This window comes from Ruegeria sp. CDSA021, from assembly GCF_059612325.1.
The window spans coordinates 223,306-269,679 of the sequence record NZ_JBXWQJ010000006.1 but is presented as its reverse complement, the minus strand read 5'-3'; the positions used below and the strand labels follow the sequence as shown (position 1 = coordinate 269,679).

General features: G+C 55.1%; 50 protein-coding genes (1 of these 50 only partly in view). 33 read left to right on the top strand and 17 right to left on the bottom strand.

Translation table 11 applies throughout. The features are described from left to right. Nucleotides 1–164 precede the first annotated feature (164 nt). On the top strand, nt 165–572 hold the full coding sequence (locus AC2FLD_RS10815) for a (R)-mandelonitrile lyase (protein WP_496669295.1): 408 nt from the start codon (nt 165–167) through the stop codon (nt 570–572). A gap of 188 nt (nt 573–760) precedes the next feature. On the opposite strand, the gene AC2FLD_RS10810 is transcribed toward AC2FLD_RS10815, so the two are convergent. The 3 genes from AC2FLD_RS10810 to AC2FLD_RS10800 form a co-directional block, all read right to left on the bottom strand. Then, entirely contained in the window at nt 761–973 is a 213-nt protein-coding gene (locus tag AC2FLD_RS10810) for a eukaryotic translation initiation factor eIF-2-beta/eIF-5 family protein (RefSeq protein WP_050605469.1), read from the bottom strand. Between the two features lie 506 nt (nt 974–1,479). After that, nucleotides 1,480–1,833: a putative quinol monooxygenase gene (locus tag AC2FLD_RS10805; RefSeq protein WP_050605471.1), complete on the bottom strand. Its 354-nt coding sequence runs from the start codon at nt 1,831–1,833 to the stop codon at nt 1,480–1,482. 96 nt (nt 1,834–1,929) lie between these two features. Further along, nucleotides 1,930–2,691 (bottom strand): IclR family transcriptional regulator, encoded by a 762-nt coding sequence (locus tag AC2FLD_RS10800; RefSeq protein WP_496669293.1) that lies wholly within the window; start codon nt 2,689–2,691, stop codon nt 1,930–1,932. Between the two features lie 70 nt (nt 2,692–2,761). Here AC2FLD_RS10800 and AC2FLD_RS10795 point away from each other — a divergent pair, with 70 nt between their 5' ends. The 9 genes from AC2FLD_RS10795 to AC2FLD_RS10755 all read left to right on the top strand — a co-directional run bounded on the left by AC2FLD_RS10795 (nt 2,762) and on the right by AC2FLD_RS10755 (nt 10,055). Continuing rightward, nucleotides 2,762–4,117, top strand: a complete 1,356-nt coding sequence (locus AC2FLD_RS10795) for a selenium-binding family protein (protein ID WP_496669291.1) — start codon at nt 2,762–2,764, stop codon at nt 4,115–4,117. A gap of 2 nt (nt 4,118–4,119) precedes the next feature. Continuing rightward, the gene (locus AC2FLD_RS10790) at nt 4,120–4,479 is read left to right on the top strand and encodes a 2Fe-2S iron-sulfur cluster-binding protein (protein ID WP_050605474.1); all 360 of its coding nucleotides are present in this window, start codon (nt 4,120–4,122) and stop codon (nt 4,477–4,479) included. 3 nt (nt 4,480–4,482) lie between these two features. After that, nucleotides 4,483–4,947, top strand: coding sequence for a CoA-binding protein (locus tag AC2FLD_RS10785; RefSeq protein WP_496669288.1), 465 nt, complete (start codon nt 4,483–4,485; stop codon nt 4,945–4,947). 520 nt (nt 4,948–5,467) lie between these two features. Next, nucleotides 5,468–6,097: a Crp/Fnr family transcriptional regulator gene (locus AC2FLD_RS10780; protein ID WP_496669316.1), complete on the top strand. Its 630-nt coding sequence runs from the start codon at nt 5,468–5,470 to the stop codon at nt 6,095–6,097. Between the two features lie 85 nt (nt 6,098–6,182). Continuing rightward, nucleotides 6,183–6,614, top strand: a complete 432-nt coding sequence (locus tag AC2FLD_RS10775; RefSeq protein ID WP_496669286.1) for a YeeE/YedE family protein — start codon at nt 6,183–6,185, stop codon at nt 6,612–6,614. Nucleotides 6,615–6,618: 4 nt separating this feature from the next. Then, nucleotides 6,619–7,047, top strand: coding sequence for a DUF6691 family protein (locus tag AC2FLD_RS10770; RefSeq protein WP_496669284.1), 429 nt, complete (start codon nt 6,619–6,621; stop codon nt 7,045–7,047). Nucleotides 7,048–7,084: 37 nt separating this feature from the next. Then, nucleotides 7,085–7,966, top strand: a complete 882-nt coding sequence (locus AC2FLD_RS10765; protein WP_496669282.1) for an MBL fold metallo-hydrolase — start codon at nt 7,085–7,087, stop codon at nt 7,964–7,966. A 19-nt stretch (nt 7,967–7,985) separates the two neighbouring features. Further along, a complete protein-coding gene (locus AC2FLD_RS10760; RefSeq protein ID WP_496669280.1) occupies nt 7,986–8,324 on the top strand; it encodes a protein tyrosine phosphatase family protein in 339 nt (112 codons plus the stop codon). A gap of 12 nt (nt 8,325–8,336) precedes the next feature. Next, nucleotides 8,337–10,055 (top strand): SulP family inorganic anion transporter, encoded by a 1,719-nt coding sequence (locus tag AC2FLD_RS10755; RefSeq protein WP_496669278.1) that lies wholly within the window; start codon nt 8,337–8,339, stop codon nt 10,053–10,055. 185 nt (nt 10,056–10,240) lie between these two features. Here AC2FLD_RS10755 and AC2FLD_RS10750 read toward each other — a convergent pair whose 3' ends face one another. From AC2FLD_RS10750 to AC2FLD_RS10740, 3 genes are all read right to left on the bottom strand, one after another. After that, nucleotides 10,241–11,302, bottom strand: coding sequence for a YeeE/YedE family protein (locus tag AC2FLD_RS10750; protein WP_496669276.1), 1,062 nt, complete (start codon nt 11,300–11,302; stop codon nt 10,241–10,243). Nucleotides 11,303–11,344: 42 nt separating this feature from the next. Further along, entirely contained in the window at nt 11,345–11,653 is a 309-nt protein-coding gene (locus AC2FLD_RS10745; protein ID WP_142635976.1) for an ArsR/SmtB family transcription factor, read from the bottom strand. A gap of 100 nt (nt 11,654–11,753) precedes the next feature. Beyond that, nucleotides 11,754–12,128, bottom strand: coding sequence for a hypothetical protein (locus AC2FLD_RS10740; protein ID WP_496669274.1), 375 nt, complete (start codon nt 12,126–12,128; stop codon nt 11,754–11,756). An 80-nt stretch (nt 12,129–12,208) separates the two neighbouring features. Between AC2FLD_RS10740 and AC2FLD_RS10735 the strand changes: the two genes are divergently transcribed. The 14 genes from AC2FLD_RS10735 to AC2FLD_RS10670 all read left to right on the top strand — a co-directional run bounded on the left by AC2FLD_RS10735 (nt 12,209) and on the right by AC2FLD_RS10670 (nt 25,129). Continuing rightward, nucleotides 12,209–12,949: a cytochrome c biogenesis CcdA family protein gene (locus AC2FLD_RS10735; protein ID WP_496669272.1), complete on the top strand. Its 741-nt coding sequence runs from the start codon at nt 12,209–12,211 to the stop codon at nt 12,947–12,949. A 14-nt stretch (nt 12,950–12,963) separates the two neighbouring features. Beyond that, nucleotides 12,964–13,542, top strand: a complete 579-nt coding sequence (locus AC2FLD_RS10730; RefSeq protein WP_496669270.1) for a thioredoxin family protein — start codon at nt 12,964–12,966, stop codon at nt 13,540–13,542. 131 nt (nt 13,543–13,673) lie between these two features. Continuing rightward, entirely contained in the window at nt 13,674–14,150 is a 477-nt protein-coding gene (soxX, locus tag AC2FLD_RS10725) for a sulfur oxidation c-type cytochrome SoxX (RefSeq protein ID WP_496669268.1), read from the top strand. A 46-nt stretch (nt 14,151–14,196) separates the two neighbouring features. Then, nucleotides 14,197–14,613 carry a thiosulfate oxidation carrier protein SoxY gene (soxY, locus tag AC2FLD_RS10720; protein WP_496669266.1) on the top strand — a complete coding sequence of 139 codons (417 nt, stop codon included), beginning with the start codon at nt 14,197–14,199 and terminating at the stop codon, nt 14,611–14,613. A 34-nt stretch (nt 14,614–14,647) separates the two neighbouring features. Then, nucleotides 14,648–14,977 carry a thiosulfate oxidation carrier complex protein SoxZ gene (gene soxZ / locus AC2FLD_RS10715; protein ID WP_170394054.1) on the top strand — a complete coding sequence of 110 codons (330 nt, stop codon included), beginning with the start codon at nt 14,648–14,650 and terminating at the stop codon, nt 14,975–14,977. 70 nt (nt 14,978–15,047) lie between these two features. Beyond that, nucleotides 15,048–15,893: a sulfur oxidation c-type cytochrome SoxA gene (soxA, locus tag AC2FLD_RS10710; RefSeq protein ID WP_496669264.1), complete on the top strand. Its 846-nt coding sequence runs from the start codon at nt 15,048–15,050 to the stop codon at nt 15,891–15,893. 88 nt (nt 15,894–15,981) lie between these two features. Further along, nucleotides 15,982–17,679, top strand: coding sequence for a thiosulfohydrolase SoxB (soxB, locus tag AC2FLD_RS10705; RefSeq protein WP_496669262.1), 1,698 nt, complete (start codon nt 15,982–15,984; stop codon nt 17,677–17,679). A 24-nt stretch (nt 17,680–17,703) separates the two neighbouring features. Continuing rightward, complete coding sequence (gene soxC / locus AC2FLD_RS10700) at nt 17,704–18,966, top strand: sulfite dehydrogenase (RefSeq protein WP_496669260.1); 1,263 nt, start codon at nt 17,704–17,706, stop codon at nt 18,964–18,966. Further along, complete coding sequence (locus AC2FLD_RS10695; RefSeq protein ID WP_496669258.1) at nt 18,950–20,275, top strand: c-type cytochrome; 1,326 nt, start codon at nt 18,950–18,952, stop codon at nt 20,273–20,275. The genes soxC and AC2FLD_RS10695 overlap by 17 nt, the downstream gene beginning before the upstream one ends. Before the next feature lie 38 nt (nt 20,276–20,313). Continuing rightward, nucleotides 20,314–20,985 (top strand): c-type cytochrome, encoded by a 672-nt coding sequence (locus AC2FLD_RS10690; protein ID WP_496669314.1) that lies wholly within the window; start codon nt 20,314–20,316, stop codon nt 20,983–20,985. A gap of 24 nt (nt 20,986–21,009) precedes the next feature. Next, nucleotides 21,010–22,272 carry an FCSD flavin-binding domain-containing protein gene (locus tag AC2FLD_RS10685; protein ID WP_496669256.1) on the top strand — a complete coding sequence of 421 codons (1,263 nt, stop codon included), beginning with the start codon at nt 21,010–21,012 and terminating at the stop codon, nt 22,270–22,272. An 80-nt stretch (nt 22,273–22,352) separates the two neighbouring features. Then, nucleotides 22,353–22,787, top strand: a complete 435-nt coding sequence (locus AC2FLD_RS10680) for a DUF302 domain-containing protein (protein WP_496669255.1) — start codon at nt 22,353–22,355, stop codon at nt 22,785–22,787. Nucleotide 22,788: 1 nt separating this feature from the next. Further along, nucleotides 22,789–24,012, top strand: coding sequence for a 5-aminolevulinate synthase (gene hemA, locus AC2FLD_RS10675; RefSeq protein WP_496669254.1), 1,224 nt, complete (start codon nt 22,789–22,791; stop codon nt 24,010–24,012). A gap of 58 nt (nt 24,013–24,070) precedes the next feature. Continuing rightward, the gene (locus AC2FLD_RS10670) at nt 24,071–25,129 is read left to right on the top strand and encodes a YeeE/YedE family protein (RefSeq protein WP_496669253.1); all 1,059 of its coding nucleotides are present in this window, start codon (nt 24,071–24,073) and stop codon (nt 25,127–25,129) included. Between the two features lies 1 nt (nt 25,130). Here AC2FLD_RS10670 and AC2FLD_RS10665 read toward each other — a convergent pair whose 3' ends face one another. Further along, nucleotides 25,131–26,072 carry an MBL fold metallo-hydrolase gene (locus AC2FLD_RS10665; protein WP_496669312.1) on the bottom strand — a complete coding sequence of 314 codons (942 nt, stop codon included), beginning with the start codon at nt 26,070–26,072 and terminating at the stop codon, nt 25,131–25,133. A gap of 2 nt (nt 26,073–26,074) precedes the next feature. Next, nucleotides 26,075–26,872 carry an MBL fold metallo-hydrolase gene (locus tag AC2FLD_RS10660; RefSeq protein WP_496669252.1) on the bottom strand — a complete coding sequence of 266 codons (798 nt, stop codon included), beginning with the start codon at nt 26,870–26,872 and terminating at the stop codon, nt 26,075–26,077. A gap of 883 nt (nt 26,873–27,755) precedes the next feature. Between AC2FLD_RS10660 and AC2FLD_RS10655 the strand changes: the two genes are divergently transcribed. From AC2FLD_RS10655 to AC2FLD_RS10635, 5 genes are all read left to right on the top strand, one after another. Beyond that, the gene (locus AC2FLD_RS10655; protein WP_496669251.1) at nt 27,756–27,959 is read left to right on the top strand and encodes a hypothetical protein; all 204 of its coding nucleotides are present in this window, start codon (nt 27,756–27,758) and stop codon (nt 27,957–27,959) included. A gap of 596 nt (nt 27,960–28,555) precedes the next feature. Beyond that, nucleotides 28,556–29,305, top strand: a complete 750-nt coding sequence (locus tag AC2FLD_RS10650) for an alpha/beta fold hydrolase (protein ID WP_496669249.1) — start codon at nt 28,556–28,558, stop codon at nt 29,303–29,305. Beyond that, nucleotides 29,305–30,297 carry an alpha/beta hydrolase gene (locus AC2FLD_RS10645; RefSeq protein ID WP_496669247.1) on the top strand — a complete coding sequence of 331 codons (993 nt, stop codon included), beginning with the start codon at nt 29,305–29,307 and terminating at the stop codon, nt 30,295–30,297. Before AC2FLD_RS10650 ends, AC2FLD_RS10645 begins: the two co-directional genes overlap by 1 nt. A 44-nt stretch (nt 30,298–30,341) precedes the next feature. Further along, nucleotides 30,342–30,956, top strand: coding sequence for a hypothetical protein (locus AC2FLD_RS10640; protein ID WP_496669310.1), 615 nt, complete (start codon nt 30,342–30,344; stop codon nt 30,954–30,956). An 85-nt stretch (nt 30,957–31,041) separates the two neighbouring features. Beyond that, complete coding sequence (locus tag AC2FLD_RS10635; protein WP_496669245.1) at nt 31,042–31,752, top strand: alpha/beta fold hydrolase; 711 nt, start codon at nt 31,042–31,044, stop codon at nt 31,750–31,752. On the opposite strand, the gene AC2FLD_RS10630 is transcribed toward AC2FLD_RS10635, so the two are convergent. Together AC2FLD_RS10630 and phaZ are read right to left on the bottom strand one after the other, a co-directional pair. After that, nucleotides 31,749–32,336: a DUF6151 family protein gene (locus AC2FLD_RS10630; protein ID WP_496669244.1), complete on the bottom strand. Its 588-nt coding sequence runs from the start codon at nt 32,334–32,336 to the stop codon at nt 31,749–31,751. The two genes, AC2FLD_RS10635 and AC2FLD_RS10630, sit on opposite strands and share 4 nt — an antisense overlap. A gap of 5 nt (nt 32,337–32,341) precedes the next feature. Beyond that, on the bottom strand, nt 32,342–33,613 hold the full coding sequence (gene phaZ / locus AC2FLD_RS10625; protein WP_496669242.1) for a polyhydroxyalkanoate depolymerase: 1,272 nt from the start codon (nt 33,611–33,613) through the stop codon (nt 32,342–32,344). Between the two features lie 111 nt (nt 33,614–33,724). On the opposite strand from phaZ, the gene AC2FLD_RS10620 reads away from it, so the two are divergent. From AC2FLD_RS10620 to phaR, 3 genes are all read left to right on the top strand, one after another. Beyond that, nucleotides 33,725–35,527: a PHA/PHB synthase family protein gene (locus tag AC2FLD_RS10620; RefSeq protein WP_496669240.1), complete on the top strand. Its 1,803-nt coding sequence runs from the start codon at nt 33,725–33,727 to the stop codon at nt 35,525–35,527. 131 nt (nt 35,528–35,658) lie between these two features. Then, nucleotides 35,659–36,105 (top strand): phasin family protein, encoded by a 447-nt coding sequence (locus AC2FLD_RS10615; protein WP_050602041.1) that lies wholly within the window; start codon nt 35,659–35,661, stop codon nt 36,103–36,105. 135 nt (nt 36,106–36,240) lie between these two features. Then, complete coding sequence (phaR, locus tag AC2FLD_RS10610) at nt 36,241–36,792, top strand: polyhydroxyalkanoate synthesis repressor PhaR (RefSeq protein ID WP_496669238.1); 552 nt, start codon at nt 36,241–36,243, stop codon at nt 36,790–36,792. A gap of 47 nt (nt 36,793–36,839) precedes the next feature. Here the strand turns inward: phaR and AC2FLD_RS10605 are convergent, their stop codons facing one another. The 7 genes from AC2FLD_RS10605 to AC2FLD_RS10575 all read right to left on the bottom strand — a co-directional run bounded on the left by AC2FLD_RS10605 (nt 36,840) and on the right by AC2FLD_RS10575 (nt 45,687). After that, entirely contained in the window at nt 36,840–38,054 is a 1,215-nt protein-coding gene (locus AC2FLD_RS10605) for a DegT/DnrJ/EryC1/StrS family aminotransferase (protein ID WP_496669236.1), read from the bottom strand. Between the two features lie 113 nt (nt 38,055–38,167). Then, entirely contained in the window at nt 38,168–39,472 is a 1,305-nt protein-coding gene (locus tag AC2FLD_RS10600; protein ID WP_496669234.1) for an NAD(P)/FAD-dependent oxidoreductase, read from the bottom strand. An 8-nt stretch (nt 39,473–39,480) separates the two neighbouring features. Next, nucleotides 39,481–40,839: a glutamine synthetase family protein gene (locus tag AC2FLD_RS10595; RefSeq protein WP_496669232.1), complete on the bottom strand. Its 1,359-nt coding sequence runs from the start codon at nt 40,837–40,839 to the stop codon at nt 39,481–39,483. Next, the gene (locus tag AC2FLD_RS10590; RefSeq protein ID WP_496669230.1) at nt 40,839–41,519 is read right to left on the bottom strand and encodes a type 1 glutamine amidotransferase; all 681 of its coding nucleotides are present in this window, start codon (nt 41,517–41,519) and stop codon (nt 40,839–40,841) included. The genes AC2FLD_RS10595 and AC2FLD_RS10590 overlap by 1 nt, the downstream gene beginning before the upstream one ends. 59 nt (nt 41,520–41,578) lie before the next feature. Continuing rightward, complete coding sequence (locus tag AC2FLD_RS10585; protein WP_496669228.1) at nt 41,579–42,898, bottom strand: glutamine synthetase family protein; 1,320 nt, start codon at nt 42,896–42,898, stop codon at nt 41,579–41,581. Between the two features lie 134 nt (nt 42,899–43,032). Further along, nucleotides 43,033–45,219 (bottom strand): xanthine dehydrogenase family protein molybdopterin-binding subunit, encoded by a 2,187-nt coding sequence (locus tag AC2FLD_RS10580; protein ID WP_496669226.1) that lies wholly within the window; start codon nt 45,217–45,219, stop codon nt 43,033–43,035. Nucleotides 45,220–45,222: 3 nt separating this feature from the next. Continuing rightward, nucleotides 45,223–45,687 (bottom strand): (2Fe-2S)-binding protein, encoded by a 465-nt coding sequence (locus AC2FLD_RS10575; RefSeq protein WP_496669224.1) that lies wholly within the window; start codon nt 45,685–45,687, stop codon nt 45,223–45,225. A gap of 138 nt (nt 45,688–45,825) precedes the next feature. Between AC2FLD_RS10575 and AC2FLD_RS10570 the strand changes: the two genes are divergently transcribed. Then, on the top strand, nt 45,826–46,374 hold the 5' portion of the coding sequence (locus AC2FLD_RS10570) for a TetR/AcrR family transcriptional regulator (protein ID WP_496669222.1). Its footprint extends 75 nt past the window's final position; the window shows 549 of its 624 coding nt (coding positions 1–549); its start codon is at nt 45,826–45,828; its stop codon lies off the right edge, out of view.

The window sequence follows — 46,374 nt, the reverse complement described above, 5'->3', positions numbered from 1 at the left end:
CTTGGCAGTTACGATGAGCCAGAAACCCTCTCTTATCAAATCGACCTAAACTGTCCCATGGGCGCTGACGTCAGACAAGATTGCCGCGTCGACCCGGCGCGCTTCTGGGTTTAAAATCGGAACTCTGCTAAGTCCCCAAGAGCAGCGCAACAAAGGAGCACATCATGGAGATTCACCGCGCCGGGGACCGGCCCTCTCAATTTCCCGGCAATGAGTATTTCACCGGTATGGTCCGCTTTGATCCCGTTGTGACAGGGAATGATCCCTCGCCGGTCAAGATCCTTACGGTGACTTTTGAGCCCGGCGCACGGACAGCTTGGCACACGCACCCTGCCGGTCAAACGCTGTATGTTTTGTCGGGCTTGGGCCTGGCTGGATCTGAAGGGCAGCCAGTGCAGGTGTTGCGCCCTGGCGATACGTTGTGGTTCGCGCCAGGAGAGCGGCATTGGCACGGCGCGTCGCCAGACTGCGCGATGACCCATCTGGCTGTGCAGACGTCCGTCGAGGGCAAGACTGCAGATTGGATGGAGCATGTCTCAGACGAGGATTACAGCGCAGCGCGCGCAGAGTGAAGCGCATGCGCCTTAACGAGCAAGACGCAGCGGAGTGACTCCTCTAGAGCCTTTCCTGACCCATTCTACGCCCATTTAAAGGAGGTAACGGATCTTTCGCCTCCGGAGCGCGGCCTTCGTTTGGCCCCTGAAAGGCCCTTACAGCGTGTTTTCACTTTTCTGGATTTCTGGCCGCCTCAGCCACCCATTTACCCTGCAAAATCCCATCGCTGCAAAACGTCTCTCGCCCGTGCCATTTTCTGCGCGTTGGCCACAACGTCATGCGCTCCGTCGCGCACCTCTTCATCGAGCAGAAAAGGCTCCTCGTACCCACATGCATTACAGGCAGCTTTCTCACCTGTAATCACCGTATCCTGCGATCCGCATTCTGGGCATCGTGCCTGGACGTCATCGTTGAACATATCGCGACCTCTCCTTTGTTTACCGATTGCCAGAACCGGGTCCGCCCGCCAACATCGCTGATTGGCGCATCCGCTTGAACTCGTCTGGGGTGACGGTCCCGCTGCTGACATCGATATCTTTTGGGATGCGCGCTCTCTTGTGTCCGATCGCGCGAACGCTGCCCCTTGTGATCTCCAGACAGGTTGACTCGTAACATGTAAGCCCGCTTGTGTTGATTTGGATGGAAGTCTGACCGTTCGCATCAGTTACCAACGGAGCCTGGGGCGGTGGGCTGCAGGCTGAAACCAGCAATGCGAACCCAAAATAAATCCATTTGTTCATACGAAATTCCCTTTTTCTCTAAAATAGGCTGGCAGCTGTTCAGTCAATTGTGTCGGGTGTCAGCTTCGAGCGCATCGAAGACGCTCTCGAAATATCATCGCATGATCGCATCGAGTCCAAAGCGGACCAGCACCAAAACCAGTAATGTTCTCGCACGGACGAAAATCTCAAACGTCGGTCAATTTTACCATAGTAGCAGGCTTGCTTTTTGCGCCTCGAAACCTTTTGGCGTCGGAAAAAGCGAGCGCATCCTGGCAACAAGTTCGATCTCACCATCCAGCATCTTTCGGACAGTGTTCAACCAGTAATTGAAGGTTTCAGATTCCCAATGATCTTGGACCGCGGCTTCGTTTCTGAACACTTCGTAGAAATAGAAACGATTTGGGTTTGTCTCATCCACCATAATATGAAACTGGAAAACTTCGGGTTCTTCACTGACAACATTTTGCGCTTGGAAGATGCTAGCGTCCAAAAAGGGCTGCCGATACTCAGGTTTTACGTTGATCACGAAGAACCCACCAAACATTGCATCGTCCATATTTGTCTCCCTCATTGACCTAAAAGCGGCGAAGGTCGCAAATCACACCTGTCCTGCTGGATGGCGTTAACCTACAGCAATGCGATACCCATGAACCTAAGCGGGTACCCTTTCTTTATCTGCTTCACCCCATCCTAGCGCGCGTGCAAGTTCGTGTGACATTGTCGTAAGTGTATGACCAATCTTTTCTCGCTTCGAAGGTGTAAACACCCGAAGAGACGCCGTAGCGCCGATTGAAAGCGTCGCACCAACACCTGTCTTAGTCAGCGTTGTTGCGACAGAACTGATCCCGCGCTCGAGCTCTTCAACACATACGGCATACCCTTTGGCTCGAATGACATCGAGTTCCGCGGCCAGATCCTTAGGGTCTGTAATCGTGCGATCTGTGTACCGCTTAAGCTGCCCATCCAATCGGTCTTGAGACAGCAGCTCAGGCGACACGGCGGCGATTGCCTTGGCGCAAGAGCACGCGTGCATTGGTCGTTTTCCCATACCTGGATGAAGAAAAGACACGCCCGTCTGCGGTGTCTCCACATGAATAATCTCAACCCAATGGCCCCGTAGCCGAGACAAGAAAAACGCAGCGCCATAGTCATTCGCAGCGCCAGAGAGGACAGGCGCAATCACCTGCAAAAGAGCGGGATCAGAGTGATCGCTCAACGTGATACGCTTTAGCCTAATCCCAATCGCGAACTCACCGCGGGTTGGTGATTCAAGTAGGCCGGACAAAACAAGGTCTTGAACCAGCCTGTAGGTCGTCGGTTTAGGTATATCGGACTGGGCACAGATATCCGCTACGGACGCACGTCCTTTTTGACCCACGATTTCCAAAATCAGCGCTAATCGTTCGAGATGCATTTTTCTCACTTTATGGTAACTAAGTTTTCGATATACGATACAATTTAGGGAATCAAGGGAGGAGCACACGATGGATGGACAATGCTGTGGACCGGGCTTCAAAAGTCCGCAAGAAGCCATCAAAGCCGCCCGAGAAAAGCTACTCTACACGATCGCCATCTACACCGGGACAGGGATCCAGAAACCTGATTACCTTGCTACAGTGGATGTAGACCCTGACAGCCCGACCTATTCTCAGGTAATCAATAGGCTGGAAATGCCGGGGATTGGGGACGAGCTTCACCACATGGGGTGGAACGCCTGTTCGTCCTGTCACGACGACGGCTCGATGTCCCGCAAATACCTGATCCTGCCAGGCGTACGCTCTAACAACCTTCACATCGTTGATACAGCCACTGACCCGCTTGCGCCGCGGTTGCATAAGGTCATCGACGGGGCCGAGATCAAGGCCAAGGCAGATTTATCGGGCCCGCATACGGTGCATTGTTTGGGCTCGGAAATCATCATTTCCTTCCTTGGAAATGCCAAGGGTGAAGCTCCTGGAGGCTATCTGCATCTCGACAAAGAGTTCAACATCGTCGGTCGCTGGGAAACCTCGATGGGCGATATAAAGTTTGGCTACGATTTCTGGTACCAACCGCGCCACAACGTGATGGTCAGTTCCGAATGGGCTGCGCCCAATACCTTCATGCCGGGCTTCGATCTGGAAGAAGTGGGTCATCTGAAATATGGGCGGGAGCTGCATTTTTGGGATTTCGAAAAGCGCGAACCGGTCGAAAGCTTCTATTTAGGTGAAGACGGGCTGTTGCCACTGGAAGTCAAGTTCCACCATGACCCCGACAGCACGCATGGGTTCTGTGGCGCAGCTCTTTCGACCAATGTGATCCATTGGTGGCAAGACGATGCTAATAAGTGGCGGTGGGAAAAGATCATCGACGTGGAAAACGAGATGCACCCCGAATGGCCGATCCCGTTGCCGGGGGTTATGTCGGCGATCCTGATTTCGATGGACGACAAATACTTGTACCTGAACAATTGGCTGCATGGAGATATGCGCCAGTATGACATCACCGACCCGCATAATCCCAAGCTGACCGGCCAAGTGTTTATGGGGGGTCTTTTGGGTAAAGCTCCGATCGTTAACGGGGTCGAGGTCGCGGGTGGTCCGCAAATGTTCCAGCTCTCCCTCGACGGACGAAGGCTTTATGTCACGACCTCGCTGTTCTCGACTTGGGATAACCAGTTCTATCCCGAGATCCGCGAAAAGGGCGGGGTTATCGTGATGATCGATTGCGACCCTGAAAACGGTGGTATGAAGATCAACGAGGATTTCATTGTGGACTTTGGCAAAGAACCGAATGGTCCATCGCGCTGTCACGAGAGCCGGTATCCGGGCGGTGATTGCACAAGCGACATCTGGCTATGACTATGTATACCGTGACGATCGCGAACAGAGATGGCGCGCAATACTGTGTGGATGCGCGGCGCCCACTTCTGGAAACGCTGAGAGAACAGGGCGTCGACTTGCCTTTTGGGTGCAAGTATGGCGGCTGCATTACCTGCGCGGCAAAACTAAAGACTGGCGCGATCGATCAACGCCGACAGGTTGCGCTGAATAATCGGCAAATCGCGAACGGCTATGTGATCCTTTGCGTGGCACGTCCGACATCCGACATCACGCTTGAGATCGGGGTCGAGAGCCATGGCAAGCTGTACCGCAATCCGTTTCTCGACCCTCTCAAACCCCACGAACTCAAGGCTGACATTGCGACGCCGAAGGAAGGTTAACCGATGCCCGAAGCAGATATCGACCACATCTACGATTACGACCCCAAGTACCTCGCCGACATCCTGCAGTCGGTTAAATCAATTGCAATGGTGGGGGCTAGCGCGGACAAAACGAAATTCAGCTATGGCGTTCTGCGACAGCTGAGTGAAATCGGCTATGATATTCTACCGGTGAATCCTAACCCGAATGTTTCGGAAATTAGAGGGCTCAAAGTCTACCACTCACTGGAAGAGATCGACAAACATGTTGATATGGTAGACGTTTTCCGCCCGAAGGAAGAGTTATATGCCTTTGCCGAGAAGGCTATCGCAATCGGGGCAAAAGTTCTTTGGGGTCAAATCGGTGTGTACGACGACAAAGCAGCGCAACTCGCAGAAGCGGCGGGCCTTAAAGTCGTGATGAACCGATGCCCCAAGATTGAACTCTTCCGCCCTTTTTGGAAACCGCGCCTGGACCTAAAGATATGATGGGAATTCGATTGGTAGCGGCCTCCTCAGCATCCAATGAGGGTGCCAATTGAGATATTGAGCTTACGGAAGAGAAGACAAGTAATCCTGTCACTCTACACAACCGCCTAGTCTAAAACCAAAAATGACCGATTTGTTTGGAGAACCAAAGGCCGCTTTGTCCGCAACTCTGCCGTTCAGCAGAATTCAGCGAAAGTCAGCTGCCGTTTAATACAGACCTTCAGGCGAAATTCCTCGGAATGACTACCAACAATGACCGCTATCCGCTCCCAAACCGTCATCTGAATGAAAAACTCAGATGACTTCCTTGAGCCCGAAGCGGCCAAAGAGCTGAGCCGTGCGTTAATGGCAAGTCGGGCGGGTCAATGTTGGGCGATGCTCGGATCTAGCTGGTTAGAAAAACGAAGAGAGCCATTGATCCAGATCGCGTGCCACCGCATCTTTGTAGGGAACCAGTGAACCGAACGCACAGAGCATAGGACATAAATTGAAGGGAGATTGGACCGAAAGCTTTCTTGGCATGAGAAATCTACCTCGGCGGGTCAGGGATAAGCTTCTACATGAAGCACGCGTGGTTACATACAAGCAGGGTCAGCAAGTTTTTGGACCCGACAACATCCCGGACAGTCTGATGTTTTTGTATGCCGGCCGCATACGCGTTTCTCAAAGTTCTGATGCCGGGCGAGAAATCGTGCTGTATCGCGTTGAAGCTGGAGAGAGCTGCGTGCTGACCACCGCCTGCATGCTGTCCGAGGAAGCTTATAATGCTGAGGGAATTGCCGAGACCGACGTTACGGCTATCACATTACCTAAAACTTCATTTGATAGGCTGGCTGCTGAAGAAGACAGTTTTCGCGGTTTCGTTTTCTCGGCTTATTCTCGTCGGTTGATTGATCTTTTGCGCGTGGTCGACGATGTCGCCTTTGGCAGAATGGATGTTCGACTGGCAGAGCGCCTTTTGGCGCTAGGAGAAGGCCATTCCGAAGTCCAGGCGACGCATCAGGCTTTAGCAAACGAGTTAGGGACAGCGCGTGAGGTCGTTTCACGCATACTGAATGATTTTCAAAAGCGAGGACTTATCCTTCAGACGAGGGGGCGGATCACCCTCCAGAACAAACCTCAATTGGAGCGTTTGGCGAACAGCGCATGAATTCTTTGCGTTAAGTGACATTGTCACTGAAAAGTAAGGTGCCGGCCGGTAATCAGGTTGCAACATGAACAACCGGAGACGCCTGATGGAAACCGCGTTTACGCCGATCGCCTCATTTGGAGGGGGGCTCGCAATTGGACTTGGATCCGTGCTTTTGATGCTCGGACTGGGACGGATCATGGGTGCAACGGGCATATTGTCTGGCTTGGCATTCCCAGAAAACCGCGAGGAATTCGCCTGGCGAACAGCCTTGGTTGTGGGAATGATGCTCGCACCTGGCCTGATCTATGCTGCGACCGGTGCAATGCCTGAACTTACGGTACCTGTCAGCCCGATTATGATCGTGATCGGCGGTGTGATCGTCGGTCTGGGCGCCAGTCTCGGATCTGGCTGCACGTCAGGGCATGGTGTTTGCGGACTATCTCGGCTGTCTGTTCGCTCTTTGGTGGCAGTGCCGACCTTCATGGTCACAGCTGCAATCACAGTCTTCCTGATCCGTCACTTCTTTGGAGTATAAAGCAATGAAACTTGTTTTTGCTTTGTTTACTGGCCTGATCTTTGGCGTTGGTATCGCTGTTTCGGGCATGATGGATCCGGCCAAAGTTTTGAATTTCTTCGATATTGCCGGGACGTGGGATCCTAGCCTCGCCTTTGTTATGGGTGGTGCGCTCCTGGTCACGTTCTTCGGCTACAGACTTGCCTGGCGGCAAACAACGCCGCTCTTTGGTGGGCGTTTTCAGATCCCAAACGCGACGGCCGTAGACAAGCGATTGGTTGGTGGCTCGGCTCTCTTCGGCATCGGTTGGGGAATTGCAGGCTTCTGCCCCGGCGCTGCGATACCGGCACTTGGTACCGGGCGTTGGGAAGTTGTTCTCTTTCTGGTTGCCGTTCTTGCCGGGTTTGTACTGCGCAGGCTCCTTTTCGCGCGTCCTGTTCAGTCGGAGGCGTAGCCACCGATTTCCCTGAACCTCCCTGGAGTACAATCAGATGACGTATCCCGTGAACATGAACATCAAGCCGGACGTTCAGGCCTTCTTCGATGAGGCGACGAACACCATCAGCTATATTGTGAAGGATCCCACCTCGAACTCATGTGCCATTGTCGATAGCGTAATGGACATTGACTACGCGGCGGGGCGCATCACTCACGATCACGCAGACGAGCTCGTCCACCAGATTGTAAGCCAAGATCTGAATTTGGAATGGATCATTGAGACCCATGTTCACGCCGATCATTTGAGTGCAGCGCCGTATATCCATGAAAAGCTTGGGGGAAAAATCGGCATTGGTTCAAAAATCATGATCGTGCAGGACACGTTTGGGAAGGTCTTCAATGAAGGTACCGAGTTCCAGCGTGATGGCAGCCAGTTCGATCAGCTTTTCGAAGACGGCGATACGTACACGGTTGGCAATATGCAGGTGTTCACAATGTATACCCCCGGCCATACGCCGGCTTGCATGGTACATGTCGCAGGAGATGCGGCCTTTGTGGGCGATACTTTGTTCATGCCGGATGGGGGATCAGCGCGCGCAGATTTTCCCGGCGGCGATGCAGCAACGCTTTACGATAGCATTCAAAGAGTCCTGAGCTTGCCGGACGAAACACGACTTTTCATGTGTCATGACTACGGACCAAACGGGCGGGAAATCGCCTGGGAAACAACTGTCGGCAATGAGAAAGCCCACAATATCCACGTTGGTGGTGGCAAATCAAAAGAAGAGTTTGTCAAGTTCCGCATAGAACCAGATGCTCAGCTGGCAATGCCGAAGCTGATCATCCCATCACTTCAAGTAAATATGCGCGCGGGTGAGGTGCCAACGGACGTGGACGGCAACCCCATGCTCAAGGTTCCGGTCAACAAACTCTGATTTTGAAAGGATGAGAGCGATGGAAATCACCCAAATTTCCCACGACTTCAGTACTTGCGGTCAATTGGAGACCGATGACTTGGCGGAAGTCAAAACGCTTGGATTTCGCTCGCTAATCTGTGTGCGTCCTGACGGCGAACAAAAGGAGCAGCCTACTTTTGGCCAGATCCAAGAATGCGCCAAGGCGCAAGGTCTGCAAGCTCGCTATGTGCCGGTTAAACCCTCCGGCGCAACAGAAGCGAACCACATTGCATTTTCTGAGGCGTTGGCAGAACTGTCCGAGCCTGTCCTTGGCTACTGCCGAAGCGGTCAGCGCGCTGCAATGCTGTGGCACGCACGACGAGACACTGCGGCGTAGCGGGAGGTAAAGATGCGGACGGCGCAATATCTGCCGGTTCTGAGTTGGGCTCGCAGCTATGGACGGGCAGAGCTTTCTAACGATCTGATGGCGGCGGTGATCGTCACCATCATGCTGATACCCCAATCCTTGGCCTACGCGCTCCTGGCTGGATTGCCTCCAGAAGCGGGGCTGTATGCATCCATCGCGCCAATTCTTCTTTACGCAATATTTGGAACAAGTCGCGCCTTAGCGGTTGGCCCGGTTGCCGTTGTCTCACTATTAACAGCGTCGGCGGTCGGTCAGGTTGCTGAACAAGGCACGGCAGGTTACGCGGTTGCGGCACTGACCCTCGCATTTATTTCTGGCGGTTTCCTGTTGCTTTTGGGGTTCTTTCGGCTAGGCTTCTTTGCTAATTTTTTGAGCCACCCGGTAATTGCCGGGTTTATCACAGCATCTGGGATCTTGATCGCCGCCAGCCAACTCAAGCACATTTTGGGTGTGAATGCGCACGGACATACATTGCTCGAGATCGTCGCATCGATTGCAGCGCACTTGCACGAGGTGAATTGGGTTACGCTCGTTATCGGCCTCAGTGCGACGGCCTTCCTTTTTTGGGCCCGCCGATGGTTAAAACCCGGATTATTGAGGTTGGGTGCTCCGGCGGCGCTTGCCGATATTCTAACGAAGGCGGGACCTGTTGCCGCCGTAGTTGCCACTACGGTTACGGTTTGGGCACTAGATCTTGTCGAAATGGGTGTGAAAATCGTTGGGGAAGTCCCGCGAAGCCTGCCGCCGCTTACATTGCCAGTCTTTGCGCCCGACTTGCTTGCAGCGCTGTTGGTTCCGGCGGTCCTGATTTCAGTGATTGGCTTTGTCGAATCCGTCTCAGTCGCGCAAACTTTGGCAGCCAAGAAACGTCAACGGATTGATCCGGACCAGGAACTCATTGGACTGGGTGCAGCCAACATAGGCGCAGCGTTCACCGGAGGCTACCCGGTCACGGGGGGATTTGCGCGATCAGTCGTCAATTTCGATGCTGGCGCTGAAACTCCTGCTGCTGGCGCCTATACTGCGCTTGGCCTCGCGATCGCCGCCTTGGCGTTGACACCATTGGTGTACTTTCTCCCAAACGCTACGTTGGCCGCCACAATCATTGTGGCGGTTCTGAGCCTCGTGGATTTTTCGATAGTACGTAGAACATGGGACTATTCCCGTGCGGACTTCATCGCAGTATCTGCAACGGTTTTGTTGACGCTGGGCCTAGGTGTTGAAGTCGGCGTCGCGTCCGGAGTGGCGATTTCAGTTCTTCTGCATCTATACAAGACGTCTCGACCGCATGTAGCAGAAGTGGGCCGCGTGCCTGGGACAGAGCACTTTCGAAATGTCCAGCGCCACGATGTCGAAACCGCACCTGCGGTGTTGACGCTGCGCATCGACGAAAGCCTTTACTTTGTAAACGCCGGCTTTCTGGAAGAACTGATCTTCAGTCGCCTTGCCGAGCGGACGAAGGTCAAACATGTTGTTTTGATGTTCTCCGCCGTTAACGAAGTGGACTACTCAGCGCTGGAAACTCTCGAGGCGATCAATCACCGCCTCAAAGAGCTTGGTGTTGGCCTACATCTGTCCGAAGTTAAGGGGCCTGTCATGGACAGACTCAAACGGTCTCATCTTGTCGACAGTCTGAACGGCAGGGTTTTCTTGTCCCAGAACGATGCGTGGACAACGCTCATTGCAGAAGCGTGCGAGTGACTAAGATCAGCTTGGTTTGTGAACGTGATCAGAACGAGCGCTTTGGTCCGCATAGCGAACGTATGAGCGTATTTGATTAATGAACGCCTCGTTCCCATATGTGCCATCAAAGGCAATCGCTTTCTGAATAAAAGAGAACCGCCGAAACGGTCCTTCACTCGTGAATTCTCGTTTGAACTGTGACCTCAACGCTCAGTTATGAAGGACAGCCCAGACACGAGTTGTTTCAAGCCAAGCGCCGCACCGGCGAAGATGGCAGCGAATGTTACAGGCGCGCTGTAGGCCAATAATGAAAAGGCAGATATACCTTGTCCGACGCTGCAACCGACCGCGATGATCGCGCCGGGCCCCATAATCGCCGCGCCGAGCATTTGACGCTTTAGTTCACGTGGATCCTCGCATGCTTCCCATCGGAAATGACCTTTGGACCAGGACCCCAAAAATGCGCCAATGAGAACGCCGGAGACTGATCCGACCGCAAAGGACAAAGTGTTTCCAGATGCTGTCATGAGGTAGAATACTGTGTCGCCAAGGGGTGCAGCGAAGGTGTGAGTTTGCACCGGCTCACCGTCGAAACCGTGCGTCGCAACCCAATTCGTGCCAAGCCAGCCTGAAATAATCGCCAGTCCAACTACAGATCCCCAGAACACTTGTGCAGGATTGCGGCGGAAGCGCTGGTTCGCCAATGCGAAAATCACTAAGGCAACGCCGATAACGGAGCCAATGAGCCAAGCTGGGATAGAGGTTAGCTGTTCAGCAAGGAAGCTAATGCTTTGGGGACCCTTGAGATCCATCTCTACTGGAAAGACCCATACCCGCAGATATGCCAAGGGCCCGGACATCACGACGTAAGCAGAAAGACCCATGATTAAAACGATGACGAATGATCGAAGGTCGCCACCTCCCAGCCGTGCCAGTGCGCCATAGCCGCAGTTTCCACTGATGGCCATTCCGTAACCGAACATTAGGCCCCCCACGATCGAACCGAGCGGGTTCCAGGTCAGCGCAAGATATCTTGTTCCGACAGGATCAAGCCAACCCAACGCTATAGCTGTGTGGCTGCCGACAATCGCAACACCGATCGCAATTGCCCACATGCGCAGCCGCCGATCATCATCTGCGTAGAGGTAGTCTTCGATTGCACCTAACGTGCAAAAACGGCCAATGCGTGCGGCCAAGCCCAACACAATGCCACCGATCAAACCGATCAGGGCGACGGTGTTGGCGTCTCCCAATGCTTCAAACATTGCCAGTCTCCTCCCAAAGCTGGCGGGTAATATTGGCGGATTCTACTTCTCCCTGCAGAACAGATCGTAAACGACTTCCAGGATTTGCGTCGATCGATCATCAGCCAATCTGTAGTAGATCGTTTTCCCCTCGCGTCTTGTTTTCACCAAGCCCTCGAAGCGCAAGCGGGATAGTTGTTGAGATACCGCGGCTTGACGTGCTGAGAGCATTTCTTCCATCTGGGTGACCGATTTTTCCCCTGACGACAGATAACACAAAATCATCAGGCGCCCCTCATGGCTGATTGCCTTGAGGAAATTTGACGCTGTCTGAGCATTCTCCATCATTCTGTCCATGTCTTCGGCGCACATGTCCTTGGAGAACACAGGCAGTTTCGAAGATTTGTCCAACAAGATCGCCTCGCTTTCATAGCTTCACGCATTCATAACAGTTTATGTAATGCGCCACAGTTTATCCAGAGGTCTCAATCGGTACCCCCGCGTCACGCAGCAAAACGCCCAGCAACCCCCAGAAAAAATCTTCGCCGGGATAACCTTCGATCCGGCCGACCTCTTGGCCATCGTCCAGCAGAACAAAGGTTGGCGTGTAGTGGAGAGGCCGCTCCAATGCGATGCCATCAGGTATAGCTGCGTGGATATCGACACGCTGAAGTGGAGCGGCATGTCCTTCTGGTGTCTTGGAGTAGATCTCCGAGATTTCGGCATCCCAACGTGCGCACCACATACACCCATCTTCTTCGGCCATCAGAAGCGTCATTTCTGCCCGTGAAACCACGGGAGAAACAAACAACGTGATCGCAAGCAAAAGCAGAAGTAGGTGGCGCATCTTAAGCTCCGATTGACCGCAGCGATATATCTTTATTATTTTGAATATATGAATGATAGCGCGCCAGGACAGATTTGACCATGCTCGACATTACATTTGCAGGTGCTTTAGTCGCAGGACTGTTGTCTTTCCTGTCGCCCTGCATCCTACCAATCGTGCCGTTTTATCTTAGCTATCTGGCCGGCGTCGGGATTGATCAGATTTCTGCGGGGTCAACACTTTCCGCCGGCGTTCGTCGCAGGGCAATGCTTTCTGCAATGGCATTTGCAGCTGGAATCATTACGATCTTCATGGCACTTGGAGCGACAGCGTCGATTTTCGGTCAATTGGTCCGAGAGTATTTCGACATTCTGCGTTGGATCGCTGCGGCCATCATCATTGTGATGGGCATGCATTTCTTGGGGATTATCCGCATCGGGTTCCTGTATCGCCAATTTCGTGCGGATGTTGGTGATACATCAAATGTGAGCCTTGTTGGAGCATATGTTCTTGGATTGGCGTTTGCTTTTGGCTGGACCCCCTGTGTTGGGCCGGTGCTCGCTGCGATCCTGTTCACAGCGGCCGGAACCGAAACGGCCTGCCGTGGAGCGGTGCTTCTATTCGTCTACGGTGTTGGAATGACCGCACCGTTTGTTCTGGCGGCCTTCCTGGTCCGCCCCTTCATGCAGTGGATGGCACGGTTCAGAAAGCACTTGCCCCTCATCGAAATGGCAATGGGTGGCTTTCTGGTGCTCTTCGGCATTCTCATCGCAACCAACTCCATCAATCACATCGCACAATGGATGCTCGACCATATGCCTTGGCTTGCAGCCATTGGATAACTCGGGAGGAAGACATGAATCGAGTTTTGTCAGTATTGATCGCTTGTCTGATCGGCGGGGCAGTTTCCGCCGCTGAACTGGGCGACGACGGTTTGCATAAAACGCCGTGGATGCGCGACACCTTCAAAGACCTTCGTGAGGATCTTGAAGAGGCGTCAAGCGAAGACAAGCGGTTGGTTTTATTCATTGAGCAACAAGGCTGCATCTATTGCAAAAAAATGCACAATGAAGTGTTTCCCCAGCCCGACTTGGCGGCGTTTATCGAAGAGAATTTCTTTGTCGTTCAACTGGATTTGCATGGCAGCACCACCGCCACCGACTTTGACGGGGAAGAGGTTGAGCAAAGAGCACTGATGCGCAAATGGGGGATTCTGTTTACCCCGACACTTGTTTTTCTGCCGGAAGAGGTGCCAGAGGATGCTACAGCCATTGACGCTGCGGTCGCTGTGATGCCGGGAGCTTTCTCTAAGGGGACAACCTTAGATCTTTTCACCTGGGTCGACGAGAAGCGATACGAACTCGATAATGGCGAAGATTTTCAACGGTATCATGCCCGGCGCATTCAGGAGCGAAATAATGTTTCTCAAGATTGAGCTCCATCATTACAAATAAAAAAATTCATTATGATGAATTTAATGTTGCGACAGGCGGCACTCGTCGACTACGGTACACAAATGCTTTGGGTCGCAAGGCGCCGCCGGCGTGTTAGCAAATGGGAGGGATCATGAAGCTGAGACTCTTAACATTAGTCTGCGCAATGACGGGCGTCGCCGCATTTGCGGCAGATACAGACCCGAGAGACGTAACCTATGACGACTATGGCGCTATCGAAGTCTCTTTGACTGGCGCTAACGGTGATGCGGCAAATGGCGCGCTTATCGTTGGCGACAAATCAAAAGGCAATTGCGTGGCATGCCACGCGGTCTCGGCTTTGGCCGAAATACCGTTCCATGGCGAAGTTGGTCCGATGCTGGATGGCGCTGGTGATCGTTGGACCGAAGCAGAACTTCGCGGATTGGTCGCAAATGCAAAGATGACATTCGAAGGCACGGTGATGCCTGCGTTCTACAAGGATGACGGATATATCCGCCCGGGCGACGCCTATACCGGAAAAGCCCCAACAGCGCCTTTGACGTCGATCCTAACAGCACAAGAAATCGAAGACGTGGTCGCGTTTCTTGCGACCCTGAAAGAAGAATAGATGCGCTTCCAGGCGCAGATTTTCGAAGAATCAAAGGAGATTGAAAATGGAACTCTCTCGCCGCGAGACACTGGCCCTTGGGCTGAGCGCCGCGTTCCTGACAATTATGCCGCTTCGTGCAAATGCAGCTGCTGAAGATGCCATCGCGGCATTTACAGGCGGGGCAGATGTGGCTGACGGCGGTGTTACATTGACTGCACCGGAAATCGCTGAAAACGGCAATACTGTGCCAATCGAAGTCAGTGCTCCGGGCGCAGCTGCAATTCTAATCGTGGCTGCAGGCAACCCCGAACCTGGCGTTGCAACATTCAATTTCGGTCCGTTGGCGGCTGAACAAGACGCATCAACCCGCATCCGTCTTGCCGGAACGCAGGACGTCATTGCCGTGGCGAAGATGGCAGATGGCAGCTTCGCCAAAGCGTCCGCGACCGTAAAAGTGACAATCGGCGGCTGCGGCGGCTGATCGCCACGCGCCCTGAAGAACAGGAGATTAACCAATGGCATCCGGTGTAAAACCCCGCGTCAAGGTTCCAAAGACAGCCGCTGCTGGTGAAACCATAACGATCAAGACACTGATCAGTCACAAGATGGAAAGCGGCCAGCGTAAGGACAAAGAAGGAAACGTCATCCCGCGTTCGATCATCAATCGGTTCACCTGCGAGTTTAATGGGGAAATGGTGGTTGACGTTACCATGGAGCCGGCGATTTCGACCAATCCGTACTTCCAGTTTGAAGCAACAGTGCCAGAAGCCGGTGAGTTTGTTTTCACCTGGTACGATGACGATGGCTCTGTCTACGACGAGAAGAAAACGATCGAGATTGCTTAACGGCTCGACCACTAAGGAAGGTCAGCGCTGGTTGCAAATTCTGGCGCTGGTCCACTAAGGGAGGAACGCAATGAATACCAAGGCACTAACGGCTATCGCGGCAGTTCTGGTTTTCCCAGTGGCAGCAATGGCCGGTCCTGACGAAGAGAATCTTGTGATCAATGACGAGCTGAACATGACCTCGGTCACTGAAGCTCCGGCACATCTGGAAAATCTGGACACGATCTATTCGGGTTGGCATTTCCGCACGGATGAAACGCAAGCGCTCCAAATTGATGATTTCGACAATCCGGCGATGATCTTCGTTGATCAGGCCGCCGATCTCTTCCAGACGGTTGATGGTGCCGCTGGCGAGAGCTGTGCCTCCTGCCACGATGGGGTGGAAAGCTTCAAAGGATTGCAGGCGTCGATGCCAAAGGTTGATGCCGAAAGTGGCAAGCTGGTGGTTATGGAAGATCTGATCAACAAGTGCCGTACGGACCGCATGGAGGCAGATGCCTGGAAATGGTCTGGTGGTGACATGCAGGGTATGGTCGCCTTGATCGGTCTGCAGTCACGCGGTTTGCCAATGAACGTCGCTATTGACGGCGATGCCGCCCCGTTCTGGGAACAGGGTAAAGAAATGTACTACACCCGCTTTGGCCAACTGGAACTGAGCTGTGCCAATTGTCACGAAGAAAACTGGGGCAACATGATCCGAGCGGACCACCTGAGCCAAGGTATGATCAACGGGTTCCCGACATATCGTCTGAAACAAGCCAAGCTGATCTCGCGCCACAATCGTTTCCGCGGCTGTATTCGCGATACGCGGGCGGAAACTTTTGCCGAAGGATCGGACGAGTTTCGCGCGCTTGAGCTTTATGTGGCCTCGCGTGGCAACGGGCTTTCAGTCGAAACTCCTGCAGTACGTCAATAGCGAACGACCCGCGTGGACAATGTCCTGCGCGGGTTTTTCCAGAAAGATAACATTCACACATTTATATGTGTTATAAGAGAGCTGATAGATGATTTCTCGACGTGACTTCTTGCAAGTTTCAATGGCTGCATCGGCTTTGTACGGGGCGTCCGGGTTCGGTAACTGGGTCAGACTTGCCGCGCAGCAAAGCCTAACGCAGGATCAATTGCTGGAGTTCGAAACCTTCGGCAATATCAGCCTGATCCATGTCACCGATATTCACGCGCAACTCAAACCGATCTATTTCCGCGAACCCGAGATAAACCTTGGTATTGGCGATGCACGAGGGCAGATGCCGCATGTCACAGGGGCGGCGTTCCGCAAGGCCTACGGGATCGAAGATGGAAGCCCGTCGGCCTATGCGCTGACCTACAATGATTTCTCTTCGCTGGCCAAGACCTATGGTCGGGTTGGCGGATTGGACCGAGTCTCAACTGTCATTAACGCCATTCGTGCTGACCGCCCTGATGCCCTGCTACTGGACGGGGGCGATACTTGGCACGGTTCCTACACCTGCTATCAGACGGCCGGTCAGGACATGGTCAATGTCATGAACGCTCTGAATCCCGATGCTATGACCTTCCATTGGGAGTTCACGTTGGGCAGCGACAGGGTTAACGAAATCGTCGAAGGTTTGCCCTTTGCGGCCTTAGGTCAAAACATCTTTGATGCCGAGTGGGACGAACCTGCAGAATTGTTCCAACCCTACAAGTTTTTTGATCGGGGCGGAGCAAAGGTTGCTGTTATCGGGCAAGCGTTTCCTTACATGCCAATCGCGAACCCAGGCTGGATGTTCCCAGAATATTCGTTCGGTATCCGGGATGAAAACATGCAGGCCATGGTCGACGAGGTTCGCGATGCTGGCGCTGATGTCGTTGTCGTCCTCAGCCACAACGGCTTTGACGTGGACAAGAAGATGGCAGGTCGGGTGCAAGGGATCGACGTGATCCTTAGCGGCCACACTCATGACGCGCTGCCGGAGCCGGTTCTGGTCGGAAAAACGCATATCATCGCGTCTGGTTCGAACGGAAAATTCGTCAGCCGCGTCGATCTCGACGTGAGGGACGGGCAGATGATTGGGTTGAAGCACAAGCTGATCCCTATCTTCTCTGACGTCATCGCTCCTGATCCTAAGATCACCGCTCTGATAGATGATCAGCGCGCGCCGTTTGAAGCTGCGCTGAGTGAGGTGATTGGCAAAACGGATTCGTTGCTCTACCGCCGCGGCAACTTTAACGGCACCTGGGATGACCTGATTTGCGATGCCCTGATCAATGAGCGTGAGGCAGACATCGCGATGTCGCCTGGCGTCCGTTGGGGACCCTCAATCCTGCCGGGACAAGATATCACGCGCGAGGACATCTGGAACGTCACATCGATGTCGTATCCCAATGCCTATCGCACAGAAATGACAGGCGAATTCATCCATGTGATCCTCGAGGATGTCGGTGACAACCTGTTCAACCCCGACCCTTACTACCAGCAGGGCGGCGATATGGTCCGCGTCGGTGGTCTTGGCTACCGCATCGATGTGACCAAACCACAAGGGCAGCGGATCAGCGAAATGACCCTGCTCAAAACGGGTGAAGCGATTGATCCATCGAAAACCTACGTCGTGGCTGGTTGGGCCAGTGTCAACGAAGGCACTGAAGGTCCACCGATCTGGGATGTCGTCGAAAACCACATTCGCAACCTTGGCACCGTCACGGTGCAAGAGAACACCAGTGTCGATGTTGTCGGCGCTTAAGAAACAGATGGAGACCTAAGAGATATGGATGACGCGTTCAAACCGTCCCGCCGGGCCTTCCTGAAAGGCAGTGCTGCGGTCGCCGCAGGGTCAGTTGCGGGTGCGGCAGCGGCAGACACGCCCGATCCACTTATAACAGAGCTTCAGGATTGGGCGTCTTACACGGGTGCCGGTGTCGATGAGTCACCTTATGGAATGCCGATCAGCTTCGAATCTCATGTCGTTCGGCGCAACGTGGAATGGCTGACCGCCTCTCCGATTTCGTCGATCAACTTCACACCGATCCACGCGCTTGATGGCACGATCACTCCGCAAGGATGCGCTTTTGAGCGCCATCACTCAGGCGCGATCGAGCTACGCAAGGAGGATTATCGCCTGATGATCAACGGGCTGGTCGATCGCCCGCTGGTCTTTACCTACGATGACATCGAGCGGTTCCCTCGCGAAAACCATGTGTATTTCTGCGAATGTGCGGCAAATACCGGTATGGAGTGGGCGGGTGCGCAACTCAACGGCGTCCAATTCACCCATGGCATGATTCACAACATGGAATACACCGGTGTTCCGCTGCGTACGCTGTTGCAGGAAGCAGGCGCCGATATCTCACCCGACAAATGGGTCTATGTTGAGGGCGCAGACGCGTCATCCAATGGCCGCTCCATCCCGATGGAAAAAGCACTGGATGACGTGTTGGTGGCTTTCAAGGCAAATGGTGAAGCACTGCGCATGGAACATGGATACCCTGTGCGACTGGTTGTTCCCGGGTGGGAAGGCAACATGTGGGTCAAGTGGCTACGCCGCATCGAAGTTGTCGATGTGGCGGTCGAAAGCCGAGAAGAAACATCAAAATACACTGATGTCTACGCCGATGGCACAGCCCAGAAATGGACGTGGGTGATGGATGCAAAATCCGTCATCACCTCACCCAGCCCGCAAATGCCGATCAAACACGGACCGGGACCCCTGGTCATTTCCGGGCTTGCCTGGTCAGGCCATGGGCAAATTACGCGGGTCGATGTGTCCAAGGACGGTGGGATCACCTGGGAGACGGCGCGTCTTGGCAAGCAGGGCGACAGCAAGGCTTTGACGCGTTTCTATCTCGATACGAACTGGGACGGAGCACCAATGCTTTTGCAGGCCCGGGCGATAGATGAGACCGGCTATGTGCAGCCGACCAAAGACCAGCTACGCGAAAAGCGCGGAGAGAACTCGGTCTACCACAACAACTGTATCCAGACTTGGTACGTGAGCGCAGAAGGGATCGCCGAGAATGTCGAAGTCTCTTAGTCATGTTTTCCTGCCTGTATTCGGCGGCACGGCGTTGGTGCTTGCGGCGGCAGTGGCCATTGCGAACCGGAACTACGGCCAATCGCAGATAGAAACCTTGGAAACCCGGATCAGTCAGGTTGAGGCGCATGCAGCTACAGCCCAGGAAAACGCGCAAGCAGAGGCCAACCGGGCAGCCGAACTGGCAGCCAAGGTCGAAGAAATCCAGACCGCAGCGGCCGAGCGTGTCGCAAACGGGATGAACCTGACCGCGCCTGCGCCCAACAATGAGGGCACATACGGGCTTGGGCGCCCCGCGCTGGAGCAAGAGATTGCTGCCTGGGACGTCGATGTCTTGCCCGATGGGCGTGGCTTGCCGGTTGGATCAGGCGATGTCTGGACTGGAGAAGAAGTGTTTGTCGACCGGTGTGCGTCCTGTCACGGAGAGTTTGCCGAAGGCGCCGACAATTGGCCTGTTCTGGCCGGCGGCTTCGAAACGCTCGCCGACGAAGATCCTGTGAAAACTGTCGGGTCTTATTGGCCGCATTTGTCGACCGCTTGGGACTACATTTCCCGCTCAATGCCATTTGGCGAAGCGGGTACGCTTACGGCGGATGAGACCTACGCAATCGTCGCCTATATCCTTTATTCCAATGACCTGGTGGATGACGATTTCGTTCTCAGCAATGAAAACTTCACCGATTTCGAGATGCACAACAAGGATGGGTTTGTCGTCGATACGCGACCTGAGACTGAGTACGCAGGATGGCGAGAAGAGCCCTGCATTGAGAACTGCAAAACAGAGGCCGCTGTTACTATGCGCTCTGTATTTCTGGTTGAAACGCCACCAGAAGGCGGTTCGAATTCGGTCATGAACGAAGCCAGCGCGGACGATTTGCCGACGTTCACGGCGGAAGGGCCCTCGTTTATTCCGGCCGCAGCGCCAAAGCCTGAGGAAGAAGCCGCCGCAACACCGGCTGTTCAAGAAATCGACAAGGCTGACCAGACTACGGAACTGTTCGCAGCCGGTGAGAAGGTCTTCAAGAAATGTAAATCCTGCCATCAGGTTGGTGACGGTGCAAAGGACAGTACGGGTCCGGCGCTGAACGGGGTTATAGGGGCCAACGCAGGGTCGGTTGAAGGGTTCAAATACTCCAAAGCTATGAAAACAGCTGCCGAGTCTGGTCTTGTTTGGACCGAAGAAGAAATGGCGGCCTTCCTGGCAAAACCCAAGGACTACATGAATGGTACACGCATGTCCTTTGCTGGGCTTAAGAAACCAGACGATATTGAAGCCGTGATCGTTTACCTCAAGTCGTTCGGAAGCTGATCATGCGCTGGTCGAACATTTTGAAGTGCGCTGCGGTTATGGTTGCTATCGCCCCATCCACCCACGCCGCCGAAGACCTCGGCGACGCCGAAGCTGGGAAAAAAGTGTTCGCCAAATGCAAAGGCTGCCATCAGGTTGGCGAAGGAGCAGAGAACAAAATAGGCCCGCATCTAAACGGTGTTTTTGGTCGGAAAGCCGCAGGTCTCGAGGGATTTAACTATTCCAAGAGTCTTGTGCGCGCGGGTAACTCGGGTCTGGAATGGCACGCTGACACTCTGTCCGCCTACATCGAAAACCCACGCGCATTTGCGTCAGGCACGAGGATGAGTTTTCGCGGTTTGAAAGACCCGGAAGACCGAGCCAACGTGATCGCGTATTTGCGGGGGTTTTCAGACAATCCCCGAGATATCCCGGAAGCGGATCCAACCGCGAAAGGCACGGATCATTCTATCGATCCCGCGATTCTCGCGATTCAAGGAGATCCTGAGTACGGCGCATATCTCAGCAGCGAATGCACAACGTGTCACCAGATCGAAGGTGGCGATAAGGGCATTCCCTCGATTGTGTATTGGCCTGACGAAGACTTCGTAGTCGCCATGCACGCTTACAAAGACAAACAGCGGCCACATCCGGTCATGCAAATGATAGCCGGACGGCTGAGCAATGACGAAATCGCGGCATTGGCCGCATACTTCAATAATCCAGACTGACAGTGTGTAAGGGGAGGAAACGCGATGACACTCAATAGACGAGTATTTCTTGGAGCCGCCGGGGTAGTGGCCGCGGGTCTATCTGCCCCGATGGTGCTGGCTCAAGGCAAGCCCCGCGTAGTGGTTGTCGGCGGAGGTGCGGGCGGTGCGACTGCCGCGCGGTACATCGCCAAAGACAGCAAAGGTGAGATTGACGTGACGCTGATCGAGCCGTCTCGGACCTACTACACCTGTTTCTTCTCAAACCTTTATCTGGGAGGTTTTCAGGAGCTATCGGACATCGCCCACAGCTATGGCACGCTTGCCGCGAACTACGGTATCAACGTCGTGCATGATTGGGCCACTGGGGTCGACAGCGACGCAAAGACGGTGTCATTGGCAGGTGGCGGGTCAGTTCCTTATGACAAGCTAATCCTTAGCCCGGGTATCGACTTTGTTGATGGTGCGGTCGATGGCTGGGACCTCTCGGCCCAAAATAAGATGCCGCATGCTTACAAAGCTGGTTCTCAGACAGAGCTTTTGAAAGCGCAGATCATGGCGATGCCCGAAGGCGGTACCTTCGCGATAGTCGCTCCTCCCAACCCGTACCGTTGCCCGCCCGGGCCGTATGAACGGGTTTCGATGGTGGCGCACGTGCTGAAGGCAAACAACCCAACAGCAAAGATCATTGTAGCCGATCCGAAGCCGAAGTTCTCGAAAATGGCTTTGTTCCAAGAAGGCTGGGGAAACAACTACGAAGGAATGGTCGACTGGATCGGCGAAGATTTCGGCGGTGGCAGTGTATCCGTGAATCCGGATGCAATGACGGTGACCATCGACGGCGAAGAGACAAAGGTCGATGTCTGCAATGTGATCCCAGCGATGAAAGCCGGTCGCATTGCGGAAATGGCGGGAGTGACCGATGGCAACTGGGCACCAGTAAACGCTGCGGACATGTCCTCCAAAGCCGATCCGCATATCTACGTTCTTGGTGATGCCAGCCAGCAGGGTGACATGCCGAAATCCGGTTTTTCGGCAAACAGTCAGGCAAAGGTCTGTGCGAATGCGGTACGAGGTGCGTTGACCGGGTCTAAAGTATTCCCGGCCAAGTTCTCGAACACATGCTGGTCGCTGATCGATACCGATGATGGCGTTAAGGTTGGCGCAACCTATGAGGCGACGCCAGAAAAGATTGCGAAAGTCGATGGCTTTATCAGTCAAACCGGTGAAGATGCCGATTTGAGAAAAGCGACTTACGAAGAGTCACTGGGGTGGTACGCCGGTATCACGTCGGACATGTTTGGTTGAGGCAATCGGGGGCTTTGACCGGTGTCAAAGACCCCGATGATCAATCTGAGAAAATGCGGTTCAGGAGGAGGACTAAAAACATGAAACACTTTATCGCCGCAGCCGCGTTTTCCACTGTTCTGGCGAGCCAAGGGCTTGCAGAAGAGATCATCACTATCCCCTTCGACGGCAGTTTTGATGATGCAACGTTCGCCGTCGAGTCCGCTATTGTGGGACAGGGACTGGTCATCGACTATGTAAGCCACGTCGGCGACATGTTGAATCGAACAGGCGCTGATGTCGGCAGCGACAAACAGATATTTGCAGCTGCAGACATCTTCATCTTCTGCTCGGCAAAAATCTCGCGTGAAGTGATGGAAGCAGACCCGATGAATATTGGCTTCTGCCCCTATGGGATTTTTGTAGCCGAAGGCGACGATGGCGTGATGGTTGGATACCGAAGCTATCCTGATGGACCAATGCAAAAGGTTCAGGCCCTGTTGTCCGAGATCGTAGAAGAAGCCGTTGGGAACTGAAATGAACTATCAGCAGTTTTTTCGTGGTCAACTCGACCAGCTTCAGGAGGAAGGGAACTACCGGGTCTTTGCGGATCTCGAAAGGCAGCGTGGCGCGTTCCCGACAGCGCGTAGCTACGCGGAAAATGGCCCCGAGAAAGTCACTGTGTGGTGCTCAAATGATTATCTGGGGATGGGTCAGCACCCCAATGTTATTGCAGCAATGCACAAGGTGATCGATGAGGTTGGTGCCGGAGCGGGAGGAACGCGGAATATCTCTGGAACGACCCACCAGCATGTTCTGCTGGAGCAAGAGCTTGCTGACTTGCACGGCCAGGACGCTGCGCTGCTGTTTACGTCCGGTTACGTCTCGAACTGGGCTGCCTTGGGAACATTGGCGTCTCGCATTCCGGGCATCACAGTCTTATCTGACGAGTTAAACCATGCCTCGATGATCGAAGGAATTCGCCACAGTCGTTGCCAAAAGCGTATCTGGAAACACAATGATTTAGCCGACCTTGAAAGGCACCTTGCTGAACTTCCTGCCAATGAACCGAAGCTCATTGCGTTTGAGAGCGTCTATTCCATGGATGGCGATATTGCACCAATTGCCGAGATCTGTGATCTGGCTGATCGCTATGGTGCGATGACCTATTTGGATGAGGTTCACGCCGTAGGGCTTTATGGACCACGCGGCGGAGGCATTGCCGAACGCGAGGGCCTGATGGATCGGCTAACCGTCATTGAGGGGACATTGGGCAAAGCATTCGGCGTAGTTGGTGGATACATCGCGGCGTCGAAAGAGCTTGTCGACTTTGTGCGATCCTTCGCCAGCGGGTTTATCTTTACCACTGCATTGCCTCCCGCCGTGGCCGCAGGAGCTGCTGCTTCGGTTCGGCACCTGAAGCATAGCAATTCGGAACGACATCTACACCAGCAGCGTGTGCGCGAGGTGCGAGACAGGCTGGACGATCTGGGCATTCCGCATACACCGAACCCAAGTCACATAATTCCGGTCATGGTCGGCGATCCGGTCAAGTGTCGCTTCATCTCTGACGTGCTGATGCGTGACTATGGAATTTACATCCAGCCGATCAACTATCCAACCGTCCCCAAGGGAACGGAACGTCTACGGATTACACCTTCCCCAGTGCATTCCACCGACGACGTGGATCGACTGGTGTCTGCCTTGGGTGAGCTATGGACGCAATGCCAATTGGCGCGCAGGCCAATGGCCGCTCAATGACAATGACAACTTGACCGAAGACAAGGACGCGCAAGCAACCAAGTGAGAGTCTCCGTTGATGGAAAGGCTCATCGATTTGTTGGGAGACCCTGGCGCTTTGGCATTTGCCGGTGCGCTTGTCGGTATCTTGTTCGGCGTGACGGCCCAGAAGTCTCACTTTTGTTTGAGAGCGTCGGCCATCGAAGTCGCCGAAGGCGAGCTTGGTCCTCGCCTGGCTGTCTGGCTGATCGCCTTCACCGCAGCGCTCACCTTAGTGCAGGCGTTTGTCGCGTTTGAGTGGTTAGACCTTTCCGAGACACGCGCGATTGCGTCGACGGGCAGCCTCAGCGGCGCAATAATTGGCGGAGCGATGTTCGGCGTTGGTATGGTTCTGGCGCGTGGGTGTGCATCTCGCCTGTTGGTATTGGCCTCCTGCGGTAATCTGCGCGCCCTGATTACAGGATTGGTTTTAACCTTAGTGGCTCAGGCTGCTTACACAGGCGTTCTTAGTCCCGCCCGCGAATTGCTTTCCGGGATATGGACTGTCTCAGGAGGCGCCTCGAGAGATCTTTCAGAAATACTTGGATTTTCGCCAGTGGCTTATACAGCCGTTGCAGCGTTGGGATTGGTGTCGGCAATTGCATTCGCATTCCACCGGAGAGTCGCGCCAATCAGGATCGTAACAGCCGCAGGAGTTGGCGTGGCGGTGGCGCTTGGCTGGTTAATGACATTTGCCATCGCGCAAGCATCATTTGAAGTCGTGCCTGTTTCGTCAGTCACGTTCACCGGACCGGCTACGGATACACTGATGGCGTTGGTTGCCGAGCGAAACGTCGTGTTGTCCTTCGGTATCGGCCTTGTTCCAGGCGTAGCAATTGGTGCCGCAGGCTCGGCCCTAACTGCAGGGGAGTGGAAGATCGAACGTTTTGGTCCGGATACGCCGATGGAACGCTACCTTGTTGGAGCTGTTTTCATGGGGTTTGGAGCCATGCTGGCAGGAGGTTGCGCTGTAGGTGCAGGGCTTTCGGGAGGGTCCGCCCTGTCATTGACGGCGTGGCTTGCCGTTTTCTTCATGTGGGTTGGAGCGATCAGCACACATAGGTTATTGAGGCGAATACCTGTTCCTCAAAGGTCCTGAGTCATTCGAATTCCATTTGCTCAAATACGCGCCCGGCATTTTTTGTCGCCAGTTCCTCAAACGTGTCCAAATGGGCATACGGTGACTGATCGACATAGTAAGCCTCTGCCAGATCGCCGCCGGCATCCATGTGCTCTTGGATCTTGGCGCGCAGATAGACCAGGTAGTCCCGTGTGTAACGGCGCACCTGATCCATGTTCGTCGGATGACCATGTCCGGGGATGACATATGTGGCTCCCAAAGCTTCGAACTCGTTGTCCCATGTTTCAAGCCAATCCGCTGTATAGGTCTCTTGGAAGATCGGTAGCATTCGCTCGTGAAACGCCATGTCACCTGCGATGACAAGGCTTTGGTTAGGCAGCCAAATCGAGATATCGCCGGGACTATGGGCCGGCCCGAGATATTTGGCCTCAATCTGGAAATCACCCATTTCAAAAACGTATTCATCCTCGAATGTCTCGGTTGGGCCTGCCAGGAAGGTTCTTTCCGCCTTGTCCTGATTGTACCGTTGCATCCCTTCAAGGATCTGAGGGCCGTATTCCTCGAATTCAGCCGCAGCATCCGAATGGGCGATAATTGGAACGCCGAGCTCTGACCAGTAGGCGTTGCCAAGCATCGCGTGCCCCTGACCATTCTCGTTGAAGACAAGCTTAACCGGCTGATCCGTGATCGCCTGAATTTCCTGGTGAAGCGCTTCAGCAAGCACATAGGCCGCGCCGCCGTTTATGACGATCACGCCCTCCCCGGTTACGATGAAACTGAGATTGTTGTTATGACCAGAGTTCTCGTAGGTCGGCGGGGCGGTTGCGCCAATGGCAGAATAGACGCCAGGTATGTATTCGACCGGTTTGGAATACAGAACACTTTGCGGGTATTGGTCTGCAATATCCTCGCTTGCCCAAGCTGGTGTGGCCAGGGCCAAGACAATCGCCAGCGATCGCATCACTATTGTTCTCCAATGAACTTATAAGCAGACCCAGTCTTCTCCACCCGGCCGATTCCACCATTCGGCAGGTGGAAACCAACTATTTTCATTTGCTCGTGTGAAATCTGATCCAGCAGCGAATTCCGAGTTGCTGCGGCCGCCTGTGGATCCTGATCCGTGCCGCTGTGCCAGTCGGGTCGATCAAAAGCTATGTGTGGGTTTCCCAGCGCGTCGCCGACAATCATCACGGAGTCACCGCCGCTACGAATTTCAAACGCCATGTGACCGGGCGTATGTCCAAAGCTTGCGCGTGCTGCAATACCGGGAAGGATCTCTTGCCCGTCGTCAAAGAACGCGACCTGATCCTCAATTGCTTCCATACGCCGTTTCGCGCCGACTGCGAACGCAGCGCGATCTTCTCCAATGGTATCCACCGTTGAGGGGTTCCACCAATAATCCCACTCATTACGGCCAAAGTGATGCGTGGCGTTGGGGAACAGAAGGTCGTCGAAATCATCCAAAACGCCCCAAATGTGATCCGGGTGCGCATGGGTGAAGATCACATGCGAGATGTCTTCGGGCGACAGGTCGGTTGTTTCAAGAGTCTCCAGAAGCTTACCAGAAGTGGGCATGAAATCTGGCCCAGCTCCTACATCGAACAGCACGGAGTTTTGATCATCTCGATAAAGTGCCACGTTGCACTCTGGCTCGTACTTGGTCGCGTCCACCTTGTAGTTGTCCAAAAGCTGCCGGAGTTCTTCCTTCGGCATGGCACCAAAGATCATATCCGGAGGCAAGGACAGGTACCCGTCTGACATGGTTGTGATGCGACCCGACGCACCGAGTTGTGACTCTGCCCACCCGATCTTGGATTGAACTCCAAGCGCAGCGATACACGTGGCGCCATACAAGAATCTGCGTCGTGAAAACTCATTTCGATCCATTAGCAATCAATAAAATGAATATATTAATTTGTAAATGACGTAAGGTGGGGTCTTTCCAGAAGAACTAGAGTTGAGGCGGGCAGGGGCTTTCGCAGCATTTACTCTATGAAATAAAAACTCCAATCAAGCACCTCAAGACAGCTCCAATGTTATTCGCCTTGCGGTGGAGCTGTATACAGGCGTCATGTCCTATGCAATTTGCTCGTCGCTCGATGTCTGCTCTGTCCGCAAAGAGGTCACTCATGACTTTTCAGCGAACGTTTGCATCTGGCTTTAAAACGGACACGGATGAGCGAATAGCCTGCCGCTGTCTGAGGTTTTGTATTCGGGAAAAATCGAAAAAAGAAGCGTGGGCGGGGTTCCGATGGCAGCCGCAGCATTTCTCAGAAAATCAAAAATTTTTTCGAAAGGAGTGACGGGCCGTGGGGGCGCAAGCTCCACTCGCTCCCGTGTTTTTGTCGGGGGGGGGGTATTTTCGGGATTTTGCCTGACCTGACAAAGCCCACCCCGACGCCTACCTTTCGATCGACGAAGCCTCACTGCATGCTGGTACTAGGTCGATCTCATTGTGTATCTCGATCGCCGTTGGTTTCGGGTTTCGCGGGTAGGATAACACAGGCCAAGTCGCGCGTATTCTCATTATGTCAGCGGCGCAGTAGCACTTTACGCCATCTCGCTGGATACACTCGTGGTAGTCTGCCCCGACATATGTCCGGTCACGGCGCTTGCCTACTCGAATGCGGATTAGGAGAACAGGTTGCAGGTCGTTGTGCCAGCGGATGTCACAGGCCGCACAGGCATGGATGTCCCTGCCGAGGCTACCGAACACCCGTGTGGCGACCTCCACGGCGTCGGGATTACCATCCAGAAATTCGAATATGAGGGGCGTCGCCTCAATGGTGACGACACCGGACTTGCGGGCCTGTGCGGCGCGCTTCCTGCGCTCATGACGGTTCGTTAGCGGGCCTCGAAATGATGGTTTGCGCCAAAAAGAGCCAAAATGCGCCTAGTGCAACGCCCACCTATATTTGAAAAAACCTGAAATCGTGTTTTTGAGTTTTTGCAAACATACCTGCGCGGACGAGTTGGCGCTTTTGGGGGTGCATCGGCGCAAATGCAATGAAATCGAATACTTAACCTTTTTCACTTTTCGACCCTGCAGACATTTTCATATAGAAAATTCGGGCGCTTTCGCTGATTTCAGGTGCATCTTTCGTCCGCTCAACGCGAAACACCCATCTGGTCTTTCGACCGGTGCGACTTCCGAGGTTCATGCGCGCGGCCCTGAGCGTGTAGGCGTCATCAACCTTGGTGTCGCGGTTGCGTCGCAGGTATCCCGTCACCGCTTGGTTGGATGGTCTCGTGTCGCCCGAGAACGCCCGGTTGCGGGTTATGTGTGTTCGGCTGATTTGGCAGGTAGGGGTGCTGGTGTCAAGGGCAGGAGCGAGGGGCCAGCCCCTCGCGCACCCCGGGATATTGAGAGCCAGATGAAGAGGGATCCGGGAATTGCACTTGGGCACGTGGCGTGCATGATGCTGCAAAAGGATAGAGGGTCTCATGGCAGCGACAAGTTTTCTCGAGACGGCGCAGGGGCGGCGGCTGGCTTATCACAAGAGCGCGGGGACAGGACCGACTATCGTTTTCCTGGGCGGGCTGAAGTCGGATATGGAAGGCACCAAGTCCGTGCATCTGGAGGCCTGGGCGCAGGTGCGGGGGCAGGCGTTTTTACGGTTCGATTACTCCGGGCACGGTGAAAGTTCGGGGGCATTTACCGATGGCTGCATCGGTGATTGGCATGAAGACACCGTCGCGGCGGTGACAGCGCTGACCGATGGGCCTTTGATCGTTGTGGGGTCGTCCATGGGAGGATGGCAGGCGTTGTTGCTGGCCAAGACGATGCCAGATCGAATTGCGGGCATAGTTACAATTGCTGCTGCGCCGGATTTTACCGAAGATGGTTATTGGGCAGCATTCAGCGATGAACAAAAGGCTGCGCTGGACAGCGTTGGTCACGTGGAACTGCCCTCTGACTACATGGAGCCCTATATCATCACCAAGCAAATGATCGAGGATGGGCGGCAGCGATTGGTTCTGCGAGACCCGCTTCATCTGCCCTTTCCAGTGCGTTTCTTACAGGGAACAGCCGACACGGCGGTGTCCACGGAAACTGCTGTGCGGTTGCTGGATCACGCGACCGGGCCAGATATGCGCCTGTTGCTGGTCAAGGAAGCAGACCACCGGTTCTCGGACGGACCTTGTCTGAGGATGATCGAAGACGCGGTTTTAGACGTGTTGGGAGCTGTCTGATGCGGCGTTTTGGTTGGGTTCTGGGGCGGATTTTTCTGGCGTTGATCGTCGCCTGCGGCGTGATCTACTGGTTCGGACCACGAGAGGAAGTCGATCTGCATCCAAGCTTTGATTCCCGTAAGTTTGGCGAAGGGGTGCAGGTCTATTTTGAAAGCACCGAAGCCGCGTTCGACGATATTGTTCCAGGTGTCGAAAAGCGTGTGGTCTGGCGGGAGGGATTCAAGGAACAGCGCACGCCCTATTCTGTTCTGTACATCCACGGCTTTTCAGCAAGTTCCGAGGAAATCCGACCCGTTCCAGATCTGGTGGCAGACGCGCTGGGGGCAAATCTTGTCTACACACGCTTGCAAGGCCATGGCCGGGTTGGACCTGCGATGGCGGAAGGCACGGCCTCGGGCTGGATGCAGGACGCTGCTGAAGGCTTGGCTGCGGCGCGCGCCGTTGGGGACAAGGTGATCGTGATTTCAACCTCGACCGGAGGGACGCTTGCCGCTGCTGCTGCTTTGGATGCCGATCTCAGCGCGGATGTCGTCGGCATGGTTTTTGTGTCTCCAAACTTCGGCGTAAATACCGTCGCTGCGTGGGTGCCTTCCTTGCCTTGGGCGAGGCGTTGGTTGCCGATCCTGATGGGGCCAGAGCGTGACGTGTCAGGACCGGACACTGAGAAAAACAAATACTGGTCAGCAGTTTACCCATGGGAAGCAGTCGTGCCGATGTCTGTTCTGGTGGATACGGTGTATGCGCTGGATTTTTCACAGGCTTCGGTGCCGGCGTTGTTTTGGTTTTCGGACGATGATCAGGTCGTACGCCCCGACAGAACACATAAGGTCGCCGAGGCCTGGGGCGCGCCCGCAACGGTCGAGTTGGTCACGATGGGGTCTGGGGACGATCCCGCGTCACATGTCATTGCGGGGCGGCTGATGTCACCGGGACAGACTGATGCCGCCGTTGCGGGTATTCTAGGGTGGTTGAAAGAGCTGGGCGTCGAATGAAGCCCGACCGGAGTTGAGGAGACGGAATGAGAAAACCGGGGAGTATGTGGAGCCTGGAGACTTTGGGTCGCGTCCGCCTGTCCCGGCACTTTTTCATGCGTGACTTCCTTTATTCCGAGATTGGCAATTTCCACAAGAAACAGAATATTCCAGACAATCCGGATCTGGCGATTGAGACAGGGTGCGCATTTTGCGAAACCCTGCTGGACCCATTGGAGGAAACCTTTGGTCGGATCGCTGTGCGATCAGGGTACAGGTCGCCGTCGTTAAACCAGTTCGGCAATGAAAATCGACTAAACTGCGCCCGCAATGACAACCCGCTGGAATGCCATATCTGGGATCGAGGCGAAGGCGATGCGCGAATCGCCGGTGCGTCAATCGTCATCCCCTGGTTTGCGGATCAATACGCGCAGGGGCGCGACTGGCGCGATCTGGCGTGGTGGATGCACGATCATCTTGACTATTCCGAGATCTGGTTCTTTCCGAAGCTCTGCGCGTTCAATCTTGTGTGGCGGCCCAAACCATTGCGCAGGATTGACAGCTATATCGCGCCACGCGGATGCCTGTTGAAGCCTGGCGCGGAACCGGTTGAAAACAGATCCGAGCGACAACGCCGCTATAGTGATTTTCCTGTGTTTCGGGCAATTGCCTATCCGTGAAGTTTCCCTTGCCCGGTCGCGGCAAACCTTCCATCCTGTCAGGAAAGAGAAGAGCTCGGATAGCCGAGCGGATGGAGGCCCCCGCGTGATCGAGCCGCTGGTGTTCTTGCCTGGATTTATGTGTGATGCCCGACTGTTTCGCCCTCAGGTCGAGCTGTTGTCCCGCACGCGGGCAGTGACAGTTGCGCCTGTATCCGGTGGCGAGCGGATTGAAGAAATCGCTTCGGGTCTGTTGGACCAGCTGCCGCATCGTTTCGCGCTGGCCGGTCTGAATCTTGGGGGCGTCGTGGCACTGGAGTTGATCCGACGGGCACCGGAACGCGTTTCGCGCTTATGCTTGATGGCTACTGACGCGCAGGCAGATACACCGCAAATAGCGGCCAGCAGGGAAGATCTGATCATTGCAGCTCAAGGCGGTCGGCTGGAAGAGGGGATGCGTAAACTTGTGGGGTCTGACGCTCTGGCGCCGGGGCCGCAGCGTATTCCCATCCTAAACGATCTTCTGGCAATGGCTGAGGGGATGGGGGTCGAGACCTTTGTACGTCAGATGCGCGCTTTACAGTGCCGCTCCGACCAGCAAGCCGCTTTACGGAAGATCAAGGTGCCCGCATTGGTACTGTGCGGTGCGCACGACACTCTGACGCCGGTCCGGCGGCATTCCTTCATGGCCGATCTGATCCCGGGCGCTGAACTGCATGTTATTGAAAACGCGGGGCATCTGTTGCCCATCGAGGCACCTGAAGCCGTGAACGAAGCTTTGCAGAACTGGCTCAACGCCCCGCAGCGTTTCGACTAGGGGTAAAGTGTCGCGCGTTCTTCTTTCGTGATAACCAGCGGTGTGACAACTGGCTCACCGGTTTCACGGTCGAAAAACGGTGTGTTCCTCCACCGTCCTGACAGGCGCGAACCTGCGACGCGGCGCAGTAGCCCAAAGGCCGCAAACCTTATTTTCTCATGTTTTTGCTTGCCGTTCGGCTGAGGGACAAACCCACGTGTCGTCACGGGTCCCAGAACCGAAATGTCACCTGTAAATCTGCGAACAATAAACCCGGTAAAGGGAAGATTTGGGCCAGGTGGAGTTGTTGCCAGCGGGTCATTGCAGCAACTGGCGTACCATCGCAGCATCCCCTTGGGGCTAAGCCTCATGGCCGCAAGAAATTTTTTGCCTTTGGTGATCTCAATTTCATCCGGTGCCATCTGCAGGATATCGACGGCTCCGGGCGCTGGGTCCGGTCGTTTGAAATACAGCTGCGCGGCCCGGCAATCGTGGCAGAAACACGCGACATGCGTCCCTTGCCGGACACCCCGTGCTGAAATGTTCCCCCGCAAGCTGCCGCACTGACAGGAAAAGGCGAGACCGCTATACGCAGGCTCGCTCATGTTTTTCAGGCTACTTTGTTGGTGTTGGCAGCGTTGCGGCGCTTGTTGCGGCTGTTTTCGTTCATGAAATCAATCACAAGCGGGCGGATGTTGTCACGCCAACTGCGGCCCGCGAAGATGCCATAGTGGCCTGCGCCGGGTTCCACATGGCTTGCCTTTTTGCTGTCGGGCAGGCCGGTGCACAGATCAAGCGCGGCAATGCACTGTCCGGGGGCTGAAATGTCGTCGTTTGCCCCTTCGACTGTTTTCACCGCCACATTGGTAATCTTGGACATGTCCACCTTGTGACCGGCAACGACAAACTCGTTCCGCGCAATCTCGCGGTTCTTAAAGACACGCTCGACGGTCGACAGATAAAACTCGGCGGTCATGTCCATGACGGCCAGATATTCATCATAGAAGCGGTTATGGGCGTCCATATCCGAGGCTTCGTCACGAATGACGCGTTGGATCTGATCCGAAAACGCTTTGGAGTGCCGTTCGGCGTTCATTGACATGAAAGAGGCCAGTTGCAACAGCCCCGGATAAACCATGCGGCCGACGCCTTTGTACTTGAAGCCAACACGCTGGATCATTGTCTCTTCCAGCTGGCCCATTGTGACGCGTCGTCCGAAATCGGTCACATCAGTTGGTGTCGCATCAGGATCCACCGGTCCACCGATCAGGGTCAATGTGCTGGGTTGCGCCTTGGGTTCAACCTCGGCCAAATAAGCTGTGGCCGCAAGGGTCAGGGGCGCAGGCTGGCATACGGCAACAACGTGGGTGTCGGGGCCCAGCTCTTTCATAAAATCGACAAGATAGAGGGTGTAATCCTCGACATCGAACTTGCCCGCAGACACAGGAATATCGCGCGCGTTATGCCAATCGGTGATGTAGACTTCGCAATTGACCAGCAGGCTTTTTACGGTCGAGCGCAGCAGGGTCGCGTAGTGGCCGGACATGGGCGCAACCAAAAGGACCTTGCGTGGCTGTTCTTCGCGGCCATTGACGCGGAAATGGACCAGATCGCCAAAGGGGCGTTCAAGAACGGTTGTGACTTCGACCAGATGATCTTTCCCGTCTTCACAGGTGAAGGTCCGGATGCCCCAGTCAGGTTTGACAACCATCCGTTGGAAGGTCCGCTCGGTCACTTCCCCCCAGGCCGCCATCCAGTTGAACGTGGGGTTGGGCACCATGGAAAACATCGGATAAGATGCCATCGCGCTGGCCGTCGCACCCAGCCATTGGTTGGTGTTGCGCATGGTTTCCATAAGGTCGTAGGTCGTCATGTAGCGCATAAATGGGGCCTCCTGAGTGTCAGCCTGAGAGTTCGGACCATTCGTCGCTTTGCCCCCCAGCACCCACGACGTTATTCTGCATAGCAGCGAGGTTAGGGGGGAATTGTTAAAATGACAACAAGTGAAGACCAAATGCCAGACGTATCAGACGAACATATTGAACGCCTTAAAGAAAATATGGGTAAGGTCGAGCGGCTCTCGAAACGTCTGATCGATGTCATGGCGTCAAAAAAGTCGCACACCCCCGCTTTGGATGGCCCGAATCAAGAGCTTTTTGCACGAGCAGCAACAGCCTATTGGGCCGAGGCTTGGCAAAATCCCGCCAAACTGTTGGAACAGCAGATAGAATTTTGGGGAAAGTCGGTTCTGAACTTCGCTGAAGCGCAGCAAGCCCTGACAACCGGTGAAGTGGAGGACGAAGAAGCCAAGCCCGGGGACAAGCGCTTTGCCAACCCCATGTGGGAAACCAACCCTTATTTCCGTCTTATCCGTCAACAGTACCAAACCAACGCTCAGGCCATTGCGCAGGCTGTCGCCTCGGTCGACGATTTGGATGCCAAGGACAAGCGGCGCTTGCAGTATTTCTCGCAGCAGATAATCGACATGATGTCGCCGACCAATTTTCTGGCGACAAACCCGGATGCGCTGCAAAAGGCGGTCGAAACCGAGGGTCAATCGTTGATTCAAGGGTTGGAGAACCTTGTTGCAGACCTGGAAGCCAATGATGGCGAACTGGTCGTGAAGCTGGCAGATGAAAGCGCATTCGAGGTTGGTGGAAACCTGGCAACCACGCCGGGAGACGTGGTTTACCGCAATCGGATGATGGAACTGATCCAGTACAAACCTGCGACGGATACTGTGCATGAGACACCGATCGTCTTGTTCCCGCCCTGGATCAACAAGTTTTATATTCTGGACATGAAAGCCCAGAACAGCCTGATCAAGTGGATCACCGAGCAAGGTTACACCCTGTTTGTTGTAAGCTGGGTCAATCCGGATGAAAGCTATGCCGAAACCGGCATGGAGGATTATATTCAGGACGGCTTTTTGACGGCAATCGACGTTGCCAAGAAGATCTGCAAGGTCAAACAGGTCAATACAGTTGGCTACTGCATCGCGGGCACCACGCTCAGCCTGACTCTGTCACTGCTGAAACAGCGTGGCGACAAGTCGGTAAAATCGGCAACGCTGTTCACGGCGCTTACGGATTTTTCTGATCAGGGCGAATTTACACCATTCCTGCAAAACGATTTCATCGACGGGATTGAGGAAGAGGTGAACAAGGAAGGTGTGCTGCGCTCGTGGATCATGGCACGTACGATGTCATTCCTGCGGTCGCGCGATCTGATCTATGGACCGGCAATTCGCAGTTATATGATGGGCGAGATGCCTCCGGCCTTTGATCTGCTGTATTGGAACGGCGATGGCGCGAACCTTCCGGCCAGAATGGCCGTCGAGTATCTGCGCGGTCTGTGTCAACGCAACGAGTTTGCAACAGACGGTATTGAGCTGATGGGACACAAGTTGTCCGTCAGTGATGTGGACGTGCCCTTGATGGCCATTACCTGTGAAACCGATCATATCGCCGCCTGGAAAGACTGCTATCGTGGTGTTCAGAAGATGGGATCGCGGTCGAAGACTTTCGTGGTTTCAGAGTCGGGTCATATTGCAGGTATTGTGAACCCGCCAAGTAAAAAGAAATACGGGCATTACACAAACCCGGACCTGAAAGCGGATTCTGCTACCTGGCTGAAAGAGGCGGATTATCACGAAGGGTCCTGGTGGCCAATGTGGGACGCCTGGCTGAAGAAACGGTCCGGCAAACAAGTGCCTGCGCGCGTTGCCGGCGATTCGGATTATCCCAGCCTTGCACCCGCTCCGGGGACGTATGTTTTGGCAAATCCAAACGTCTGATTTCATTTTGAAACTTAAATTATTCTGCGCTGCAGCAAGAAAAAACTTGCAATGCTGCGTCGCAGCATTCATATTGTCCTCAAGCTGATGAAGCCCGGGGTGGGCCCGGACCGGCTAAAAGGATTAGGACAATGGCAAAGACCCAAGACTTTAGCGCGATCATGAAAGACATGATGGGCGCGTTCCCGGTGGACACCACCGCAATGGAAGATGCATTCAAATCGACCGCTTCGCTGAACGAGAAGCTGTCGGGTGTTGCTCTGGAAGCTGCTGAGAAATCGGCCGAGATCTCGAACAAATGGACCAAGGAAACCCTGGCCAAACTGACCGAGATGTCGAAAGCAAAGACAGAGCCTGCCGATTACGCAAAAGCGGCAACCGACTTTGCAAGCGCGTCGGCTGAAGTTGCAGCTGAAAACCTGGCTGCTTTCGCTGAAATCGCGAAAAAAGTTCAGACCGAAACCGTTGAGCTGCTGATGGCTGCTGGCAAAGACGTTGCAGAAGAAGCAACTGCTGCTGTCAAGAAAGCGACCGACGAGGTCACCACTGCAGCCAAAAAAGCTGCAACTGCAAAGTAAGAAACGTCCGCGAACCGCACCCAATCCTCCCATCTGGTGCAATCGCGTTGGGCAGGTCCATTGACCTGCCCTTTCTTTTTGTGCTGCGGTCGCATAACCTGTGCTGCAACGCATCATCCTTGGGGAGGGTACCCGGTGTCGGACCAAGAAAAACCGCTGCTGATCAAGCGCTATGCCAGCCGTCGGCTGTATAACACCGAGACCAGCGATTACGTGACGCTCGAAGATATTGCGGGGTTTATCCGCGAAGGGCGCGAAGTGCAGATCATCGACCTGAAAACCGGGGATGACCTGACACGTCAATATCTGCTTCAGATCATTGCCGAACATGAAAGCCGGGGCGAGAATGTGTTGCCGGTGAATGTGCTGAACGATCTGGTCCGCAGCTACATGGTGCCGGGCGGGGGAATGATGCCGCAATTCCTGCAAAGCTCATTCGAGATGCTGCGCGAAAGCCAAAGCAAGATGATGGAGAATATGAACGCCATGAACCCGATGTCGCAAATGCCGGGGTTCGACGCGATGCAAGCGCAGCAAAAAGCGTTCTTGAAAGCCATGACCGGTGGTTTGTCCGGCGGATGGTCCTCGCCAGACGAAGGCGAGGGCAAGGCAGAGCCCAAAGAAGATCTGGACGATATAAAGAAGCAGTTGGCAGAACTTCAGCAGAAGTTATCCAAGCTGAATTGAACTGATCTTGAAATGAAATGGCCCGCGTTTAGCGGGCCTTTTTCGTTTCAGGTGCCATAGACAGGTACTGGGCCGGTCACTTCACCCACCGAGGCCAACAGAATATCCGCGATCACGTCCAGCTCTTCGCGGGTCAAACGCACGGGAAGGCGCACATCACAGGCTTTCATCAGCATGGCGCGAGTCTGGGGCAGCTCGAATTTTTCGGGCATGAACTGCCAGTTCCAGAAAGCGCGGGCATTGTCCTCGCTCAGACCAAAGACCTGTACCTTCACGCCACGTGCCTCGGACGCGGCGGCAAAGGCGCGAATGTCGTCTTCGTGCATCCCAACCAGATTGAATTGAATCGAGTCTGGCGCGCGCTTCTCGGGTGCCAGCGGATCGGGAACGTTGATGTAAGTTGAGCTGTTAAGACGTTCGGCCACATAATCGTGGTTTGCCAGGCCGTCGCGTACACGGCGTGCCAGTTCCGGGATCTGCGGGCGGATCACCGCAGCACTCAGATTGCTCAGGCGCAGGTTGTACAGCGGCAGTTTATTCTGCCAGCGGGCAAAAGCTTCTTCCAGTTCGGGCGAATTGTCGCCATGCGGACCTTTGTGCTTCTTCCAGTTATGCTCATACGCGCCGGACATGATGACGGCGCGAGCGACCAGATCGGCATCGTCTGTGATCAGAATGCCGCCTTCGCCTGCATTGATCATCTTGTAGGACTGGAACGAGAAACAGCCGACCTTGCCAATGGTGCCTATATTGCGGCCATGCCATGTGGTGCCCAGCGAATGCGCGGCGTCTTCGATCACAGGAATGTCGCGCGCGTCGCACAGTTCCATGATTGCGTCCATGTCGGACGTATGTCCGCGCATGTGGCTGATGATCACTGCTTGAACGTTGCCCAGCTTGGCCTCGAAATCGGCCATGTCGATGCGATAGTTTTCGCCCACTTCGCACAGAACCGGAATACAGTCCGCGTGCACGACGGATGAAGGCACTGCCGCAAATGTAAAGCCAGGGATCAGAACACGCGCGTCGCGGGGCAAATCCAGCGCCTTGAGCGACAGGAACAACGCGGCAGAGCAGGACGATACCGCAAGCGCATATTTCGAGCCCAGCAATTCCGCGAACTCGGCTTCCAGCAAGGCCACCGGGGCATCTTGTGGCGCGGTATAGCGGAACAGATCGCCTGATTGCATCAAGGCGTCGATGGCTTCGCGGGCGGCTGCGGGGATGGGTTCGGCGTCATGGACGTTTGGTGGAAGCGTCATATTTGGATTTCCCGAATTCTATCTTTGGGAAAGATAAAGCTATTCACGAGGCAAGCCAAGCGCTCATTCGGCGCAGTGGCAAGAATTCACCAATCTGTCGTAAAGTACCTGGATCAGACCCCAAGCCGGTCGCGCAAAGCGAACCACGTCATCGCCAGCACCAGCAACGGGTTGCGCAAGGCAGGGCCGCCGGGGAAAGGCAGGGCAGGCACGCGCGCCATCGTGTCGAACCCCTCGGCCTGTCCCTGAATGGCCAGTGCCATGAGCTTCCCAGCATGGGTGGCGGTGCCGACACCATGGCCGGAATACCCCGAGGCTGACAGGATATTTGGTGCAACCCGGGCAAGGTAAGGCATCCGCCGCATGGTGATCGCAAGCGTTCCACCCCATGCATAGTCGATTTTGACATTGCGCAGATGCGGGAAAATCTCGGTCATGGGCTTGCGGACCTTGGCGGCAATGTCCGAAGGGAAACGGTAGCCGTAGCTTTCGCCGCCCCCGAACAACAGGCGACCATCCGCACTCAGGCGGAAATAGTTCACTACAAACTTGGTGTCCGCAACCGCGACATCCTGAGCCAGTACCCGCGCCGCATCGCTGCCCAAAGGTTCGGTGGCGGCAATGAAGTTGTTGATAGGCATGACCCGAGAGGCCACAGATCGATTGAGGTCGCCCAGATAGCCGTTGCAGGCCAGAATCACATGCTCGGCGCGGACACTCACGTTTGAGGTTCGGATCACCGCAGGCTGTGACTCATCTATCCCGGTGACCTCGGTGCTTTCGTAGATCCGAACGCCTGCTTTCGCTGCCGCTTTCGCCAACCCCAAGGCAAAGTTCAAAGGATGCAGGTGCGCCGCACCCATATCCAGATAACCGCCTTTGTATGCCGGGGACGGGCAGAGCGCGCGGCCTGCGTTTTCATCCAACAATTCGATCTGATCATAGCCGTACCGTTCAGACAGATGACCGGCATGATCATGCAACTCTTTCTGCTCTGAGGTGTTTAGGCCCAAAACCGCGATTCCGGGTTTCAAGTCACAGTTGATCTGGTGTTTGGCAATCAGGGACTTAACCAGATCCTTGGCGTCTTCGGCCAAATCCCACAGCTTTGCAGCATCCTCGTCGCCGACAAGACGTTCTAGATCTTCCTGATCCATCCGTTGCGCACTGCCCAACTGACCGCCGTTGCGGCCCGATGCGCCAAAGCCGACACGGTGTGCCTCAAGCAGCACGACATCGATCCCGGCTTCGGCCAGATGCAGCGCTGCGGACAGGCCGGTGTAACCGCCGCCGACAACACACACGTCCGCCTTGATATCTCCTGATAGCGCGGGAAAACGATCCATCGGGTTCGCCGTCGCGGCGTACCAGCTGGCAGGGTATTCGCCCCTGCGGTCATTGGAATAAAGCAGGTTCACGGTGTGTCTCAGACGTTGATCAGAAGGTGCTCGCGTTCCCACGGAGAAATGACCTGCAGGAACTCCTCGTACTCGGCCCGTTTCACGATGCCATAAACGCGGGCAAATTCGGGCCCAAGGACCTCGTGCAGGGCAGTGGCCCCGTCGAACAGATCCAGCGCTTCCCCCATGACCTGAGGAATATCCCCTTCGCCTTCATAAGCGTCGCCATAGAACTGACGGCGTGGGCGTTCCTGTTCGATCAGGCCCAGATAGCCACAGGCCAGCGACAAGGCGATGCCAAGATACGGGTTGCAATCCATCCCGGCGATACGGTTTTCGACACGGCGCGCCGCGGGGCCTGACAGCGGGACGCGGATACCGGTTGTGCGGTTGTCGCGGGCCCATTCCAGATTGATTGGCGCAGCGTGGTCCTTCACATAACGACGGTAGGAATTCACATAAGGCGCCATCACGGCCAGACCGGAGGGCAAGTGGTTCTGCAGCCCTGCAACGAAGTGGTAAAACGCATCCGTCTCACCGCCCTGCGGACCCGAAAAGATATTCTCACCCGTTTCCATGTCGATGATCGAATGGTGGATGTGCATGGCCGATCCTGGCTCTTCCTCGATCGGTTTGGCCATGAAGGTCGCAAAACAATTGTGGCGCAGCGCGGCTTCGCGGATCAGGCGTTTGAAATAGAAAACCTCATCGGCCAGCTTGATCGGGTTGCCGTGACGCAGGTTGATCTCCAACTGTCCGGCACCGCCTTCCTGCGTGATGCCGTCGATCTCGAACCCCTGATGTTCGGCGAAATCATAGATGTCGTCGATCACCGGACCGAACTCGTCCACCGCTGTCATGGAATAGGCCTGCCGGGCAGCCGCCGGGCGACCGGAACGGCCCATCATCGGCTTGATGCCCTGTGCCGGGTCGACATTGGGAGCGACCAAGAAAAATTCCATCTCGGGCGCAACAACGGGTTTCCAACCCCTGTCGTGATAGAGCTGCACAACACGCTTCAGCACGTTGCGTGGGCTGTAAGGGATTGGATTGTCATCCCGGTCATAGGCGTCGTGGATCACCTGCAGCGTCCAGTCTCCGGTCCAGGGCGCGGCGGATGTGGTCGAGAAATCGGGCTTCAGGATCATGTCCCGCTCGATAAAGCCATCTTCACCCGCAGCCTCGCCCCAGCCACCTGTGATGGTCTGGTAAAAGATACTATCGGGCAGATGGAAATACGACTGCTTTGCAAATTTCGAAGCAGGCACCGCCTTGCCCCGTGCAATGCCCGGCAGGTCCGAGATGATGCATTCAACCTCGTCCAGTCGCTGTCCGTGAAAGTACGCTTTGGCGGCTTCCGGCAGTTTATCAGTCCAATCAGCCATCAGGCTCTCTCTTTCTTTAGAAACTCGGCCATCTGGCGCGCGATGTTGGCATTGTCGTCTGGGGCCGTCTCCCGATTTTCGGCTTCGCGCATCAGGTCTTCGGGCACGACGCCTTTACCCCGCGTCCGCATCAGGCCCGAAACGAATCCGTTGGAAAATTCGGGATGGGCCTGAACTGTCCAGATCGTGTCACCGTAGGCCAGCATCGCATTCTGGCAGAACGCATTCTGGCCCAGAACGCGTGCCCCTTTTGGAGGTTCAACAACCTGATCCTGATGCCAGGCATTTAGCCAGATCTTGTTTCCTTCATAGTCGTATTCAGTGCGACCCACGGCCCATCCGCCCGAAAATTTTTCGACCTTTCCACCCAAAGCTTGAGCAATGATTTGGTGGCCAAAGCACACACCAATGAGCGGCTTGCCGCTTTGCTGGATTTCACGCACCAGCTTTTCCAGTGGGGCAATCCAAGGCAGATCTTCATAAACCCCGTGGCGCGAGCCAGTAATGACCCAGCCATCCGCATCGTCCGCACCGCTTGGGAAAACTCCATCTACGACCGCAAAGGTTTCGAACTCGAACCCATTGCCACCCAGAAGTTTGGGGAACAAAGCGTCATAGTCCCCGAATTCACCTTGCAGCACATCGGGGGTGTGACCGGTTTGTAGAATGCCGATTTTCATGTGTCACCAAATTTGATCAAATTAATCCTACCCGAGTCAGGCAGAAGCGGCAAGGGGGGTTAAACCGCCTCGAGATAGCTTAGCCAATGATCCTCTGGCGGAATATTTGTAAATCGAGTGACCTCTTGCCGCTTGGTCATGGTCAGATAGCGGATCAGATCGGCAGGGAACAGCCGGGCCACCAAAGGGTCGGAATCGAACCTGTCGATGGCGGTGGACCAGTCCGGCATCAACAGGGGCAAGTCGGCGATGTCATAGGCGTTTCCCGTGATCGGGGCAGGGGGCTGCAACCTGTCTTCGATGCCAACAAGCGCCGCGCCCAGCACTGCGGTCAGCATCAGATAAGGGTTGATATCCCCGCCCGCGACGCGGTGTTCGATGCGGCGTGCCGCCGGCGCGCCCCCCGGAATACGAATGGCCGCGGTTCTGTTTTCGTAGGCCCAGCACGCCCCCGTCGGCGCGTGTGCACCCGGAATAAGCCGTGTGTAGGAATTGCCGTGGGGCGCAAAGATCAGCGTGCTGCCAGGCATGGCCGCGACACAGCCCGCCACGGCAGAATGAAGGAAGTCGGTGCCCTCAGGTCCGCCATTGTCGAACACGTTACGCCCGTCTTGATCCAGAACCGAGAAATGCACGTGCATCCCGTTACCTGCATCATCCGCATAGGGTTTGGACATGAAGGTCGCCGCAAACCCGTGTTTGCGGGCCAGCCCGCGCGTCAATGCCTTGAAAAGCCACGTATCGTCTGCACAGCGCATGGCGTCTTGGTGGTTCAGGTTGATCTCGAACTGGCCGATACCGCTTTCTGATATGGCCGTCTGTGCAGGAATGTCCATATCGGCACAGCCGTCGTAAAGGTCAGTGAAGAAAGCCTCGAACGCATCCATCTCGGCAACCGACAAAACAGCCTCGTCTGACAGGCGGCGTCCGGTGATCGGATTCATCGGAGGTTGCGGTCGCGGGCCAGAGGCATCAACGAGCGTAAACTCCAGCTCTGTCGCAGCGACTACCGACCAGCCGCGTTGTGCATAGCGGTCTAGCATCGCTGACAAGGCGTGGCGCGGGTCTCCTGCAAATGGCTTTCCTTCGTCATCATAAAGGCTCATCGGCACCAAAGCCGTCTCACTCTCCAGCCAGGGAACCGGCACCGGCCCACGTTCGGTTGGACGTAACACGCCATCTGCGTCGCCGGTTTCAAAAACCAGCGGGCTTCCGTCGATATCAGCGCCCCACAGGTCTACGTTCAGTGCCGAAAATGGCATCCGTACTGCGCCCTTTTCCAGTTTGTCGGCGTAACCGGGCGGCACTCGTTTACCACGCATCTGTCCATTCAGATCACATGCTGCAACGCGAAAATTGTGCAGGGCGCTCAGGTCCATTGGGGGCTCCGTCGGTGCTACTCCCCCGAGATGTACTTCAATGTATCTGCTTTGTCATCAAATTTGATCAAATTTTGAAGGTAGTGTAATTGGAACCTCCCCGCGCCAGTTTGGCCCGGCGCGGGGAGGTGCTTTTAGGCAAAGCTCACGCCATGCTCTTCCATGGGCAGTTGCGCCACATGCACACCTGACAGGGCATTGATCGCGTTTGCCAGTGCAGGTGCCGACGGCGGCGTGCCAGGTTCTCCGACGCCTGTCGGCGCTTCGGCCGATGGCACGATATGCACGTCAATTGCGGCTATATCCCCAATACGCAGCGGCTCGTAATCCGGGAAGTTGTATTGATCCACAGCGCCGCTGGTCAGCGTGATCTGGTCACGCATCACGTGTCCAATGCCATAGCCGATACCACCTTCCATCTGGGCGCGTACAACATCGGGGTTCACCGCAATGCCGCAATCCACGGCGCAGGTGACCCTTTCGATCTTGATGCCAGTTTCGGGATCACCCGAGACCTCAACCACTTCGGCTGCGTAGGACCCAAAGGACTTGTGAACCGCAATCCCCTGTGACCGGCCTTCTGGCGCGTTGCCCCAGCCGGCTTTTTCTGCCGCCAGTTTCAAAACGGCGGCCTTGCGTTGTTGGTCAGGATTACTGGTGTCGGACAGGTGGGACAGACGGAATTCTACCGGATCACGGCCTGCGGCCTCTGCTACCAGATCCATCATGGTTTCCATCGTGTAGGCCGTGTGGGTATGGCCAACCGAGCGCCACCACAGCACCGAGGTTGCTTTTGGTGTGTCCGTTAGTCCCAGAGCCATGCCAGGAATATTGTATGGGCTGTCTGCAATACCTTCGATGGAACTGTGATCTACTCCGTCATGGACGGCAAAAGCCTCAAATGCCGTGCCTTTCATGATCGACTGACCGGCGACTTGATGTTGCCATCCGAGTATTCCGCCTTGTGTATCCAGTCCGACACGGACCTTGTGACCAAACGCAGGTCGATAATACCCACTGCGGATATCATCCTCGCGTGTCCATACCAGTTTCACCGGACGAGAACGGTCGGTAACGACAAAAGCCAAGGCAGCCTCGACTTGATAATCGGCATCCGGGGTTGCCCGGCGCCCGAATGAACCACCTGCCAGCATCGTTTTGATGTGAATCTTCTCGGGCGGCAGCTGGAAGATCTGCTGGTAGGCCATATGCGGACCAGTTGGCATCTGCGCACCATCATGGAGTACTATGTCCCCGTCGGCTGTCTGCTCAATAGTGCAGTTCAGCGGCTCCATTGGTGCATGGGCAAGCAGCGGGAAGTAGAAGGTCTTTTCGATAACCTTGTCCGCCCCTTCGATGGCCGCCGACACAGCCGCAAAGTCTGCCTTGTTCACGTTATACGTGGGTGCGGCGTCCAGAGCGGCCATGATCTCGGCCTTGATCTGGTCCGAGTCACGGGTTTCAGCACCGGACATGTCCCATTTGACCTCAAGCGCGTCACGCGCCTGAATCGCGGCCCAGGTGTTTTCTGCGTAAACAGCAACGCCCGCTTGATTGGGCAGGACTGCGGCGTTGATGTAACCTTTGACCTCTTTCGACGCGCTGTCGTCAAAGCCAAGCGCGATGCCGCCTTTAGATTCCGGACGCTTGATCATGGCGATCATCTGGTTCGTCAGATGCACGTCCATAGCGTACATCGCCTGACCGTTGCCTTTGATCGCCGAATCCTTGCGGCGCACCGTTTCATTGCCGATCAGGCGAAACTCGGACGGGTCTTTCAGGCGCGGTTCAGCCGGGGCCTCCAACTGAGACGCGGCGGCCACGAATTCAGCAATCGGTGCTGATTTGTCGCCCGCCTTAACGATGCCTTCTTGGATGGAAATGCCCGATGCATCCACGCCCCAACTTTGAGCTGCAGCGTTGATCAGCATCTCGCGCGCTGCGGCACCTGCCTGACGGTATTGCATCCAAGAGTTCGCCATCGCTGTCGAACCACCTGTGCCCTGGAAAGGACCGAACAGAAGGTTGTTGTAAACGTTCGGATCAGACGGCGCGAACTCGTACTCGATCTGGTCCATGGTCAGGCCGATTTCTTCTGCAATCAGCGTCGGCAGGCCGGTCGCAGGGCCCTGACCTTTTTCAAAGTGTTTGACGATGGCAGTCACCGTGCCATCGGCATCAATCTTCACAAACGGGTTGAACTGAGCGGTCTCGGACGAGGCTGCCGCCAGCGCACCATCAGGGCGGGTGCCAACCAGCAGCACGGCACCGGCAGCGGCGCCACCTTTCAGAAATCCACGGCGAGAGGTGTTGATGGTCATGGATCAGGCCTCCAGAATATCAGACGCGCGCTGGATCCCGGCGCGGATGCGTTGATAAGTGGCGCAGCGGCAAGCGTTGCCGGACATGTAGTCGTCGATCTCTTCAATCGACGGCTTGGGGTTTTCGGACAGCAGCCCGACAGCCGACATCACCTGACCGGACTGGCAATAGCCGCACTGGACCACGTCCAGCTCGACCCACGCCTGCTGAACGGCAGCGCCGATCCTGTCTTCACCAACTGCCTCGATTGTGGTGATTTCGGCGTCTTCGACGTCTTCGATATAGGTCTGGCACGAGCGGACAGGTTCGCCGTTCATATGCACGGTACATGCACCGCACGAAGCAACGCCGCACCCGAATTTTGTTCCGGTCAGTTTCAGTTCGTCGCGGATCACCCAGAGCAGGGGGGTTCCGGCTTCGGCGTCAACCTCATGGGTCTTGCCGTTCAATTTCAAAGTTAAGGACATTGGGGACTCTCCTGTTCGCGCTTGCTTCCTCAAGAGGTAAACTGGCGGGTTTACTCATGGCACATGATTTCACCTTTGTAAACTCTTGCGTTTACCTGGGATTTGACCAGCCCCTGTCAATGGGTCTATAGCTCGGGTATGAACGAATGCAGCGCACCGAATGCGTCCAAATACGCACAGATCATCGAAGCTGCCGTGACCGAGTTCCAGGAAAAGGGCTTTGCCGCGGCCAGTATGGATCGGATTTCAGCGCGGGCTGAGGTGTCCAAGCGTACGCTGTATAAGTACTTTGAAAGCAAGGATAATCTGTTCCGTTCTATCGTGGTTGAACTGTCCAACCGTTTTGCCGAAGTACTCGAAATCCGTTACGAAAAGGGTCGTGATATTCGAGAGCAATTGACCGAGCTGGCATGGGCCGAGGGGCGGATCTTGATGCTTCCCGACGTGATCGCCATGGCGCGGATGGTAGTCAGCGAAACTTTGCGCAATCCAGAGCTCGCGGCTGCGGCTCAGGGCAAACTCGATAAAACCAAAACCTTTATCACCATGCTGAAAGAAGCGGCCGAGGATGGGCAGCTGCGGATTGATGATCCGGAACGGGCAGGGCAAGAATTTATTGGTCTGATCAAGGCGCGGGCGTTCTGGCCATTGATGTTCAGCGGCGGCGCCCTGAGTGAACCTGAAATG

Coding starts and splice junctions, on each gene's coding strand:
- hemA (WP_496669254.1), top strand. CDS start 22,789: ATGAACTATCAGCAGTTTTTTCGTGGTCAACTCGACCAGCTTCAGGAG.
- soxZ (WP_170394054.1), top strand. CDS start 14,648: ATGGCATCCGGTGTAAAACCCCGCGTCAAGGTTCCAAAGACAGCCGCT.
- AC2FLD_RS10665 (WP_496669312.1), bottom strand. CDS start 26,072: ATGCGATCGCTGGCGATTGTCTTGGCCCTGGCCACACCAGCTTGGGCA.
- AC2FLD_RS10660 (WP_496669252.1), bottom strand. CDS start 26,872: ATGTCAGACGGGTACCTGTCCTTGCCTCCGGATATGATCTTTGGTGCC.
- AC2FLD_RS10640 (WP_496669310.1), top strand. CDS start 30,342: ATGTGGAGCCTGGAGACTTTGGGTCGCGTCCGCCTGTCCCGGCACTTT.
- AC2FLD_RS10755 (WP_496669278.1), top strand. CDS start 8,337: ATGCGGACGGCGCAATATCTGCCGGTTCTGAGTTGGGCTCGCAGCTAT.
- AC2FLD_RS10780 (WP_496669316.1), top strand. CDS start 5,468: ATGAGAAATCTACCTCGGCGGGTCAGGGATAAGCTTCTACATGAAGCA.
- AC2FLD_RS10690 (WP_496669314.1), top strand. CDS start 20,314: ATGGTTGCTATCGCCCCATCCACCCACGCCGCCGAAGACCTCGGCGAC.
- soxB (WP_496669262.1), top strand. CDS start 15,982: ATGATTTCTCGACGTGACTTCTTGCAAGTTTCAATGGCTGCATCGGCT.
- AC2FLD_RS10765 (WP_496669282.1), top strand. CDS start 7,085: ATGACGTATCCCGTGAACATGAACATCAAGCCGGACGTTCAGGCCTTC.
- AC2FLD_RS10815 (WP_496669295.1), top strand. CDS start 165: ATGGAGATTCACCGCGCCGGGGACCGGCCCTCTCAATTTCCCGGCAAT.
- AC2FLD_RS10785 (WP_496669288.1), top strand. CDS start 4,483: ATGCCCGAAGCAGATATCGACCACATCTACGATTACGACCCCAAGTAC.
- soxX (WP_496669268.1), top strand. CDS start 13,674: ATGAAGCTGAGACTCTTAACATTAGTCTGCGCAATGACGGGCGTCGCC.
- AC2FLD_RS10590 (WP_496669230.1), bottom strand. CDS start 41,519: ATGAAAATCGGCATTCTACAAACCGGTCACACCCCCGATGTGCTGCAA.
- soxA (WP_496669264.1), top strand. CDS start 15,048: ATGAATACCAAGGCACTAACGGCTATCGCGGCAGTTCTGGTTTTCCCA.
- AC2FLD_RS10810 (WP_050605469.1), bottom strand. CDS start 973: ATGTTCAACGATGACGTCCAGGCACGATGCCCAGAATGCGGATCGCAG.
- soxY (WP_496669266.1), top strand. CDS start 14,197: ATGGAACTCTCTCGCCGCGAGACACTGGCCCTTGGGCTGAGCGCCGCG.
- AC2FLD_RS10670 (WP_496669253.1), top strand. CDS start 24,071: ATGGAAAGGCTCATCGATTTGTTGGGAGACCCTGGCGCTTTGGCATTT.
- AC2FLD_RS10685 (WP_496669256.1), top strand. CDS start 21,010: ATGACACTCAATAGACGAGTATTTCTTGGAGCCGCCGGGGTAGTGGCC.
- AC2FLD_RS10750 (WP_496669276.1), bottom strand. CDS start 11,302: ATGTTTGAAGCATTGGGAGACGCCAACACCGTCGCCCTGATCGGTTTG.
- soxC (WP_496669260.1), top strand. CDS start 17,704: ATGGATGACGCGTTCAAACCGTCCCGCCGGGCCTTCCTGAAAGGCAGT.
- AC2FLD_RS10805 (WP_050605471.1), bottom strand. CDS start 1,833: ATGGACGATGCAATGTTTGGTGGGTTCTTCGTGATCAACGTAAAACCT.
- AC2FLD_RS10595 (WP_496669232.1), bottom strand. CDS start 40,839: ATGGCTGATTGGACTGATAAACTGCCGGAAGCCGCCAAAGCGTACTTT.
- AC2FLD_RS10795 (WP_496669291.1), top strand. CDS start 2,762: ATGGATGGACAATGCTGTGGACCGGGCTTCAAAAGTCCGCAAGAAGCC.
- AC2FLD_RS10580 (WP_496669226.1), bottom strand. CDS start 45,219: ATGACCATCAACACCTCTCGCCGTGGATTTCTGAAAGGTGGCGCCGCT.
- AC2FLD_RS10695 (WP_496669258.1), top strand. CDS start 18,950: ATGTCGAAGTCTCTTAGTCATGTTTTCCTGCCTGTATTCGGCGGCACG.
- AC2FLD_RS10745 (WP_142635976.1), bottom strand. CDS start 11,653: ATGTGCGCCGAAGACATGGACAGAATGATGGAGAATGCTCAGACAGCG.
- AC2FLD_RS10650 (WP_496669249.1), top strand. CDS start 28,556: ATGGCAGCGACAAGTTTTCTCGAGACGGCGCAGGGGCGGCGGCTGGCT.
- AC2FLD_RS10730 (WP_496669270.1), top strand. CDS start 12,964: ATGAATCGAGTTTTGTCAGTATTGATCGCTTGTCTGATCGGCGGGGCA.
- AC2FLD_RS10645 (WP_496669247.1), top strand. CDS start 29,305: ATGCGGCGTTTTGGTTGGGTTCTGGGGCGGATTTTTCTGGCGTTGATC.
- AC2FLD_RS10585 (WP_496669228.1), bottom strand. CDS start 42,898: ATGGACCTGAGCGCCCTGCACAATTTTCGCGTTGCAGCATGTGATCTG.
- AC2FLD_RS10790 (WP_050605474.1), top strand. CDS start 4,120: ATGTATACCGTGACGATCGCGAACAGAGATGGCGCGCAATACTGTGTG.
- AC2FLD_RS10775 (WP_496669286.1), top strand. CDS start 6,183: ATGGAAACCGCGTTTACGCCGATCGCCTCATTTGGAGGGGGGCTCGCA.
- AC2FLD_RS10620 (WP_496669240.1), top strand. CDS start 33,725: ATGACAACAAGTGAAGACCAAATGCCAGACGTATCAGACGAACATATT.
- AC2FLD_RS10605 (WP_496669236.1), bottom strand. CDS start 38,054: ATGACGCTTCCACCAAACGTCCATGACGCCGAACCCATCCCCGCAGCC.
- AC2FLD_RS10615 (WP_050602041.1), top strand. CDS start 35,659: ATGGCAAAGACCCAAGACTTTAGCGCGATCATGAAAGACATGATGGGC.
- AC2FLD_RS10630 (WP_496669244.1), bottom strand. CDS start 32,336: ATGAGCGAGCCTGCGTATAGCGGTCTCGCCTTTTCCTGTCAGTGCGGC.
- AC2FLD_RS10680 (WP_496669255.1), top strand. CDS start 22,353: ATGAAACACTTTATCGCCGCAGCCGCGTTTTCCACTGTTCTGGCGAGC.
- AC2FLD_RS10800 (WP_496669293.1), bottom strand. CDS start 2,691: ATGCATCTCGAACGATTAGCGCTGATTTTGGAAATCGTGGGTCAAAAA.
- AC2FLD_RS10735 (WP_496669272.1), top strand. CDS start 12,209: ATGCTCGACATTACATTTGCAGGTGCTTTAGTCGCAGGACTGTTGTCT.
- AC2FLD_RS10770 (WP_496669284.1), top strand. CDS start 6,619: ATGAAACTTGTTTTTGCTTTGTTTACTGGCCTGATCTTTGGCGTTGGT.
- AC2FLD_RS10740 (WP_496669274.1), bottom strand. CDS start 12,128: ATGCGCCACCTACTTCTGCTTTTGCTTGCGATCACGTTGTTTGTTTCT.
- AC2FLD_RS10575 (WP_496669224.1), bottom strand. CDS start 45,687: ATGTCCTTAACTTTGAAATTGAACGGCAAGACCCATGAGGTTGACGCC.
- phaZ (WP_496669242.1), bottom strand. CDS start 33,613: ATGCGCTACATGACGACCTACGACCTTATGGAAACCATGCGCAACACC.
- AC2FLD_RS10760 (WP_496669280.1), top strand. CDS start 7,986: ATGGAAATCACCCAAATTTCCCACGACTTCAGTACTTGCGGTCAATTG.